This window comes from Veillonella sp. HPA0037, from assembly GCF_000411535.1.
In the GTDB taxonomy this organism is placed as follows: Bacteria; Bacillota; Negativicutes; order Veillonellales; family Veillonellaceae; genus Veillonella; species Veillonella atypica.
This window is the reverse complement of record NZ_KE150483.1, coordinates 1446446-1504116: the sequence shown is the minus strand read 5'-3', so window position 1 is coordinate 1504116 and position 57671 is coordinate 1446446. Positions and strand designations below refer to the sequence as shown.

General features: G+C 38.4%; 53 protein-coding genes, 1 tRNA gene, 1 pseudogene and 1 riboswitch (1 of these 56 cut by a window edge). Of the genes and pseudogenes, 5 read left to right on the top strand and 50 right to left on the bottom strand.

What is annotated here, in order from left to right:
• The 14 genes from HMPREF1477_RS06820 to HMPREF1477_RS06755 all read right to left on the bottom strand — a co-directional run.
• Window positions 1-120, bottom strand: partial view of a DUF2695 domain-containing protein gene (locus HMPREF1477_RS06820; protein WP_016476335.1) — the start only. Its footprint begins 174 nt before the window's first position; 120 of the gene's 294 nt are visible here — the first part of the coding sequence; its start codon is at window positions 118-120; the stop codon falls past the left edge of the window.
• 26 nt (window positions 121-146) lie between these two features.
• Complete coding sequence (locus tag HMPREF1477_RS06815; RefSeq protein WP_016476334.1) at window positions 147-908, bottom strand: hypothetical protein; 762 nt, start codon at window positions 906-908, stop codon at window positions 147-149.
• A 77-nt stretch (window positions 909-985) separates the two neighbouring features.
• On the bottom strand, window positions 986-1492 hold the full coding sequence (locus HMPREF1477_RS06810; RefSeq protein WP_016476333.1) for a YfbM family protein: 507 nt from the start codon (window positions 1490-1492) through the stop codon (window positions 986-988).
• A gap of 31 nt (window positions 1493-1523) precedes the next feature.
• Window positions 1524-2066 carry a hypothetical protein gene (locus tag HMPREF1477_RS06805; protein ID WP_016476332.1) on the bottom strand — a complete coding sequence of 181 codons (543 nt, stop codon included), beginning with the start codon at window positions 2064-2066 and terminating at the stop codon, window positions 1524-1526.
• 1 nt (window position 2067) lies between these two features.
• Window positions 2068-2664, bottom strand: a complete 597-nt coding sequence (locus HMPREF1477_RS06800; protein ID WP_016476331.1) for a hypothetical protein — start codon at window positions 2662-2664, stop codon at window positions 2068-2070.
• A 41-nt stretch (window positions 2665-2705) separates the two neighbouring features.
• On the bottom strand, window positions 2706-3515 hold the full coding sequence (locus tag HMPREF1477_RS06795) for a hypothetical protein (RefSeq protein ID WP_016476330.1): 810 nt from the start codon (window positions 3513-3515) through the stop codon (window positions 2706-2708).
• A gap of 26 nt (window positions 3516-3541) precedes the next feature.
• Window positions 3542-4222 (bottom strand): hypothetical protein, encoded by a 681-nt coding sequence (locus tag HMPREF1477_RS06790; protein WP_016476329.1) that lies wholly within the window; start codon window positions 4220-4222, stop codon window positions 3542-3544.
• 112 nt (window positions 4223-4334) lie between these two features.
• Window positions 4335-4802 (bottom strand): hypothetical protein, encoded by a 468-nt coding sequence (locus HMPREF1477_RS06785; RefSeq protein WP_016476328.1) that lies wholly within the window; start codon window positions 4800-4802, stop codon window positions 4335-4337.
• A 20-nt stretch (window positions 4803-4822) separates the two neighbouring features.
• Window positions 4823-5638, bottom strand: coding sequence for a DUF2262 domain-containing protein (locus HMPREF1477_RS06780; RefSeq protein WP_016476327.1), 816 nt, complete (start codon window positions 5636-5638; stop codon window positions 4823-4825).
• Window positions 5639-5757: 119 nt separating this feature from the next.
• Entirely contained in the window at window positions 5758-6588 is an 831-nt protein-coding gene (locus tag HMPREF1477_RS06775; protein WP_016476326.1) for a DUF6630 family protein, read from the bottom strand.
• Between the two features lie 137 nt (window positions 6589-6725).
• Entirely contained in the window at window positions 6726-7937 is a 1212-nt protein-coding gene (locus HMPREF1477_RS06770; RefSeq protein WP_016476325.1) for an ATP-binding protein, read from the bottom strand.
• A 424-nt stretch (window positions 7938-8361) separates the two neighbouring features.
• Complete coding sequence (locus HMPREF1477_RS06765; protein ID WP_016476324.1) at window positions 8362-10557, bottom strand: AAA family ATPase; 2196 nt, start codon at window positions 10555-10557, stop codon at window positions 8362-8364.
• 114 nt (window positions 10558-10671) lie between these two features.
• Window positions 10672-15366 carry a type ISP restriction/modification enzyme gene (locus tag HMPREF1477_RS06760; protein ID WP_016476323.1) on the bottom strand — a complete coding sequence of 1565 codons (4695 nt, stop codon included), beginning with the start codon at window positions 15364-15366 and terminating at the stop codon, window positions 10672-10674.
• Window positions 15367-15912: 546 nt separating this feature from the next.
• Window positions 15913-15989: transfer RNA gene (locus HMPREF1477_RS06755), tRNA-Arg, on the bottom strand.
• 104 nt (window positions 15990-16093) lie between these two features.
• On the opposite strand from HMPREF1477_RS06755, the gene HMPREF1477_RS06750 reads away from it, so the two are divergent.
• Window positions 16094-16975, top strand: a complete 882-nt coding sequence (locus HMPREF1477_RS06750) for a hypothetical protein (RefSeq protein WP_016476322.1) — start codon at window positions 16094-16096, stop codon at window positions 16973-16975.
• A gap of 96 nt (window positions 16976-17071) precedes the next feature.
• Here HMPREF1477_RS06750 and HMPREF1477_RS06745 read toward each other — a convergent pair whose 3' ends face one another.
• The 9 genes from HMPREF1477_RS06745 to purB form a co-directional block, all read right to left on the bottom strand.
• The gene (locus HMPREF1477_RS06745; protein WP_016476321.1) at window positions 17072-17317 is read right to left on the bottom strand and encodes a type II toxin-antitoxin system Phd/YefM family antitoxin; all 246 of its coding nucleotides are present in this window, start codon (window positions 17315-17317) and stop codon (window positions 17072-17074) included.
• Between the two features lie 199 nt (window positions 17318-17516).
• Complete coding sequence (locus HMPREF1477_RS06740) at window positions 17517-17801, bottom strand: hypothetical protein (RefSeq protein WP_009660675.1); 285 nt, start codon at window positions 17799-17801, stop codon at window positions 17517-17519.
• A gap of 90 nt (window positions 17802-17891) precedes the next feature.
• A complete protein-coding gene (dinB, locus tag HMPREF1477_RS06735) occupies window positions 17892-19292 on the bottom strand; it encodes a DNA polymerase IV (protein ID WP_232197177.1) in 1401 nt (466 codons plus the stop codon).
• A gap of 2 nt (window positions 19293-19294) precedes the next feature.
• Window positions 19295-19639 carry a helix-turn-helix transcriptional regulator gene (locus HMPREF1477_RS06730; protein WP_005377990.1) on the bottom strand — a complete coding sequence of 115 codons (345 nt, stop codon included), beginning with the start codon at window positions 19637-19639 and terminating at the stop codon, window positions 19295-19297.
• A 217-nt stretch (window positions 19640-19856) separates the two neighbouring features.
• Window positions 19857-21140, bottom strand: a complete 1284-nt coding sequence (locus HMPREF1477_RS06725) for an adenylosuccinate synthase (RefSeq protein ID WP_005381154.1) — start codon at window positions 21138-21140, stop codon at window positions 19857-19859.
• 85 nt (window positions 21141-21225) lie between these two features.
• Complete coding sequence (locus HMPREF1477_RS06720; RefSeq protein WP_232197174.1) at window positions 21226-21516, bottom strand: helix-turn-helix domain-containing protein; 291 nt, start codon at window positions 21514-21516, stop codon at window positions 21226-21228.
• 41 nt (window positions 21517-21557) lie between these two features.
• Complete coding sequence (locus HMPREF1477_RS06715; RefSeq protein WP_016476319.1) at window positions 21558-21719, bottom strand: hypothetical protein; 162 nt, start codon at window positions 21717-21719, stop codon at window positions 21558-21560.
• A gap of 413 nt (window positions 21720-22132) precedes the next feature.
• Complete coding sequence (locus HMPREF1477_RS06710; RefSeq protein ID WP_016476318.1) at window positions 22133-23284, bottom strand: MFS transporter; 1152 nt, start codon at window positions 23282-23284, stop codon at window positions 22133-22135.
• A gap of 269 nt (window positions 23285-23553) precedes the next feature.
• Complete coding sequence (gene purB / locus HMPREF1477_RS06705; RefSeq protein ID WP_016476317.1) at window positions 23554-24849, bottom strand: adenylosuccinate lyase; 1296 nt, start codon at window positions 24847-24849, stop codon at window positions 23554-23556.
• Window positions 24850-25082: 233 nt separating this feature from the next.
• Between purB and HMPREF1477_RS06700 the strand changes: the two genes are divergently transcribed.
• On the top strand, window positions 25083-25490 hold the full coding sequence (locus HMPREF1477_RS06700) for a hypothetical protein (protein WP_016476316.1): 408 nt from the start codon (window positions 25083-25085) through the stop codon (window positions 25488-25490).
• Window positions 25491-25641: 151 nt separating this feature from the next.
• Here HMPREF1477_RS06700 and HMPREF1477_RS06695 read toward each other — a convergent pair whose 3' ends face one another.
• From HMPREF1477_RS06695 to HMPREF1477_RS06665, 7 genes are all read right to left on the bottom strand, one after another.
• Complete coding sequence (locus tag HMPREF1477_RS06695; RefSeq protein ID WP_005381157.1) at window positions 25642-26397, bottom strand: hypothetical protein; 756 nt, start codon at window positions 26395-26397, stop codon at window positions 25642-25644.
• Window positions 26398-26458: 61 nt separating this feature from the next.
• Entirely contained in the window at window positions 26459-26863 is a 405-nt protein-coding gene (locus HMPREF1477_RS06690; RefSeq protein ID WP_005378118.1) for a biopolymer transporter ExbD, read from the bottom strand.
• Window positions 26860-27465: a MotA/TolQ/ExbB proton channel family protein gene (locus HMPREF1477_RS06685; RefSeq protein ID WP_005378212.1), complete on the bottom strand. Its 606-nt coding sequence runs from the start codon at window positions 27463-27465 to the stop codon at window positions 26860-26862. The genes HMPREF1477_RS06690 and HMPREF1477_RS06685 overlap by 4 nt, the downstream gene beginning before the upstream one ends.
• A gap of 318 nt (window positions 27466-27783) precedes the next feature.
• The gene (locus tag HMPREF1477_RS06680; RefSeq protein ID WP_005378072.1) at window positions 27784-28674 is read right to left on the bottom strand and encodes a DUF3829 domain-containing protein; all 891 of its coding nucleotides are present in this window, start codon (window positions 28672-28674) and stop codon (window positions 27784-27786) included.
• Between the two features lie 179 nt (window positions 28675-28853).
• A complete protein-coding gene (meaB, locus tag HMPREF1477_RS06675) occupies window positions 28854-30098 on the bottom strand; it encodes a methylmalonyl Co-A mutase-associated GTPase MeaB (protein WP_005381256.1) in 1245 nt (414 codons plus the stop codon).
• A complete protein-coding gene (gene scpA / locus HMPREF1477_RS06670; protein ID WP_005381170.1) occupies window positions 30091-32280 on the bottom strand; it encodes a methylmalonyl-CoA mutase in 2190 nt (729 codons plus the stop codon). Before scpA ends, meaB begins: the two co-directional genes overlap by 8 nt.
• Window positions 32281-32284: 4 nt before the next feature.
• Window positions 32285-34447: a methylmalonyl-CoA mutase family protein gene (locus HMPREF1477_RS06665; RefSeq protein ID WP_016476314.1), complete on the bottom strand. Its 2163-nt coding sequence runs from the start codon at window positions 34445-34447 to the stop codon at window positions 32285-32287.
• A gap of 282 nt (window positions 34448-34729) precedes the next feature.
• Window positions 34730-34906: riboswitch (cobalamin riboswitch) on the bottom strand.
• A 202-nt stretch (window positions 34907-35108) separates the two neighbouring features.
• Here HMPREF1477_RS06665 and rarD point away from each other — a divergent pair.
• Entirely contained in the window at window positions 35109-36005 is an 897-nt protein-coding gene (gene rarD, locus HMPREF1477_RS06660) for an EamA family transporter RarD (protein ID WP_016476313.1), read from the top strand.
• 101 nt (window positions 36006-36106) lie between these two features.
• Here the strand turns inward: rarD and HMPREF1477_RS06655 are convergent, their stop codons facing one another.
• A complete protein-coding gene (locus HMPREF1477_RS06655) occupies window positions 36107-37006 on the bottom strand; it encodes a DUF3829 domain-containing protein (protein ID WP_016476312.1) in 900 nt (299 codons plus the stop codon).
• 102 nt (window positions 37007-37108) lie between these two features.
• On the opposite strand from HMPREF1477_RS06655, the pseudogene HMPREF1477_RS09900 reads away from it, so the two are divergent.
• A pseudogene (locus HMPREF1477_RS09900) lies at window positions 37109-37282 on the top strand (type II toxin-antitoxin system HicB family antitoxin); the annotation flags it as partial.
• A 10-nt stretch (window positions 37283-37292) separates the two neighbouring features.
• Here the strand turns inward: HMPREF1477_RS09900 and HMPREF1477_RS06650 are convergent.
• The 10 genes from HMPREF1477_RS06650 to HMPREF1477_RS06605 form a co-directional block, all read right to left on the bottom strand.
• On the bottom strand, window positions 37293-37706 hold the full coding sequence (locus HMPREF1477_RS06650; protein WP_005384662.1) for a hypothetical protein: 414 nt from the start codon (window positions 37704-37706) through the stop codon (window positions 37293-37295).
• Window positions 37707-37757: 51 nt separating this feature from the next.
• Complete coding sequence (locus HMPREF1477_RS06645; RefSeq protein WP_016476311.1) at window positions 37758-38384, bottom strand: tetratricopeptide repeat protein; 627 nt, start codon at window positions 38382-38384, stop codon at window positions 37758-37760.
• Window positions 38381-39223 carry a nucleotidyl transferase AbiEii/AbiGii toxin family protein gene (locus tag HMPREF1477_RS06640; RefSeq protein WP_016476310.1) on the bottom strand — a complete coding sequence of 281 codons (843 nt, stop codon included), beginning with the start codon at window positions 39221-39223 and terminating at the stop codon, window positions 38381-38383. Before HMPREF1477_RS06640 ends, HMPREF1477_RS06645 begins: the two co-directional genes overlap by 4 nt.
• Complete coding sequence (locus tag HMPREF1477_RS06635) at window positions 39220-39822, bottom strand: transcriptional regulator (protein WP_232197171.1); 603 nt, start codon at window positions 39820-39822, stop codon at window positions 39220-39222. Before HMPREF1477_RS06635 ends, HMPREF1477_RS06640 begins: the two co-directional genes overlap by 4 nt.
• Before the next feature lie 131 nt (window positions 39823-39953).
• Window positions 39954-42776, bottom strand: a complete 2823-nt coding sequence (locus tag HMPREF1477_RS06630; RefSeq protein ID WP_016476308.1) for an FAD-binding and (Fe-S)-binding domain-containing protein — start codon at window positions 42774-42776, stop codon at window positions 39954-39956.
• 670 nt (window positions 42777-43446) lie between these two features.
• The gene (locus tag HMPREF1477_RS06625; protein ID WP_016476307.1) at window positions 43447-44244 is read right to left on the bottom strand and encodes a sulfite exporter TauE/SafE family protein; all 798 of its coding nucleotides are present in this window, start codon (window positions 44242-44244) and stop codon (window positions 43447-43449) included.
• Window positions 44245-44300: 56 nt separating this feature from the next.
• Window positions 44301-45575 (bottom strand): nickel-dependent lactate racemase, encoded by a 1275-nt coding sequence (larA, locus tag HMPREF1477_RS06620; RefSeq protein ID WP_016476306.1) that lies wholly within the window; start codon window positions 45573-45575, stop codon window positions 44301-44303.
• Window positions 45576-46285: 710 nt separating this feature from the next.
• A complete protein-coding gene (locus HMPREF1477_RS06615; protein ID WP_016476305.1) occupies window positions 46286-47830 on the bottom strand; it encodes a ClC family H(+)/Cl(-) exchange transporter in 1545 nt (514 codons plus the stop codon).
• Window positions 47831-48102: 272 nt separating this feature from the next.
• Window positions 48103-49254 carry a lactaldehyde reductase gene (gene fucO, locus HMPREF1477_RS06610; protein WP_016476304.1) on the bottom strand — a complete coding sequence of 384 codons (1152 nt, stop codon included), beginning with the start codon at window positions 49252-49254 and terminating at the stop codon, window positions 48103-48105.
• A gap of 141 nt (window positions 49255-49395) precedes the next feature.
• Window positions 49396-50544 carry a glycoside hydrolase family 3 protein gene (locus tag HMPREF1477_RS06605; protein WP_016476303.1) on the bottom strand — a complete coding sequence of 383 codons (1149 nt, stop codon included), beginning with the start codon at window positions 50542-50544 and terminating at the stop codon, window positions 49396-49398.
• 159 nt (window positions 50545-50703) lie between these two features.
• On the opposite strand from HMPREF1477_RS06605, the gene HMPREF1477_RS06600 reads away from it, so the two are divergent.
• On the top strand, window positions 50704-50937 hold the full coding sequence (locus HMPREF1477_RS06600; protein WP_005378014.1) for a (2Fe-2S)-binding protein: 234 nt from the start codon (window positions 50704-50706) through the stop codon (window positions 50935-50937).
• Between the two features lie 321 nt (window positions 50938-51258).
• On the opposite strand, the gene HMPREF1477_RS09870 is transcribed toward HMPREF1477_RS06600, so the two are convergent.
• From HMPREF1477_RS09870 to HMPREF1477_RS09610, 9 genes are all read right to left on the bottom strand, one after another.
• Window positions 51259-52185 (bottom strand): IS3 family transposase, encoded by a 927-nt coding sequence (locus tag HMPREF1477_RS09870; protein ID WP_304412408.1) that lies wholly within the window; start codon window positions 52183-52185, stop codon window positions 51259-51261.
• Window positions 52101-52700 carry a helix-turn-helix domain-containing protein gene (locus HMPREF1477_RS09865; RefSeq protein WP_016475879.1) on the bottom strand — a complete coding sequence of 200 codons (600 nt, stop codon included), beginning with the start codon at window positions 52698-52700 and terminating at the stop codon, window positions 52101-52103. Before HMPREF1477_RS09865 ends, HMPREF1477_RS09870 begins: the two co-directional genes overlap by 85 nt.
• A gap of 104 nt (window positions 52701-52804) precedes the next feature.
• Window positions 52805-53437, bottom strand: coding sequence for a site-2 protease family protein (locus HMPREF1477_RS06585; RefSeq protein ID WP_005378174.1), 633 nt, complete (start codon window positions 53435-53437; stop codon window positions 52805-52807).
• A gap of 98 nt (window positions 53438-53535) precedes the next feature.
• The gene (locus HMPREF1477_RS06580; RefSeq protein ID WP_016476302.1) at window positions 53536-54306 is read right to left on the bottom strand and encodes a carboxymuconolactone decarboxylase family protein; all 771 of its coding nucleotides are present in this window, start codon (window positions 54304-54306) and stop codon (window positions 53536-53538) included.
• Window positions 54307-54489: 183 nt separating this feature from the next.
• Window positions 54490-54921, bottom strand: a complete 432-nt coding sequence (locus HMPREF1477_RS06575; protein ID WP_016476301.1) for a hypothetical protein — start codon at window positions 54919-54921, stop codon at window positions 54490-54492.
• An 85-nt stretch (window positions 54922-55006) separates the two neighbouring features.
• A complete protein-coding gene (locus tag HMPREF1477_RS06570) occupies window positions 55007-55528 on the bottom strand; it encodes a MarR family winged helix-turn-helix transcriptional regulator (RefSeq protein WP_016476300.1) in 522 nt (173 codons plus the stop codon).
• A gap of 472 nt (window positions 55529-56000) precedes the next feature.
• The gene (locus tag HMPREF1477_RS06565) at window positions 56001-56210 is read right to left on the bottom strand and encodes a hypothetical protein (protein WP_016476299.1); all 210 of its coding nucleotides are present in this window, start codon (window positions 56208-56210) and stop codon (window positions 56001-56003) included.
• A 177-nt stretch (window positions 56211-56387) separates the two neighbouring features.
• Window positions 56388-56978: a nitroreductase gene (locus HMPREF1477_RS06560; protein WP_005384678.1), complete on the bottom strand. Its 591-nt coding sequence runs from the start codon at window positions 56976-56978 to the stop codon at window positions 56388-56390.
• Between the two features lie 68 nt (window positions 56979-57046).
• Complete coding sequence (locus HMPREF1477_RS09610; protein WP_016476298.1) at window positions 57047-57274, bottom strand: hypothetical protein; 228 nt, start codon at window positions 57272-57274, stop codon at window positions 57047-57049.
• Window positions 57275-57671: the final 397 nt, after the last annotated feature.

Here is a 57671-nt window from a genome sequence, read left to right as displayed (position 1 = left end):
GTCTACATAGTCAAAGAGATTCCAAAACAACTCTTCGTCCATAGGTAAGCTATCTTGAAAATTCTGTTTTTCTTTAGCTTTATAGTCTTTCAATAATTCCTTTTTACGTGCTTTGTCCATTGTAATTATTGCCTTTTCATAATTTATTACTCATATAATTCCGGTCGTTCTAATACAGTGCCATACTTCAACTTTGGTAATTTAATTAATTGAGGATACAACTGCTTAACCTCTTTACAAGATTTTAATGTAAGATGTTCTAGATTATTGAGTTCTAAAACGGGAGAGTAATCTTTATCTATCACCTTTGCCGTTAAAAAGCTAAAAAAGCGCAACTGTTTCATATAGTGTAAAAATTCTAAGGATTGAACCTTAAGAATTTTAGGAGCCGCGAAATCACCTTCTAAGGCAAGACTTTCAAGATGTTTTAGATTAGCTAATGGCGCATAATCATCAATTTGTTGAAAGTTTTCAATCGACAGAGCTACTAAATTTACTAATCTTGAAATAGGCTCTAAGCTCGATACACTTCTTCCGGACCCAATGTGTAGATATTCTAGTTCTTGTAAGTTCTCTAATTTTGAAATATCTGGATAAACGCCCCATTTTATATGTAATTTTTTGAGTCTCCGTTGGGTACACACCGCATCAAATAACTCTTGTGGCATTCTTGTACAAAACATGAGCTCTGTAAAAGTATCTGGATGTTCAACTAAAAAATCACACCATTCCTGTAAAATGCGTTTCTTATCTTTAGCAGAATAAGGCGCATCTAGCTGTGTGCAGTTAATCATCAGCTTGTCTTCACCATCATATTCAGAAACCTCAACCACAGATTTTAGTTGTTTCTCATCCTTATGATAGTAGTCAAAGCCATATTTAATTTGCTTTTCTGTTAACACTGCCATTTACAATTCCTCATCTTCGTCAGTCCTATAATTAGTATATCTATAACCAGGGCCATGTCCAACAGATTATAAGGGGCCTAGCAAATCGATACAAGCACATGCCCGTTAGCCTCTAGCACTTGCTTATAAAAGCGTTTCATTTGTTCAAAATCGTGAAGAATTTCGTCTTTGATTTCTTCCTCTTCTTCTTCATAGTCCCAGATATTTGGATACAATTCTGCTTCTTTGCAGGCTTTCATATCAAAAGATTCGAGTGCACTTTCAATATCAAATTGATCTAGAGCTGCCACGATATTGGCTAAATGATTGTGTTCTGTATATGCTACATAGTCTGATATATCCTCAACAGCCATTACACCTAGTACCGCTTGGCTAAGAGGATTTTTATCGTCTTTATGGTCAGTGCCCACACCAGTTAGCACAAAATGGAGTACATCCCACATCTTGTCGATATCAAGCAATAACTCATCGTCGTCATTCCACTCTTCAACACTTTCAAGAATTTCCTCTTCTTCTGAGCCCATGGCTTTAAGCTCTTTTAAATTTACATCGCTTAAACAGCTATAATTTGCAATAAGTCCCATAATTAAATCCTTTCACAAATCCTTCTACACACTAGAAAAATAGATGTTCTGATTCCGTAATGCTCCCATCATCTTCATGGAAATAGCAAGCATATACAGATTCACGATGCGCCGCATCATAGAATTTCTGTAAAACAGGTGAAAGTTTCATGTCTATGGGCATATGCAAAGCTTTCACAATGGGTTCCCAAAGTTCCATCGGCGAATAAGAGATAATGTCCAACTGCTTATTTTGACCATATTCTTCAAGTGTTGCCACATCAGCATACTTACTTGAGTCACAGTAATCATGCCAACAAATACTAAAAACAATCAAATGAAACAAATCATCCATACTTTCAGCCAAACGGCCCGCAGCACCCTCACTACTCCAATAACCTATGGATCCATCCTCCAATAGATGATATTCACCGCCAGCACCATCTACAGCAAATGCCATACCCGGCAAAGAGAATGTGCAGCGACCTTCAGCAGTATCACGTTCCTCCAACGCATCTAGCAAACGAAAATCGAATAGCGTATCAAAATCTTCAGCTAACTTGGCATCATTTCGCAATATATCTAAATAGTCCATCTTACACGCTCCTATTAGCAGAAATTAATCCTAGCAATTTAGCCTCTCCTTCATCAGATGTATCTAATAGCGGAATAGCTAACAAAAGTATTTGCAGGGAGTAATAATAAAAGCTAAAGAATAAATCATCAGGGAATACGTCATCTTCCTCAAATCTAAGAACGTCTTCGTCTTCATCATATTCTTCAGACCAAAGGTATTCTTCGTTGAGCATATCCTCAAAGTTCGGCAATGGATCTGCATGCTCTAGCATAAGACCATCTCGAATGCACTCAGCAATCACAGTAAACAACTCAACCAATTGTTCTGCTAAATACTGCGCTACCGCATTATGAGCGCTCACTTCTTGAGCTTTCTTAAAAATACGAAGCAAGAAAATCATCGCGAATGGTGTCGCATGCCACAACGTTGATTGGTGCTCAATATTGAGTTCTAACGCCTCACCAGCCACATCAACAGTTTCAATGCTTTCCATGTTCCACAACACATCAAGCGCCTCAGGGAAATCTGTGGCACGTCCGTAGGTGGTCGTTAACCGATGCCACGGTATATCGTTGACTTGTACAGTTTCTATATATGTTTGAATTGCTGTATCCATTTTAGTTATACCTTTATAATTACATTTTCATATATCTATCTTTATAATTTCTCAATAACCTCTTTCACCAGTTCATAAGTATCTACGAGACGCAGTTTTCCAACCCTAGGATTATCTGTAATCTCCTCATAGATATCCTCCAACGTACCTGCTGGTGCTAGTTTCCATAGTTTACACGGATAGAGTTCAACGGTTCCGATGACTTCCAAATCATCTAGCAACATACCTAAGTCTTTATGATTGAACCAACAGTCTGTATCGATACCGAAATTTGTATTATCTTTCCGGCATGCGATTTTACTATTTAAAATCTGCTCCATTGTTGGTTTTTCTTCTTGTAAAAGCCGCGTACAGGCTAAATGATATTCGATTTTCCGCGGTGATTGATCTACTTCAGACACAAAGACGGCGCCATACTCGGTTTCAAACTTAACAGCTAATACGTCGCCCACCTTAAAATGAGGTTCTCTCTTCGTTTTAGATTTACGAACCTTAAACGGCTTTGGATTTTCGCTCTGTAGCTGTACTGCTAACTTATCTAATACCTTTTGACGCTGTTTAAGAGCCTTACTATCAATTTCTAGCCAAAACTCGTGAGGACCCTGAGCGATTATGTCTAAGGCTTTCTCTTTGACGACATCCGGTAGATGGCCTATCTTCCACAACGAATAGGCCACAGCAGTCCAATAAATCTCTGTATAAAACTCGTCAGTACAAAAGTTTTGTTCCTCATTTAAAATCTCAGAAATTATGGTATCAATACTGACACCATCCTTGTACCGTTCAACAATGGCATTATAAATATCATGGCCATCATCACTATCTATGATTTTCACACCGTCAATAGCCATATGAATCTCCTTTAGGACAACAGCTCTTATTCCATCTCGCCATGGGTTGCTACAAAGTCATCCTTAATCTGTTGTAGTTCTTTTTTAGCGACCATGTATTGTTTCAAGTCAATTTGTCCGTTCTCTTTTTGTTCAGCCAAGGTCTTTTCTTTATTTATGATTCTAATCCAGTCTAATTGTGTACTAAATTGAGTATTAACGCCTTCACTATTTTCTCGTAATGCAAGCAACGCAAAGACTTCATCCATGCCTAGATTAAACATGTCGCTTTCAAAATCGATAGGTTCAAAATAATAGCGAACCGTATCCGCCCCAAATTCATCGTCTAATTTGGCCCATTCTGCCCCTGAAAGCACGGTAAATCCGAGTGTATCGTTGCCAAGGCTTTCAACAAACCAACGCACCTCATAATCAGGCTTAATAAAGTCGTTGAAATATTTGATGGTCACATCTCGATCTTGCTCATCACCGTAAGGAATTTGCAGCTCTTTATCGCCCTTTTTTAGCACAATATCGTCACCATAGGGCTTGCCATTACTAACCGTTTGAATATTGATAGGCTCATCCATCATATCATTAAAATAATTCACCACATCTTCGTCATACTCGCGCCAGTCAATCCAGATGATAGCTTCGGAATCAAATAAATCATTTAGATCCATATCATTGGCAAAAAAGCTTCTTAATTCTTTATACAGATTTTCCATCGTCTCTCTCCTGTTTATTATTTATATTGATAGTTAAGCCTTGCCATACTAACATCCAATAGACTCTCAGCTTAACTCAGCTATACAAACAGCTCCATTGCTAACAAGTACTCTAGAGCGTTTCATATATAACATCTTGTCGAGCCGTAAAATTTTCATCAAAAGATACTAATACATATAGTTGTCCCGCGGTCGGTTCGCCCATATCATAACCTAGTGCAAATGCGCCATAGCAGCCGGATGTATCTAGCATAATATCTGTTAGTTTTAGCACCACAGGATCATCTGGAGGCATCTCCTTTTGGATGATTTTCTGTGCCACTCGGTCTAATTCATCTAATTTAGCATATAACTGTGGCCAAAATGTTAGTGAAAGCATCTCGTCTTCTGTATAACCAGAGCAGCTAATATTGAAGCTTTTGAAGGCTTGTTCTACATTTTCTACTTGAGTCTCTATTGTCTGATCTTCGTGATTTGCTACTCCATCGGCCGCTAATTGACGGGCTACAAAGTAAACCCCATGCGGTTCTACAGTCCAGCTTTCAACATTCCACAATGTCATTAATTCCGATTTTCTCATTAGGACTCTCCATTAATTGATTATCCTGCAATATCCGCATGTACAGGATTCCCCTCCGCATCAATATTGGCTATGATGCAGTGTCCCCAGAAAATATCGTCATCGTCATAATAAACCTCTATGGTGCCATCATTGCGGAACGCCAATTCGCCCATAGTAATACGCTTGGCAAATATTTCTGCCGTAATCGGGTCTTGGTCATCATTGTCGAGCCAATCATTAGCAAGATCTAATAAGGTCTCACTAATATAGGTACTAATTCGTTGTTCAAATTCTTTGAAATTATCGATTGTATTGAAAGCCGACAACGCTACGGTACAGCTTTCATCAGAACCCTCGTCTACATCAAGGGTGAATGCATAATCATCAATTCTCGCTGTGTAATATTGATACTCTCGATTTAACAGGAAGTCACCCCTGTCAGTATGAAAGTATTTAGGGGTTTTCAAATAAGCTGACAACGCCTCTAACTCGCTATGTTTAGCATGTTCCTCTAACACCTCGAGCACATAATAGCGATTATTCCAAGAGGGGCGCATATAGCCTAAATCCTCTATGAGCTTAGCTTTCTTAACTAATAATTTATAGACACCGTGCGGCTCAAAAGAATAACCCCATCTATCATCAAGGCCCTCTATAATCCATGTCAAAATGCCTTCGCTACGGTCAAGCACGCCAGTTCGAGTATCTAGGATAGCATCGGTGGACACTAATGGTCTATGGTACTTATCTAAATAAGGACTAGCCCCATTCGCATCGCTACGCGGCAATGCATAAATTTCAAATACTTCCGGCTCAAACTCTGCTTCATATTCTGGTAGACGTACAACACTCATATGATTCTCTCCTATTCATCACATTTATACAGTGCAAATTGTTTACAGTTAAGAATTACAACCTTTTTATAAATACGGCCACATTATAATCGTGCCACTACATTATAATTTTCGTTACATCACAAACGTTCAGCTACATCGATTCTATGTAATAATTCTTTCGCTAGTTCTTGGGCTCTTTTAAATTCCTCATTTGAAAGTACCATGAGCACTAAACTATCTGTACCGATGTCCATACCTACTAACTTATGGTTTTTCCACGTGGAATTAAAATGTGCGCACCAGTCCCCAATACATTGACTGTCATCAAATGCGACTGTATCAATAGTTAGATTTTCGCTAGTATCTAAAGACTTGTTACGTATTAACTTCTGCACATGATAAAGAAAATCCTCTAATTCAATTTTTAAAGATATCTCTACAGCGCGACCTTTAGACTGTAGTTTCTCATAGAGGTTCCACCAATCATCTTCTATATCATCCATAGATGTTAGCTTTACCTTGGACATGAAAGATTTAGCTTGTTTCGTATCGCCAAGTAATAACGCTGCTAACTCTGCAAAAGTTGACTTAATTTGTTTAACATCTATTTTTACTGTTTCTACAAACAGGCTACGGTCAGGCAACCGACGTTTCTTCACAAAAGCCCGCATCATCTGTACCGCATCAGGATAACTTACATCTGCCATACGATAGGTTTTATCATTAATATCTAAGAATATATCTACTGCATCCGGTGTTTTTCCTACACGTGCTTTCATCGCAGTGCAGCCATCGATGGCACAAGGTGGGTATAATTCTATATACATAAAAAATCCATCATGCATAGCCTGTAAGGTATTATCTATTCCTACTATGTTAAAACCGTTCCGATTATAATCAGGGCTCTTCAAACGCCACTCTTCGTAATTGTCGAATAATTTTTCTTGAATCCAATTGGAGAAACTCATAAGAATGCACCTTTACTTAACAAATGTATACAAATATCCTATTTTATCTTATTATATCATTCTTTATAAATTAAACAGCATAATTTATAAGTATCTTAAATAACAACATATAGGCACAAAAATAGGGATGTGAATGATCACATCCCTAATAACCAATCTAATACATTACATTGCTGAATTCCATTATAATTATGAGGTTTATAGAGCTCATCCATAGTAAGTAAAAATTTAGGATACTGATCCTTAACCGCTTCTAATGGTGCTAACTCTCTATCTCTAGTAGTTGGATCCAATACACTTTCTGATACTTGGTAATACTCTAATATTCCACCAGGCTTTTGAGCAACGAAATCTATTTCCCCCTTTGCTAATTGACCAACATATACTGTATATCCTCGACGCCGCAACTCAAGGTATACAACATTCTCTAATATATGCCCCCTATCACGGTTAATATCAGATAGTAATAGTTGCTTAAAAGCCATATCCACTACATAATACTTAGAACGTAATCTTAATAACTCTTTGCCACGCACATCAAATCGCTCCGTATTATATAACAGTAAACTATCTTCTAATCCCCGAAGATAACGTTCTACAGTTTTGTTATCTACCTTTCGACCTGCGCTTGTTAATGAATTCGCAATCTTTGTGGGATTAATCAAACTGCCAATATTGGCAAAAATATATCTCACAATACTTTCAAGTAATTTAATATCTGCAATTTTTAATCGATCAACAATATCTTTTAAAACAACGGTATTAAATAAACCTTGTAGATAATCCTGCCGTCCTTGCCAATTTTTCGACATATGTAAAAGCCCTGGGAATGAGCCTTCACTTACATATTTTTCATATAATACCATTCGTGAAAGCCCACTTTCACTATACGCATCGACGTATTCCTTATAAGATAAGGGAAGCATCTCAATTTGTACATAGCGACCTGTGAGAAGTGTAGCCATATCAGATGACATAAAATAAGCATTAGAACCTGTAATATATATATCAATATTATCTTGTACAAAGAAGTTATCTACTACACGCTCAAACGATGGTACATGCTGAATTTCATCGAGAAACAGATACATTTTTTTACTTGGAATAATCCGTTCATTAATGTATTCATATAAAGCCCGATAATCTCTTAGTTTATCATACTCCATCAACTCAAAATTAATATCAATAATTTGTTCGGCAGTTACATTATCGGCTAATAACTCATCTTGAAATAGCTTAAACAACGTAGATTTACCACAACGCCGTATACCAGAAACAACTTTAATAATAGGTCTATCTTTATGTCTTCGAAGAAAATCTAAATAATATGGTCGCGATACTAATGACATGCACACACCTCCTCGCCAAATGGGTTTTAAAACCTAATCCTATATCTATTATATCATTTTAAGGTTTCAAAGCCTAATTTTATGTTTTGATACCATGCTTTGGGTTTTAAAACCTAAATTTAATTATATCGTCGTAGCACAATTTTTATAATAATAAAATGGGTATAAGGTCTGTCAAAACCTTATACCCATTTGCTTATACTGGTGCGCCTAACCGGAATCGAACCAGTGACACGCAGTTTAGGAATTTTATCTCGCTAAAATTTCTAATTTACAATTTTTACAAAACATATAAAAAAGCCAGTCTTTATCAGTATTTTATGGTAACTAACTTTCTTTTTAAATAACTTTAAATCATCAAATTTATTGGGTAACCCCATTAGGCAAAAAAATGGCTTATAAATTGACTTACTAATAAGAACTATTAGTGAGCTAAACTACTAGTATCACAGTGTTCCTTCCAGTACTTCCATTTTTTATTAAAATGACATCCATAGTTGTTATTCACAAACAATGTTTTCATTTTATTAATGATATATTCTTTATCTTTACCAACTAAATCTACTTCGCACTCAACACTCCCATGAGAATTAACATTAAATAACCGCTTAGCTTCTCCATCATCTTTATAAAATCCTTCAATACCATTAAATATAACAAAACTTTCTATAATTCTACGAATTGGATTTAACATCATTCTTGGTTTGTCTAAATAGTAAAGCAAAGCTAATTCATGCCATAAACTATCATATGTATTAGTAAAATCGTCTCCTTTTTTAGTTACTTTTTGAATAGATACTCTTCCATCAAATTTTAGTAATCTAAAGAAGTTATTTAAATTATACGCATTTCCACTACTACGATCATTAATAAGATCATAGACTAGCCCGCTATAAAAAAATATATTGTGTGTTAATAAAATAAAAATATCGTCATTAGTATCTTTTTTAACTAATTTAATAATCCGAGAAAGCTCTGCCATAATAAAATATTGAACCGTATCATCATTTGAATTCATGGGATCATCAAAAACAATTATTTTTTTCTTTGCTCTATATTCAACACTATTTAGCAATTCTATAAAATATAAAAATGCAATTAGATTTTTCTCCCCTGTTGATAATTTGCTTATATCTCTAATCTCTCCTGCTTTATTTTTGATTTCATAATACTCTAAGTTATTAGTCGTATTGGTCTGTAACACTAAAGTAAAATCAACTAATCCATCTAACTTTTTATTAATATTTACCACTAATCTTTCTGTACTCAATGTTTGGCTAATTAGATCAGTTATCGCGCTCTCTATATCAGTAATTTGCTTTTTTATCTCTATCGCTTGGTTATATAAAGGCGTAAGTCTTGACTCCAATACTGATTTCTTTATTTGATTTTTATCAATTTCATCTTGAATAGCCTTATATTCCTGTTCCTCTAAACCTATCGCAATATAATGTTTTCTAAGATTTTCCTTTGCAATTTTTTGATTTTCATCCAGATTTTCTAATAAATTATTATTCTTTACTATATAATCATTAAGATTGTCTACATAACTTTTAAAGCTAATAGACTCTTCTAGTTCAATACACTCAGTAGCCTCATACGGTCTTTTTTTATCTAAAGCATTCAAAAAAATCTGATATCCATTAATTGCTTTTCTAACTTCAAGCATTAATTGTTTTTTAACATGTTCAAAATTCTCTTTAAAACTCTTCTGTATATCATCAAAATTCAAATTTATATTTTCTAGTTCAACAATATCTTGGTTTATTTTAGCTTTTAACTTTTCTACTTCTACATCAATTAACTTAACTTCATCTGCATCAAAATAAGTTTTTATATCAGAATATCGTTTTCCATCTATTATATTTCCGCAAAATTTACACCGTGCACCAATACTATGAAGTTGCAATCCACTTTTCAGAAAAGACTCTTCAAGTTCCGACTCTACTGATATCATGGGCTTTTCTTTAACATATTTTACCAATAAACCATTAACACGTTGTAATATTTCCTCTGGTGATTTAAATAATTCAATATCAATGGCTTTTAATTTTGAAGAAACTTTTGCATTTATGATATTACTATATTTCTCTAATTCGGATTCACTTAATCTCTTTGCATTTGGTATATCACTGATAAGATTATTTCTATTATAACTTCTTGCGTTTTCGACAAGTAAGCCATTATCAATCATTGTAATCTTTCTTGCTAAGTCTGTTAAAAATCGATTTTTCTTTTTCTCCCCAATGCTTATATTCAAATCATGCAACTTCAGCTCATATGCCGTGCTTCCTTCAAACGTGACATCAAAGTTTTTTTCTATTTCTGTCAATTCTGATTTTAATTCATTCTTTTTATTCTGCTTATTCTTAATTTGTAATTCAATCTTTTTATTATGTTCACCTATAACAACTGCATTTAATAGGTCATTTTCACCTAAAACAGATTCAAAGCCCTGAAAGGTTAAAACAGCTAAATCATTTTGATCACCATTTTTTGCAATTAAGTTAGTTAAAGTTGATTTTCCTGTCCCATTTTTACCATAAAAAAAATTAAGACTCTTATCAATTACTAATATATTATCATCATATAATTCAGGTAGATATATTTCTAAACACACAATTACCTCCCCACAGCCTATAAGACCAGCAACTACTCAGATAACAGTTAAAATGACTATTAATCAATAAACTTAACACCAATAGCACCTAAAATAATCTTCCTTAATATGAATTTACTCCACAATTTCGAGTGGCGGAAGGCTTTTAACTAGTTTTACAGTTTGAATAGATACATTAATGATTCTCAACAACAAATTAAAAATATATTTCTCATCATCACTATATTCATTTGGATTATCAACAATTCCAGAAGCTTTATCAGTCTTTATTTGATATTGATCCATAATCCATTCAATAGCTGTTCGACCATTAACAACATACTCATAGGCTTGTTTAGGTATATTGCTAATAATAATATCATTATTATAAATAATTGTAGTCTTATCCTCTACTGACTTACCATTTTTATCACGTTTTTTTGAAAACTTCATTTTATGAACCTTATATGACGCTTTATCAGATATACTTAGATGAACATCCTCATATATGGGAACAGATTCATAATTAATATGTAAATCTATAAGGGATTTCCCCACTTCAACATACTTTTCTTTATATTTAACAATTGGAATTCGTGCAAAATCTTTCTTTAAATCGTTAGTATATTTTTGTTGATATTCTTTAGAATTTAACAAGCCATAGACATAAGCAAATGTATCATCTAGACTTAAACCTAGTTTATCCGCAAATAAAGGATTCATATTATCCTGAGATTGAAATAGCTGATCTGCACTAATATCATTATCATATCGCATAAAACCTTGACCTTTTTCTTGCAAATCTAAACTTGGAATATTCTTAGATACGATAGCGGAAAATGGTCTTGAGGATCCTCGCCCAGTTGTCATCAACACAATATTGTCTTTACCAAACTTTTTATAATATTGTCCAGGACGTTCAACAAGCTCATTTTGATAATAAATCCATTTTTTTGTAAAAGGTCGATATAATATGGTGGACAAATATTTGTCATCAAAATTTAATTTCTTCTTATTGTCAAAGCTTTTCTCTAATTTTTCACTCCATTTAATAAAATTACGGTCCCGATTTAAATTATTCTTATATTCAATATCTTTAGATAACCTTATAAGTTCACTATTATAATTAGTAATAAGTCGTTTTGAATTAAGCAATGTTGCGTCTTTACTAAACCCCACAACCCATGCATCCCTATTGGTACTAACTCCTACAGCATTATTATTAAAAACATCTTTTACAATATTGTCATATTTTTTATAATTAATATCTCTTTGATTTAGCCAATCATTATTTCTATCAGGTACAATAGCATTCCACTGGATTTTTGAGATATCTTCAAACTCGGAGATTATGTTTAACTTTTCTTTCTGAGATAAATAATCACCGATGTCATGATAATAAATATTGTGATTTTCTGAGCCATCTTTCACTAAGATAGATATTGCCGTAGTTGTCCTTGTTCCACCACCAAATATATTTCCGCCTTCTTTTTTACGAGTTTCCCCTAAGCCTAATGCATTGCCACGAAGATTAAAAATATAAAGATAGTTAAATTCTTTATAAAGACACGCTCTCATCCTATCAGTTGAGTTCGAATCAAGATACGAGCCATTAGTTACAAATCCTATAACGCCCTTTCCTTGTAAACGGTCTGATGCCCATCGAAACCCCTTAATATAACTATCATATGCACTTTTATTTAACGATGATTTAGACTTAGTCACATAAGTATTTTCTAATCTTTTATCTAAATTTGGATAAGAAATATTTTGATTATTATCATTAGCATTTGATTGACCAATAGAGTAAGGAGGGTTTCCAATAATTGCTGTAATTGGCTTTTCTTTTTGTCGTTTAAGTCGTTGATCATTAGTTCCAAAGAAAGTGTCATCTAATGTATCTTCGATTTCTGTAGATTCAAATGTATCTGTTAAAACTATACCTTCAAATGGTATATGCCTTTGGTCGTCACTATTTATTTCATCAAAAACAGCCTCAATATTAATAGCTGCAATATAATAGCTCAATAATACAATCTCATTAGCATGTAATTCTTGTGTGTATTTTCTAACTAAATCATCATAAGTGATTTCACCTTTATCAAGCAAAAACTTCAAATGGTTCAATGTCCGAGTGATAAATGTACCTGTCCCTGTAAAAGGATCTAAAATATGAACTCCCTCGCTTGCTAATGATTTATTAAAATATTTATTAAGTGCAAAATCAACAGATTTTACGATAAAATCTACAACCGCAACAGGGGTAAAAACAATTCCTAACCGCTCCGTTGTATTTTTAAATCCAGTAGAGAAAAATTTATCATATAATGTTATAATGATTTTTTGTTTTGCTTCTGCATTATCAATACCTTCTGCTCTTAAACGAACAGATTCATAAAATGGTTGTAATCCTCTCTGTTCTTTTTCAAATCCATATTTAGAGAGTTCCTCTACGATTTTTTCCATTGCTGCACTAACTGGATTATTTTTAATAAAACTGTATTCTCCAAAAAGTGCATCAAAAATTGGCAATGTAATCAAATGTTGAGACAACATTTCTATAGCTTGTTCTTTATCTATAGATTCATTAATATTATGTTTCAAACTAGATAAAAATTTATCAAACGCATTTTTACCTTTCTGATGATTTTTGAGAATAATATTAATTCCTTGAATATGTCTACGAGCAATATCAGCTACATCTTTAGACCAATCCTCAAGATATCTTCTATCACCTACTTTTTGAACAATTTTTCCATAAATAGCCCCCTCGACAGCTTCCCAATCAAAATCTAATTTAGTTTGATATGGTTTTTGCGTTTCAGAAACCTTCATAGTCGTTGTATTAAAGTGAGGATTATCCGGCGCCTTGCCTACACCAATAACATTGATATTCTTAGGCTTAGACTTATTCAACTCTAATTTATTGACTGTAGCCTCAAAACGCTCATCTACAGATCTAAGTGCGTTTAAAACTTGCCATACCACATCATACGATTTATTATTATCTAGAATTGTTTCAGGTTTTTCACCTGCCGGTATCACGATAGGTAAAATAATATATCCATAATCTTTGCCTTCAAATTTCCGTATAATGCGACCTACCGCTTGTACAATATCAATTTGAGATTTTCTTGGGGAAAGAAAAATAATTGCATCTAAATTAGGCACATCTATTCCTTCAGTTAAAAATCTAACATTTGATAAAATACGTGCTGAATTTTCAGGTATATCATTACTAGCTAACCAATCTAATGCTTCATTCTTTTCAAGTGCATTCATGCCTCCATCAACATGGCGGACTGCCACTGAATAACTATCTCCACTATTTAAATAGTCATTAACTACATTTTCAAATTGTTCAGAAATTCGTTGACTGTCTTTTATTGTCCTAGAAAATGCAATAGCTCGTTGCATAGGTTCACCTGAAACCTTATCAGAAAAAGTTTCACGCTTTACCATTCCGTTCCAAACACCAATAATACGTCCTACATCATCAATATTCAAACCATTTTCAGAATCTGATAATGCTTTCTGCATGTCTCGTTGAACTACACTTTCATCAACTGCTAAAACCATTAATTTGTAATCTGTTAAAATATCTTGAGATATTGCATCTCCAAAACCCAAGCGATAAAAGACTTTTCCATAAAGACTTTCATCATCCATACTTGAAATAACAATAGAATTTGCAACAGCTTTCTTCTTTGCATCACTACCATAAAGTTTAGGTGTAGCCGTTTGATACATACGCTTTTTAGCTTTAACATTTACATCATTATGAACCTTAGTAAAAACTGATGCATCTTCACCTAGCGCCTTCGCTCCTGTAGTTCTATGAGCCTCATCTGCAATAATTAAATCAAATTCTGGAAAACCATTTTTTTGTGCTTCCCCTAATACATCTATAGATTGATATGTACCAAAAACAACTAATAAATCTTTCTTCGGTTGCTTCATTAACGCCTGATAATTTTCAACTACTTTTTTTGATGAAGTAGTTGCTGGAAATCCAATATCACTAGCTTTCACTGTTATATTTGATTCATCTTGTTTTATACTTCCCCTACTAGCATTTCTATCACTTGTTACAGCCATTGATGATATGGTCATATCAGTATCACTATTCCAACCTCTCAATGTTTGTGTCAAAAGTTGGATACTTGGAACTAAGTAAAGAATTTTATATTGATCTTCACTAGAAAGTTTAGCTAAACTTTCAGCTATTTTTAAGCTAGTAAATGTCTTTCCCGTTCCAGGTGCCATGATTAATTGGCCTCTAGAATTTTCTTCAAAGTGAGTAATTGCAGCCTTAATAACATGTTCTTGATAATATCTGAGTTTCTTTTTATTTTTAACAGAAACTATCATTGGATTATCAAAAGAAAATTTATTCCAATCAACTCTTGAATTTTTAAGATCAGATATCCCTATCCGAATTACATCACTTCTATCTTCCAATGCCTTTTCAGCATTTTTCCCCCATTTATCAGTAGATGCTACTATAATACCTGACTCATAAAAATCTTTACCTAATTCACTCAGAAAGGAATCTATATTGCTTTTTTGAATAGAGTGACTATAAAACTTCGCTTGGATAGCCACTAACTTGCCTGTATACTTCTCAGCAACCAAATCTACTCCAATGTCCGTCTTTGGAATCCCATATTCATCTGGAACATCTGATAACATCCAAACATTTTTAAACTCATTTTTATAAGCAGGCTCATTTAAGAAATATGCTCTTACCAGGTATTCAAAATATGTTCCTCTATCTCGTTGTGTTTTAGCTATATTATTGATTTGATTTATTAAGTTATCAAAAGACATTTCTGACCTCTTTCGATTAAACACACTTTACGTACAAATAAACATTAGCCTAGCAAAAGAATCTAGAGAAACACCTTAAATACTTAATATACTTTTTTCTTTTAAGTATTCTCTAACAAATTCATTAAGGTTAAGTCTTTCATATAACTGATATAAAAATCCATATAGAAAAAATAGAAAATCAAAATCAATCTCTATATTTCCATTAGGTTTATTCTTATTATCTATATTCGTAGAGTTTATTATAATATAATTTAAAATAGAATTTTAATAAACTTGTATTAAAATGAAACTGTGATAAATCTCCCTTCAAAAGTTTCCTATTTTTATTACGATTTATTAATCAAAATAATTCTTAGCTCCTTTTTAAAAAAGTATATTGCAACTTCTTACTTTATAGAGTTATTACTTGCTAACTTATTTCTAAATTCAACATCCCGCATTATATAACTCCCCAATTTATTAAAAATAAAAAACAAGCTTATTAACTGGCTTATTTCCCTAATAAAAAAGAATCTAACCAACTAATAAGCCAGCATTTATCTATGGTGCGCCTAGAGGGAATCGAACCCCCAACCTGCAGTTTAGGAAACTGACGCTCTGTCCGGTTGAGCTATAGACGCATGTATACTTTATTATAGCGTTTTTAAATCTATCTACGCAAGAACTATGCTATAATACAACTGTTGATAGTATTAGAGAGTTCTTATAAAAAGAGGTATGTGTAATGAAACTATGTAAACGTTCTATTATTACCAGTTCACTATTAGCTGTCTTAGCTATATCATCCGCATACGGGGCTACACCTGCGCAGCCAAGTGAAAGCACAGATACTGCTGTGGTTGATATGGATTACGCCAATATTCCAGAATTAAGAAAATCAATTGAAAGCGCAACACCAGCCATAGTACGATCTACGCTTGATGCTTCTGAGGGAAAACCTACTAACGGTAAACCAATTTATTCGACAGTCACTATGTCTGGTAACCGTGTTGTATCCGTAAAAACTTATAAATCTAAAGAAGAACAAGAAAAGGCCATGTTAAAGGAGCGTGAACGTTTAGACAAGGTCACTGCAGAACGTCGCGCTAAACGGAAAAATAAAACTCGTACAGATATGTTAAAGGGTTTAACGCCAATACCGTTCTATCCACCTGTTAGCGAAACACGTGAATTACAAAGCAAAATGTTCTCTCGACCATTTGGCAGACAGCTCGATTTACGTTTAGTAGAGGCCTATACGCAAGATTATGATAAGGCCAAACCTGGCGATATTTACGTCTATGCAGATTATGTAGACTACACATCTAAGCAACTATTAGGCGAAAAGGATGGTACTACTGCTATTTCAGCTATGATTTTACGAACAATCATGAGAAAAGACGAAAACAAAGCTTTCAGCATCGATGTAAATGCGTACTTCATAAATCCAACAACCCATACCATTTCCATAAGCCGTTCTGACGATGTAAAAGGTATCTCCATCAAGAAAGACGAAAGAGCTGAGGCTGTATTTAAACTACCTTCACATCAATTACAAGCCGGTGATCCACAATATGAAATCGCTAAGCTTATGTATCAAGACCTAACAAATAAAAAATTTGATTAACAATATTTAAATACACTCTCTATGACAAATGCCGTATCACATTTCACTCAAGAAATATGATACGGCATTTGTAGTTAAACTGTATACACGCAAGGTTCAGATTGCTTCTCCAAACATATCTTGTACGTCTTTATCCAATTGATCAAAATTTGGAGGATCTATTATCCTCCCTTTTCCTATTCCCAATCTCTTTACGGGTGTACTATTACCTTCTGACAAAGTTAATTTTACAACAGTATTATCATCACGGACTATATAAACAACACGTTCTTCTCCAGTTTTAAGTTTCTGTATAAGGCTATTTAACTCATGTTGAGCTTCATTTAAACTAACTTGGCACATCTCTCCACCCCCAATCTTTGGTAAATTTAGTACATTTGTAAGATTATTATACTATACTCTCAATCATCCGTTAATTATATTATTGCCTCTACATTATGTAATACTTTTTCTTTTACTTTATAGACTCACAGTAAAACTATTGCAACAATAAGAAAACCCCTTCATAGCACCAACAGGCTACGAAGGGGGTTCATTTTAATTACGCGGGGCGGCTCCAATCGACTTGTACGTCGATGGCTTCCCACATGCGTGTAAGAGCTAATTTAAAGTTATCCAAAGATTCTAATGGTTTTACAGTCAACCGTTCATACGTATCAAGACCTGTAGCATGCTCGATAGCATGGTCTTCATTTAAGTATGCACGGACCTTGTCGATCCATTCTTGTTCAGGTAGATCCACCGTTACGGTTTTTGTATCTGTATCATAAGATAAAACCCCGTTGCTATTTACGCCATAATGAATGGCCACACGAAATATACTCATATTTATACCTCTCTTGCAGATAGTTTCATGCGTATACACATTTCTATACATGTACATTGTATCATGAATGTTTCTATTCTTGAAAGAATTTTATTCTTCATTATCTAAATCCATTTCGGCCTTTAATTCCGACCGTTTTCGCCGTTCTCCACCATCGCCGTGAACACGACGCCAAAGAGCCCCACTCATGATGGCCCCTTCGCCAAATTTAGATGCCAACGAATCTAGCACGGTTGAAAGCTTCTCATCTTTCTCGTCCGTTTCAATGGAGAATAAATCGTCTTGTACAATTCCTTCTGTTGAAAGTCCACTAACCGTCACACCTAAGAGCCGAATTGGTTTGAGCGGCATATCGAGAACGGATGTGTCAAATTGAGGCAACGGTGCGGCGCCCATCATCTCGCGATTCTCCGCAATCGGTCTATCCTTAGTGTTGTCGGTGAAAGTCTTAGCATCATGGCGATTTGGTTGGCTAGTATTGCGAGCCTCCCGTTGTCTAGCATTGCTCCGTTCACGCATGAGTTTATTCCACAATAGTACAGATGTATCATAGATAATACGTTCTTGGTCCGTAGCAGAATCTAGTCGTTTCTGACGGGATACCGTTTTAAAATCATTGTATCGCACCTTAATCGACACGGTATGACCCATCAAACCATATTTACGCAATCGTTTGGCTACGCGATTGGCAAAGTAATGAAGTTCTAAATCGATAACAGCCGGGTCCTCTACATCACTTTCATAGGTTTCCTCATTACCAACGGATTGGATTTGACGATCCGGTTCTACGGGCCGTTCGTCGATGCCTCGGGCCAATTCCCAAATGCGGCGAGCCTGATTGCCCACATAAGGCACTAGAGGTTTCTCATCCGACAAGGCCTGCACATCCTTTATCAAGGCAAAACCACCATCTTTAAGGCGGCGTTCCGTGCTAGGGCCTACACCCCATATGCGTTTTATGGGCAAATTAGCGAGGCTTTCACATTCCTTACCATAGGGAATAACAACGAGCCCGTCAGGCTTATCCAAGTCAGAGGCCAGTTTAGCAAGGAATTTATTCGGAGCCAGTCCCGCCGAAATGATGAGCCCCGTTTCCTCAAACACGCGGTCCTTAATGGCGCGCCCCAAAGCCTTGGGGCCTGTGAATTTATGGGTAATACCCGTAACATCCAAGAAGGCTTCATCCAGAGATAAGGGCTCAATGATAGGTGTAAATTCCTCCATCACCTTGTGAATGATCTGAGAAATCTCCTTGTAGCGAGCCATATTCGGATACACGTAGATGCCATGCGGACAAAGTTTTTTGGCCCGCGAAATGGGCATAGCCGAATGGACACCAAATTTTCGGGCCTCATAGGATGCAGTAGCCACTACGCCACGCGAAGAAAGACCACCCACGATAACGGGGTGGCCTTTATATTCAGGATGATCCAGTTGTTCTACGGATGCAAAGAAAGCATCCATATCAACATGCATAATCCAGCGTCTCATGATTACGCGTCTTTTTCGTGTTCATCAAGACGGCAGTATTTGATTTGTGCGCAAATGCATTCGTCTTTAGTTTTGTACAATTGTGGAATAATCTCCAAAATGTCACCAAATGTATCTTCATTGATGGAATAGCGAGTCCAAAGACCATTACGTTGAGAATTTACAACGCCAGCATCAATTAAGATTTTCATGTGGTAGCTTAATGTGGATTGAGACAAATTAAAGCTTGCCAAAATATCTGCTGCACACAATTCATTACAGGACAACATATCTATAATATGTAATCTTGTTTCATCACTGAGCGCTTTAAAAATCGTCGCTAAACGTTCATAAGAAACTTCAACCATAAGAAAACTCCTCAATATACATCAAAAATTATCAATCTACTTTTATACTATTATATACTATTTTTATAACTAAATCTATTTTTTTCTTTTTATTCTCATTAAAATATTTTAATTGAATAATTAAATTTATTTATGAGATAGAAAATACGCATAAAAGCGGAGATTCTCTAATAAGAATCTCCGCTTATTATTTTTTATAATAATTTGCTACAGCAGATTAGAATACGTTAACAAGATCGATTGTTTGGTTACGATTAGGACCAACAGATACGATCCCCAAAGGCACGCCTGTTACTTCTGCAATACGTTCTACGTATTTACGCGCATTTTCAGGCAATTCATCATAAGAACGGATGCCGGAAATATCTGTTTCCCAACCTGGCAATGTTTCATATACAGGTTCGCATGCTTCAAGATTTGTCAAGCTAGCAGGGAAGCCTTCAACGTTTTTGCCGTTTAATTTATAACCTACACAGATTTTCAATTCTTTGAAAGAATCAAGAATATCCAAACGTGTAATAGCTAAATAATCAAGGCTGCTAAGACCTGCTGCGTATTTTACAACCATAAGATCTAACCAACCAGTACGGCGAGGACGACCTGTTACAGTACCGAACTCATGACCAAGCGTACGAAGCTCTTCACCAATTTCATTAAGTTGTTCTGTAGGGAATGGGCCTGCACCAACACGTGTAGCGTAAGCTTTCACAACGCCGAAAATATTTTTCAAATAGTTAGGACCTACACCCGCGCCTGTGGAAGCACCACCAGCGATTGGATGGGAGGATGTTACGAATGGGTAAGTACCATGATCAAGATCTAGCATAGTTGCTTGCGCACCTTCGAACAATACCTTTTTGTCCTCTTGAATCGCTTTCAACACAGCATTATTTGTATCAGTTACATAAGGTTTCAAAGCCTCTGCATATTTAATGTAATCTGCTAAGATTTCATCGTAATTAACAGGTTCAGCATCGTATACCTTTGTAAGCATTTTGTTTTTAAACTCAACATTGTACGCCAATTTTTGTTTGAAAGTTTCCATGTCGTACAAGTCGCAAATACGGATGCCGATACGGTTTACCTTATCAGCATAGCAAGGACCGATACCGTTTTTAGTAGTACCGATTTTAGCATCACCTTTGGATGCTTCTTCGGCCATATCAAGAGCAATATGGTAAGGCATGATGACATGAGCACGGTCAGAAATGTGAAGGGATTTTGCGGATTTACCTTGTTTTTCAAGACCTTCGATTTCTTGTAACAACACCTTAGGATCAATAACAACGCCTGTACCAACGATATTTTGTTTATCATCGTACAAAATACCACTTGGCAATAAACGAAGTGCGAATGCCTTGTCATCTACTACAACAGTGTGACCTGCATTATTACCGCCTTGGCTGCGCACTACAACATCTGCACGTTCCGCAATCCAGTCAACGATTTTACCTTTACCCTCGTCACCCCATTGAGTGCCGATTACCATACTTGTTGCCATATCTATGTCCTCCAATTGTGAAAGTCAAATTAATCCATAGTTATTATACAACATAATAGCAAAGCACGAAAAGACTAAATGCAGATTACACGAACTCAATCTTTAACTTCTTGCCAAAGGCATGAGCAATCTTTCTTAATGTTTTCAACGAGGGGTTCCCATTCCCATTTTCAATTTTACTTATATCTGATTGCGTAATGCCTGTAACTTCAGATAATTGAGTTTGCGTCATATGAGCTTCAATACGTGCTTTAACTATATTTTCAATAATCTGATATTCATCTTCTAACTCATCCCATTCTTTTTTAAATTTAGGATTTTTTAATTGCTCAGCTAAATATTGATCTAATGTTTCCATATTATGTGTACCTTTCAATATAATCTTGTTTATACTTCAACGCCAATTCAATCGCATTTCTAGGGGTTTTCATAGACTTTTTTACAGTTACCACAGCTTTCAAGCAACTTTAAATCCCTAATCGTTTTAGCTCGCTGTTTTTCTGAAAGTTCGTTTAAAAACAGCTTTGCTGGTTGCTCTCCATTAGATGTTTCATAAAAAATTACAGAAAATGATTCCATTTAATTCCTCCTATTTACTAGAAGAAATCTTTATCTTAATTATATGTTAAAACATATATTAGGTAAAGACATAATCAGCTAAACAACATTATATTTTCAACATAATCCACTGCAAACCATAAGTCAATAGATAAGGGGTGACCATTGGTCACCCCCTATCTATTGACATTTCATCCTATTAAATTAATAAATTAAAATAAGCCTAGCATGTCCTCTAAAAATTAGAACACGCCTGTACTAATTCTAAAAACAGGGATATAGGGTCCCCTACAAATTAGAACAGGCCTGTTCTAATTCTAAAAACAGAGATATAGGGGCCCACCTACAAATTAGAACAGGCCTGTTCTAATTTTAAAGACGTATATTATGCGTCCCCAAGAATTAGCACAAGCCTGTACTGTATAACAATTATTTTATTTAGGTTCTTTCAACCAGAAGCTCATTAATAATCCTAACGCACCAACAGGGATCAGTGTCATCAACGCTGTTTGTACATCGTAAATATCTGCTAAATGTCCAATATAAGGTGCTACGAGTCCACCTAATGTAATGCCAAGCCCCAATGTAATGCCTGATGCAAAACCTGCATTTTTAGCAAGGTATTTTTGGCCTAGAACGGTAATAGGTCCATATTGGGAGAATACGCCAAAGGCCATCGGTATCATGGCGCCAAAGAATCCCCATGCATTCGGTACGAAGATAAACACTAATACGGATGGTAAAAATATAATATTACCTAAGCGCACTGTTTTTAGAAAGCCTAGCTTATCTGATAGTGCACCACCCATATAGGTAAGGACAGCCCCCATGGCAAAGTACATAGTAAGTGCCAAGCTCGATGCACCGGCTTCGCCATTGATAACGGTAATGTATAAAATCGGTATAAAAATCGATAATACGGAGAACAAAATTGATCGAGAGGCAATGACGAAAAATAGCTTTGTAAAACTCACCCAATCGTTTATACCTGTATTTGTGCCCTTAATTTGGCTTTCACATTCACGCGCATCTTCAGCCTCAGTAGTATGACCTGTGAAAGCATATAGATATAGCAACACGCCGAGCGCGGCAATAGCCGTAAACACCCAGAGGAATTGGCCGCCAAAGACATAAACGCCACCAGCAATGAGCGGCCCTAAGGCAAAACCAGCGCTGCCGCCCACTGCAAAGCGCCCCATGGCATTGCCAATCTCGTGAGATTGTGTACGATTTACAAGAAGAGCCGCCTCAGGATGGAATAACGCTGCCCCTACGCCGGCTAAAAGAGACAAAGCAAGAATCATTTCATAGCTCGTAGCCAGTGCAATGGCACTAATCGATACGAGCGTCACCGCAAAACCTACAGGAATAAACCATGGCACACGCCACCGATCCGCTACATACCCCAAAATGGGCTGAGCAATAGACGCTACCACGGTATTACAGAAAATAATGGAAGCCGATTGATAATAATTGAGATTAAAATTAGCAATAAAAAACGGTATTAATGCAGCGAGAGAACCTTGACCGAAATCGTTAATGCAATGAAAGATAGGCGGTGCGTATTTTCTTATGGTGCTTTTCATGTATCCTCCGTAAGTAGGGGATAGGCTAAGTAAAAAAGCCTCCACCGGCCGGGTCTGCTTCGCCCTTTGGGCTTCGCAGGGCCAAAGTCGTTTTTTTACTTAGCCTATCCCCTTTCTAACTACTAATAATTATGAAGCACCGTAAGAAAATACGGCACTTACGATAAACAAAAAAGGACGGATACCTTCCTCAAAACGACTTCGGGTCCCGCTTTAGCGCGATAGCGTGTCGGCTTTGAGGAAGGTATCCGTCCTACCAAAGCTAAATGTTATAGGCCGAAACGAGCCATTATTGTATCTACGTGTTTCAATAGTTTATAAGGATCGAAGCATGCATCGATTTCTTCGTCGGTCATGTATTTTTTGATGTTTTCATCGGATTTTAGACCTGTAGCGAAGTCTTTGCCTTCGAGCCAGCGTTCCATAGCGTGTTTTTGTACCCAACGGTATGCTTCATCACGTACGGCACCTTTGTCTACGAGGTGTGTTAAAATTGTTTGGCTAAATACAAGGCCACCTGTAAGATTAAGGTTTTTAAGCATTGTTTCAGGGTATACCAACAATTTATCGATGGTACGGATTGTTAGGTGAAGCATGTAGTTCAACGCGATGGTTGCATCTGGTAAGATAACGCGTTCTACAGAGCTATGGGAGATGTCGCGTTCATGCCACAAAGCTTGGTCTTCGTACGCAGATTGTGCATAACCACGCAATAAACGAGCCATACCACAAATTCTTTCACAAGTGATAGGATTACGTTTATGAGGCATCGCGGAGGAACCTTTTTGTTTAGGGCTAAAGTATTCTTCAGCTTCGCGCACTTCGGTGCGTTGCAAGTGACGGATTTCCAAAGCGATTTTATCCAATGTACCGCCTACAACAGCAATGGTGGACAATAGTTCAGCGTGACGGTCACGTTGTACGACCTGAGTGGCGATTTTAACAGGTTCAAGACCTAGTTTTTCGCATACGTATTGCTCTACGAATGGATCAATATTGGAGTATGTGCCAACAGCGCCGGATAATTTGCCAACAGCTACGCTTTTACGAGCATGTTCCATGCGTTCAATATCGCGTTCTACCTCTGCCATCCAAAGGCAAAGTTTCAAGCCAAATGTAGTAGGTTCACCATGAATACCGTGAGTACGGCCAATCATAGGGGTATGTTTGAATTCAGCGGCACGACGACGCAATACATCACGTAATTGTTTCAAATCTTCAATCAAAATATCGCAAGATTGTTTCATCATATAGCCAAGTGCAGTGTCCTTAACGTCTGTGGATGTCAAGCCAAGATGAATATATTTAGCCGCTTCAGGGCCTACATATTCGCCCACAGCAGTCACAAAGGAAATGATGTCATGATTTGTTTCACGTTCGATTTCGTGAATTCTTTCAACATCAAAATTGCCCTTTTCCCGAATGATTTTTGCCGCTTCCTTCGGAATCACGCCAAGCTCAGCTTGCGCTTCAGATGCCAATGTTTCAACCAATAACATTGTGTCGAACTCGTTGCGTTCGCTCCAAATATGGCCCATTTCTTCTCGTGTATAACGTGGTATCATGATGTCTCCTTTGCATGGTGAAAGCTAGATTTTTTATATAATAATTGTACCATATGTAAAAGCTTGGTTCAATAAATCTTCCGCAATTTTCCGAATAATATATATATTAGTTTTTCTTAATGTTCGGTATTTATTTTGTATAGATTGTTTTGTAATTTATTATTATAATAGTAATGTATAAATAAGTGATATATCGTATCAACATACTAATAATACACATATAGGAGTAGATCATGGCAAAGAAACAACATAAAGAACGGATACAACAACCGAAAGAATCTCAAACAGCAAGCACGTTGATAAAATTATTTTTCCTCATCAGTTTTATCGTCCTCGGCGTCTTCGTGTTTAACGACATGCCTATCAACTGGATTTTAGGCGTATACGCAGTGGATATTTTAGTATCTCTTATATATGTAGTCATCAATAAAGGTCGCATCGCTACATCCAATGTGGTTCATACAAATGTACGTCGCATCCTAGCTTTCTTAATTATGCTCATTACTATGTTCTTCTATGCCTTTGCCTTGTGGCGTGTGGATCAATATACTACGCAAATGCAAGTAACATTATTCATCGGTGGCATCATCATTTACTATGCGGTATTCAACAGCACGAAAACGGCGTTAAAACGTAAGTAGTTGAACAACGGACGCAAACAATAGCACGTAGTTGAGCAACAGACTCATAACATAGCATGTAGTCGAACAAGAGATTACTCAACTAGCAAATCATAGGCATAACAAAAAGAGGCATATCTTACATACAACCATGTATGTGAGGTATGCCTCTTTATTGTCCTAGTACGACAGGGATGGCTAAGGACACGACTTGTCCACGTTTGTTAACAATACTACCGCTCGTCTTGATGATACGTATCGCTTCGTCTCGTACATCAGGAGGAACAGAGTCCTCTACGATACGCGGGGTATTAACGCCGACGATTACATTGCCGCTAGCGTCAAAGTTAACGCGCACAACGGCTTCGCCGCGTACAGATGATGCTTGGCCTTGTTCTTTCACTTGGCGCAAATATTCTGTAGGATTAATATCCGATTGTTCGAGCCACGCCCGTTGACCCGGCGTCAGCAAATTGAGTGCATCCGCAAAAAACGATAGGTCTTTATCTGTATTATCGAGACCATTACCTTCTGCATTAGGATCCGTCGATACGTCATTGCCTACTAATTTCTTTTGTTGTTCCTGTTTTTGATGTGTCACAACACCTGTCTCACCGCCAGTAGCCTCAGATTCTATGGCCTTTGGAACAGCCCATTCACGTTTTGTAGCCGATGCTGGTTGTTCTGTATCTATAGTTTTCTGTGGTTCTACGGTATTTACAGGCGGTTTCGTTTCTTGTTTCTGAGCTACCGACGCAGGTGCATCTGTAGGAGGTTTTGCCTCCTCTGGTGGCGGCGTTACCGTCGGATGATCCTCGGCTTGTTCGCTTTCACCAGCATCGGCTAAATCAAAGCTAATCTCAGCTGCCTCTTGGCCTGCACCAGTGCCACTCATGCCCTTTAGTGAAAGCCCCATGCCCGTTATCATGAGAATACTGATGCACAGGGATATCAAAAACGGTCGAAAATAATGCGATTCAAACATAGAATCACTTCCGATCCGTAGCGACACTAATATACTTAGCGCCGTTTACTTTCAGCATATCGAGAAGGGCGATGACCTCGTTATAATACACGTCCTTAGACGCGCGAATAACAAAGGCCTGTCGTGGCGTAGTCCGCACGATATCCTGTACCTCTTGGGACAGATTATCCGCAGAAATTTCGCGGTTATCGATATAGAGTTTATGCGATGTGGTGAGAGTAATGATAATCGGTTCAATGGATTTAGCCGTCGAAGTCGATGTGGATGGTAAATTTAACGGGATTTGTTGCTCCGTATTCATGTATAAAGTGCCGACCATGAAGAATACCAATAGAAAAAATACGATATCAATCATAGGGATGATCATGATGGTCGGTTCTTTTTTCACTCCTAATGTACGACGTCTCATAGGTCATGTTCCTCGTTGTACGCATCAAGAATGCTGCCACATTCATGTTCTAAGGCTACGATAAAATCATTCACCTTTGCTGCACAATAGCTGTGAAAGGCAAGAGCAATGATGGCCACCGTAAGGCCTGTAGCAGTAGCTACCAAGGCTTCGGATACACCACCTGTTATGATGGTTGGAGCCCCAATGTCACCACCTACAACGGCAAAAGCGCGGATCATGCCAAGAACGGTACCGAGCAAGCCAAGCAACGGCGCCATGGTAACGATCATGCTAAGCCACCCAAGGCCACGTTTTAAGCGTTCATCGGTATAGCCTACCAAGTCTTGTAAACGGTTTTCTAAACCATTGTAATTTTTTGCACTGCGCAAAGCCTTTGCAAAGAGAGTACCTAGATTTTGTGTATCTCGTTCTAATACGGTTGGCAACATAATCCAGCCTGGATGATTATTTAGGACAGCCGTGAATTGGCGCATGTCCTTACGGAATTTACGGTATAGAAAAAATCGCTCAATACCAATCATTAGGGTAACAACTAGAAAGATAACGAGTGGGTACATAACGAAACCACCAGCTACAAATAAATGTGCAATGCTACTCATACTAACCTCCAAAACCCACACTCTTTTAGGCTCTTATCTAATAATTATACCACGTTTTTACACATCAAAACATATGAGGCTTACGATAGATGAGTAAAAATATACTAGTTGATGCATACAATCTGACAAAGATCTTAACTAGTATAAGAAAATACAGAAAAAGGGCTACATCAATAGACATACTAATTGATGTAGCCCTTATTAGTGCAATTTTATGTACCTTTGTATGAATTTTTTATATGTACTATTTATATTGTGCACGCTATGAAGCGCAGGCTTTCATAAATGGCACAGAATCGATTCGTACATAGCTAGATATTATTTATCAAGTTTATTAATATCCAAGCGATTCATGCTGCCAATGAAGCGATTGTAAGATTCAATCATATCATTGTAATGATCAGCTGATTGGTCACCTAAGAATGTACGAACTCTACCAATCGTTGTATTTAATTGAGACTTAGCAGTGTTATATTCTGGACTCGTAACGGTGCCAGCTACATCCATAATGCCTTGTAACTCTTGGTTAGCTGCATTTACATCGATTTGTTTGCCTTCTTCAAAGCCATCTAATAAAGCCGTTAAGCGTAAATGAACTTCTTGAACAGCCGCAGCATTTTTCTTACCAGAATCTTTAAGTTCTTTCAACTGTTCTTGTTGATTTTCTGTGTTATGTTTGTGAACTACTGCGTCTAGCTGATTATATGCTGCATAGAATTGATCATATAGTTGAACGTATTTAGGTCCTAATTGTTGTTCCTTAGCATAATTATCTGCTTGATACGAATTAGTTTGGTAGTACGTATCCAATTCACTGGCTACTGGTACAATATCCTTTAATACAGCCAATACGTTGTCTAAAGGTTCCTTCATATCATCATATGGTACGCCAGCGTCTTTAGCAGCTTGCAACTTTTGTTGTAAGGTATCAAAGTGTGGTGCCATGAAGCTTGTTAAATGTTGCCCCTCTTTTAGTTTTTGAACGGACGGATTGATAGCATATCCAAAGCGTACGGACCAACTATTAAAATCGCCAATCGCTTCGATATAGTTATTGAACACTTTAATGTCCTGTTGCGATGCCTTTTGAGCGCCTTGTTGCACCCCATTGGCAATCTTAGAAAAACTACAGCCACTCATGAATAATGGGGATGTAAGAGCAGTTACACACAATACTGCTGTTGTCAGTTTTTTTGCTAATGGATTCAAAATAAATCTCTCCTTTTAAAATAACCCATAAAGTATACATCTATAACTAAATTATATACTAAATATGATTTTTACAAAAGTCATACTTATGCATTTCATGAAAAAAGGCATAGTACCTATCATTTCCTATCGATTACAAACCGATAGCAGTATAGATACTATGCCTGTATGTATAGAGATTATGTTAAGGACTTGTCAAAGACGCCTATTAATTCTTCGACGGCTTGTGATTCACTCATTTCGCCATCTAAAACTGCGGCTTCTACTTCGCCCATACGACCTTGAATGACTACATTGTTAAAGAATAGGTTGTGCAAGTGTTCGTCAATCATATCGCGTACCCAACGAAGGGATTGTTCTTGACGGCGTTTTAAGAATACGCCATTTTCTTTACCTTGTTCAGCAAATTCTTGGATTACATCCCACAATTCATCGAGACCATCCTTCGTAACGGCTGAACATGTGTAAGCTTGGGTTTTCCATTTTTCCGTAGCTGGACGGATGTAATGTAGCATCCGATCGTAATCGCTACGAGCGATGAGAGCACGCTTAAGGTTATCCCCATCAGCCTTGTTGACTACAATAGCATCGGCAAGTTCCATAACGCCTTTTTTAATGCCTTGCAATTCATCGCCTGCACCAGTAAGCACGATGAGCATAAAGAAGTCTACCATAGAACGTACGGTAACCTCACTTTGCCCAACCCCAACGGTTTCGACAAGAATAATATCATATCCAGCAGCCTCGCAAAGTAGCATTGTTTCTCTACTTTTACGAGCTACACCGCCTAGTGTACCACCAGCCGGCGATGGACGAATATAGGCTTCAGGATGCTTCGTCAACGTTTCCATCCGCGTTTTATCGCCCAAAATACTGCCTTTTGTGACTTGGCTTGTAGGGTCTACAGCAAGTACGGCAACCTTGTAACCAGCTTCAATGAGCATATTACCAAAGGCTTCAATAAATGTACTTTTACCGGCCCCAGGCACACCAGTAATACCGATGCGCAACGCCTTACCTGTGCGTGGCAATATAGCTTGTAATACTTGTTGAGCTAATTTAAAGTGTTCCTTATTATTACTTTCTACTAATGTGATAGCCCGTGAAAGTATAACGCGGTCCCCCTGCTCGATACCGCGTACATAATCAGCGACAGTTAACTTCTTTCGCCGCTGTACGGGACGTACAGACGGAGCCAGATGAGCGGAGCTAGACAAGAGGCCGTCGTGCATTTCCTTGACGCCTTTCATCACGTGACACGCAAAAGTATCATCTTTCTTCGCATCTTCTGGCACCCAGTCCGGACGATACGTACTACCCTCGGCATTTGCGTTTTTTACACCTAATTCGGGAGCTTTACTGTCACCAGCAACGCTTTGTGCATTACGCAATTCATCCGGAGTAGGCCGTTTATTATCAGTCATTGCCTTCGTCTTGAACGTGGCTAGTCAATGTTTCTAGTAATTTTTTCGCCGCTACTGGCAAAACTGTACCAGGGCCAAAGATAGCCACTGCGCCATGTTCGCGTAGGAATTCATAGTCCTGAGCAGGGATTACGCCACCGATGGCAACCAAAATATCTCCACGACCACGTTTCTTGAGTTCTTCTACAAGTTGAGGTAACAATGTTTTGTGACCAGCTGCAAGAGAACTGAAGCCAACGATGTGAACGTCATTATCCACCGCATCTTGTGCTGTTTCTTCTGGAGTTTGGAACAAAGGTCCGATATCCACGTCAAAGCCCATATCCGCGAAGGATGTAGCGATAACTTTGGCACCGCGGTCATGACCGTCTTGACCCATCTTAGCAATCATGATACGAGGACGACGACCTTCGAGTTCTTCGAAATCATCTGCCATTTGGCGAACTTCTTTGATGACATCATCATCTTCATATTCGCTGGAGTATACGCCAGAAATAGAGCGAATAACTGCTTTATGACGGCCACAAACCTTTTCAACAGCAAAGGAAATTTCACCCAAAGATGCACGAGCACGAGCTGCTTCAAGTGCAAGGGCAAGCAAGTTGCCTTCCCCAGATTCTGTAGCATTTGTAATCGCTTCGAGGCAGGATTGAACCTTATCTTCGTCACGGTTAGCACGCAATTGTTCGAGACGACGGATTTGCGCTTCTCGTACAGCCGTATTATCTACGTCTAAGATATCCAATGGATCTTCTTTATCTAGACGATATTTATTGATACCAATAATTGCTTCACGGCCAGAGTCGATACGAGCTTGGCGACGAGCTGCCGCTTCTTCGATACGCATCTTAGGAAGACCAGTATCAATCGCTTTCGCCATACCACCAAGGGATTCGATTTCTTGGATATGACCCCAAGCACGACGGATCAATTCATCAGTCAAGGCTTCTACATAATAGGAACCGCCCCATGGGTCGATAACTTTACATACCTTAGTTTCGTCTTGAATATAAAGTTGAGTATTACGAGCAATACGAGCAGAGAAGTCCGTAGGCAATGCAATGGCTTCGTCAAGCGCATTTGTATGTAGGGATTGCGTATGGCCCAATGCAGCGCCCATTGCTTCCATACATGTACGAGCTACGTTATTGAATGGATCTTGTTCTGTTAAAGACCAACCAGATGTTTGACTATGTGTACGAAGTGCCATTGATTTTGGATTTTCAGAACCGAAGCTCTTAATAATCTTAGCCCACAACATACGCGCTGCACGCATTTTCGCTACTTCCATGAAGTAGTTTTTACCGATTGCCCAGAAGAAGGACAAACGAGGTGCGAATTTATCTACGTGAAGGCCTGCATTGACACCGGTACGGATGTATTCAAGGCCGTCAGCCAATGTGTAACCTAATTCGATATCTGCAGTAGCGCCCGCTTCTTGCATATGGTAGCCAGAAATAGAGATACTGTTGAATTTAGGCATGTACTGGGATGTATAGGCAAAGATATCACCGATGATGCGCATGGACGTAGCTGGAGGGTAAATATAGGTATTACGTACCATGAACTCTTTCAAGATATCATTTTGGATTGTACCGGCCATAACCTTTTTATCAACACCTTGTTCTTCACCAGCTAGGATGTAGAACGCCATAACAGGCAATACGGCGCCGTTCATTGTCATGGATACGGACATTTGGTCAAGAGGGATACCGGAAAATAGAATTTCCATATCGAGGATGGAGTCTACCGCAACGCCCGCTTTACCAACGTCGCCCACTACGCGAGGATGGTCGGAGTCATAACCACGGTGAGTAGCAAGGTCAAAGGCAATAGACAAACCTTTTTGGCCTGCTGCCAAGTTACGACGATAGAACGCATTGGATTCTTCGGCTGTAGAGAAACCAGCGTACTGACGCACTGTCCAAGGACGAGTTACGTACATTGTGGAATAAGGTCCACGCAAGAATGGAGGTACACCAGCCATATAGTCAAGGTGTGTCATCCCTTCATAATCCATCTCTGTATAGAGAGGTTTTAATTGGATTTGCTCCATTGTCGTGTTATATAAGTCTTCAAAGCTTTTTCCTGTTTCTTTTTTAAGTTCAGCAAGCCATGCATCGCGCGATGTGGCAGACTGAGATCCCAAGCCAAGAGAGGAGAAGTCTGGATTTTTAAACATGAGCTCACATCCCTTTCTTATCTTGTAACGTATTTAAAATAGCGTAGCAGTTTGCGCGAACAGAGATGAAATCATCTACACCGGCTTCACGATATACAGGCTCTAGGTCCTTAGAAGGTGCCCCTGCCAAAATAACCGTTACATTCGGCATAGTTTCTTTCAATTCTTTCGCAAGTGGTGGAACCAATTCAGGATACGTATCATCTGTAGAACAGATAACTACCACATCGGCGCCACTTTCACGAGCCGCTTTAGCCGCATCAGCCGTTGTTTCATGACCATCATTTTTGATTACTTCGAATGCCGCTACTTCAAAGAAGCCTGTGGAGAAGTCCGCACGAGGTTTATGTTGAGGAATAGGGCCCATATTAGCCAAGAATACCTTCACATTATCTTTTGTGCGTTGTTTATAATTTTCCGTACGCATACGAAGGGCTTCAAATTGTTCCGTCCAGCGATGTGCAGTAATTGGTTCGATAGTTTCAGAGGAAATATCGCCCGCCTCTAAAGCACTGCGAATTTGGCGAATTGTCATTTTGTGTAATGCACCCAATTCGATAAGGCCAATCAATGCACCTGGTTCTGTTGTGCTTGCTTCTAACGTAGCTTGTGCTTTTACAAGAGCATCTTGATCTGCACCAGCCAAGTATTCTTCAAGATGAGCTACCCGTTTTTGACGCAATGTTTCTTGATTTTCAGGTTTTGGATCAAGCAATTCTTCCGTCATATTAGCGTACATATTATTACCAACCGCTACATCCTTACGGAATGCAAGGTTTTTAAAGCGTTCATTAAGAATTGTTTTAACTTGCGCTTGAGGATAACCTTCCTTCAAGGCAGCTATAATGCCACCTTTAGACTCGATAGTTTGGAATTCATCCCAAATTTTTTCGCATAGTTCAGCTGCCAATGTTTCTACATACCAAGAACCACCTACAGGGTCAACTGGTTGACGCAATTCGAATTCAGTTTGTAACATAACTTGAATGTTACGGGCAATACGACGAGAGAATTCATCGGATTTGCGAATTGGTTGATCAAATGGAGAAACTTCAAGACTATTGAGGCCACCTACAACACCAGAGAATGCTTGTGTTGTATTACGCAACAAGTTTACATATGGGTCGTATACGGTTTTTGTGAAAGCAGATGTTCTACCGTGTACATGAACGGCACGGTCGCTTTCACCAGCGCCGAAGGCCTCCATAATGCGAGCCCAAAGCACGCGCAACGCACGCAATTTAGCAATTTCCATGAAGAAGTTTGCACCCAAGGAGAATGTAAACATCATGCTCTTAGCAATGGTATGAATATCGATGTTGCGTTGTGCCAATTGCCGCACGTAGCAAACAGCTGTTGCCAATGCATAGGCAACCTCTTGCACATCATTAGCACCGCCATTAGCGTATACATCACCGGATACGAGCACTGTTTTAAGCTCAGGTGCTTGATCCTTGGCCCATACAACAGTATGTGCCATTTCATCAAAAGCAGTATCTAAAGACATATGCAATGCACCGTCTTTAGCCCACACGCCGATAGGATCTGCACCAACGAGACCTTTCAAATCGGATGTTTGCTTTTTAGAAGCTTTCACAGTAGCCGACAACATACCGAGCAAAATCGCTGCAGATGCGCCAGTTTCAATGTATAAAGGATTTTCCTTAAGATTAAATCGTTCAATTAATTGACTGCAATCGGCCATCGTATACAAGGATGTGCCGCCTACACCAACAGATGCGCCTACTTGCACATCTTGATCATGGCGTGTTGCTTCATCAAGACGAATGTTGTGAATGGTTCCGCCTTTCACAATTTCGTATAAACTTGCATGATTGGCATCCTTCGGTAAGGATTCATCAACATATTGAGATACACCCCAAGAATCTTTGATATAGCCGCTTGCTTTCGTGCCACGTAGGAACTCGCCAGCGCCAGGATAAACGCCCTTTGGAATCTTTTCCTGATGCAATGCAGGTGTATAGATAGGTTGTAACGTAATACCTTCATAGGTTTTGGTGAACATTTTTTTATGGAAATCGCCACCTTTTAACGCCTTTTCAACTTCAGCCTGCCATCGTTCATACGTAGGTTTCTCAAACTCATCAAAGGATACAGGCGCCAGTAAATCGCGTTCAGTGTCCTTTGAAGTCTTTTTGTCAGACATATATGTGCCTCCTTTTCAACTTGAAACCATACAGGGGGAACAGCGCACCGTACCAGTGAGTTGCTTCGTATATGAGTTACATAGGTGCCAAATATATGTCCATCATGATGATGAATCTCCAGTCAAACTATTAAGCCTATGCCATATATGAACGACCCTCTAGCGTGGCAATTAAAAAAACGTGCCACCCGAGAGTGACACGTTAGGTTACATATTGAATGGTACACTAAAACTATTGTAAAAAGTATACCTCAATCCCCTTCCTATCGCTCGTAGGTACATAACGGTGATTATCAAATAGGCAGTTCTCCTGGCTCGGGCTCAACACCTTGCTTTCGCCTTCCCAGATTGCTCCAGTGACATGTATGAAAGCAGGCTCGTCCTTACAGTGGCGGGACCGCATCGGCTTGTACCGATTTCTCTATTAAGTCTTGCGACACCTATTCTCTATATTCGTTGTTCTAAGTCCAATATAGTGTAAAAATATGCACAAAGTCAATGAACATAACAGTTAATCATAAGTAGCAAATTTAAAGTTATAACTAACGCATATATAGAATGATAAAAATGCATAGGTACAATTTAGAGAAATTACCTCTATAATTCGCTACCGCTATACTACCACCATGTTATAATAATTCTACTAGTGGGAGGTCGTATTATGAACGAAATAAACAAAAAAGGTCTCAGCACTACATTGTTGTGCTGTTTAATTTGGGGTTTGCTGCCCCTCTATTGGGCGCTTTTAAACCAAGTATCATCCTTTTCCGTATTATCGCATCGCATCATCTGGTCCGGATTTTGGATGTTCTTCCTCGTCATCGCCACAGGGCGCCAACAACTGCGTATGGACATACAAATTTTACGCACCCATCTTACGCAATTAGGCCTACTATTACTGGCTGCTATACTTATTAGCATCAACTGGTTCACCTACATTTGGGCCGTAACAAATCAGCACGTACTCGACACGAGTTTGGGGTATTACATCAATCCCTTACTCAACGTATTGCTCGGTATTTTAATTTACAAAGAATCCTTGCTGTGGCCACAAAAACTAAGTATCGCCATTGCAATCTTGGGCGTGGCTATCATGACTGTTCAACTAGGTACATTACCCATTGTCTCTATCGTCCTAGCCGTATCCTTTAGCCTCTACGGCGCCGTTAAGAAACGACTCACCATCCATCCATTTTCGAGCATCGCCTTCGAGGCATGGCTCATCACACCGATAGCATTATGGTATTTAACGGCTATAGACACCACCTCGTGGACCTTTATCGAAAACCTAACGCCGACCGGTCTCCTCCTCATCGGCGCTGGCCTTACCACATCGATTCCGCTCATCCTCTTTTCATACGGTGCCCGCCTATTGCCACTAAATATACTCGGCTTTTTACAATACCTATCTCCTACCATGGGCTTCTTCTTGGCCATCTTCTACTTTGGTGAAAGCTTTGGTACAGCCCAACTCATAGCCTTCGGCTGCATCTGGGTGGCACTCGTATTGTTTACCCTATCCAATCAAATGACGACACGTATTAAGATAAAAAAATAGAATACATTACAAAAAAGCTGTAGCAAATGAAATTCTCATTTACTACAGCTTTTTATGTGTTCGTTTTACACGTGTCTAACGTAATATAAACTTAGATTTTATTAATCTAATTCATTCATATTGGTCGTATTCATATTAGAAATATAATGGTTATAAGTCTCAACCATACGATTATAGTCCTTATCTTGTTTTGAACCCATATAAGTGCGGATAGCGCCGATTGTAGAGTTTACAGAGGTCTTAACCGTATCATAGTTAGAGTTAGTAATGCCATTAGACAAATCGCCGATAGCTTGTAACTCTTGATTCATGGCATTCACATCCGGTTGTTTTTCACTATCTAACTTTTCAAGAACAGCGGTAAGTCTCAAATGAACCTCTTGTGCTGCGGCTGCATTTTTCTTACCTGCATCGCGCAATTCTTGTAACCGCTGTTGTAATCGATCAAGGTTGATTTTATGCATTAAATTATCAAAATCTGCATAGATAGGCACAAATTGCTCATACAACTGTACATACTTTGGACCTAATTGCTGTTCCTTAGCATAGTTATCTGTGGTGTATCCTTTAGATTTATAGTATGCATCCAGTTCTTCCGCTACCGGTGTGATTTCATTCAATTTTGAAAGCAACTTATCTAGGGGCTCCTTCATTTCATCATAAGGAATACCGGCTTGCTTAGCTTCTTCTAATTCTTTTTGTAACTGTTTAAAGTTCGGTGTATTAAATACAGTTAAATGCTTACCTGCTTTTAAATCATTAATCGTCGGTGTATTCGCATAATCAAACATAACAGCCATGCGATTATATCGGCTTATGGCTTTCACATATTGATTAAATAATTGTACTTGATTCTGTTCCGACCGCTGTGCAATCTCCTTGCGGCTCTGCTCAGTCCCTTGCCATAGTTCTGACATACTACAACCGCTCAAAAACAAAGGTGATGTCAGCGTTAGTGCACACAACACAGCCATTGCCATCCTTTTGCCAAGTGGTTTCATGATGAATTCTCTCCTTTCATCAATATACAGCTTAGTTTATATATTCTAATTATATACCTATTATAAATAATAAGAAATAACTCCTAACAATGGTTTTATACGTGTACAGATACAACCTATCCTACATTAGTGCAAACAGATATTGATTTAGCTAAAAATAGTAAATCCGTAAAGAAAACCTTAACCATTCCTGCGTGGCTTAACGATAGAGCCCTAGCGAAAGGTATCAATTTCTCCCAGCTTTTACAAGAAGCGTTAGTAGAGAAAACAATGTAAATTCACATCATTAATTACTCAGCAAAATTAGGAGTACTGTCCACGCAATAACTGCTAAGGTGAGTAATATGATACAAAGCATCCACAGAATTATTACGAAATAGAGCAATAATTTTAGTACATATAATACATCAAACCATATACTATGACGATCCTCTAATCGCGCCATATATTCGGAGAGATGGCGCACCAAAAATGGAGCTTTCGCATTAGGATTCAGCTTCTTCCAGTACAGCATAATATACGGCGTTACAAAACAACCTACAAACACTAAGTATGTAAGGAATAGAGGTGTTTCTATATTATGTTGTGACATAAACCCTGACCAGTCCATGACCATTAGACCACCAAGGTATAGAAAAACAAACCAATATATAAATCCTACCACTTTTAAAATAAGGCGAATCATCTGTTTACTATCCATTGTGACAATCCCATTACTATCAATAATCTAGTCTTTTCGAGTTTTATAAGACTATAATCCTACTAATGTTTTAAATCGCGCATTATTGTGAAACCGTTCAAAATGATCTTGTTCAGCACCAACAGCCTTTACAGAAGGATCAATTTTGATTGCTTTTTCAAGCCAATCAAGGGCCTTAGTATCATCCCCTTGGTCTGCATAAATGGTAGCAATACCATACACAGACCAAGTATTACTAGGGTCCTTTTCTAATACCTTTTCGAACCATCGTTTAGACTCTTGTAATTGACCTTGTAACTTATAGACCATGGCCATATTGTAGTAATTAGCCACATTATTAGGATCTAAATCATAAGCTTTCTTCGTATCGACCAAGCCTTTAGTGGTATCGCCATTGAGCGCTGTTGCAAAGCCGCGAATAGAATAGGCTTCAGCATTATTAGCATTTGCATTAATAGCTATTGTTGATTCTTCTATCGCCTTATTATAATCACCAGATGATAGAGCTTGTTTGGCGACATTCAAACGACTATTAGCTTCTGTAGTTTCATTCTTCTGTATTTCTTGTGATTCCACTGTAGTTTTAGTTGCTTTTTCTTGATTATTTACAAGTAATGAGCAACCTACATTAAACACTATTAACATAGCTATAAATGGTAATATAAATAAATGCTTCATATATCTATCCTACTTAATAATTCATATAAACAATCATTAGTTTGAGCATAAGAGATTTCCTTAGCATATAAAAATCGCTTTTGATAATTAGACCATAGATTTTCTTGATAATTCGATTGTGCTAAGTTATTTAAAGTTTGTTTCCAATCTACAATACGTTCTATCGTACCTCGTTTTTCAGCAGTTCTATAGATTGCTTGAGATAATATAATATAATCAATCATATCACCATTAAGTTGAGTAAGTACAAATACATCATATCTATCACGAGGTCGAGTTGAAAGCTCACCACGACTAAGAATGGTTTCAATTTTTTCAGCTAAAATTGTCTCTAAATTATATGACCAAATATCTATTTGCTTTCCATCAAATACAGATAGAACCTGATATTTAATTTGTCTAGGTGTAATAGCATCATCCGTTGTAATATCTATAAATACATACTCTTGTAAATGTTCATATGAAGCAGATATTTTCAAACGAACACCACCATATTTATCCGCTCCACGAATCGGCTCACCAGATTCAACATGAAATAAAAAAGCACTTTCTGATAATACTACAATTTCATTAAATACGGATATAAGAGTATCAATATTTAATGTGATACCCTTCAGCGTAACATCTAAATCCATAGTTGTACGCTTATCAAGGCCTATAATTTGACCAATTAAATACCCGCCCTTCAAAATAAAGGAGTCCTTATAATTACTTACTGCAATAGCTTTCAGTATCTCTTCAAGTAAGTATTGCTGTTGTACTTGTTGTGCTGGGACTCCTTTTTTCTTAGCAATATCTTTCATTTTACTTTTAAAACTGTTAGCATTAGCAAACTTCATGTTAACACCTCTATATAGGATTGTAATTTACTAGTCACTTTAAACAATTTTCCATAATAATATAACTCATCTAGATTATATTTTTTATCTTTAAAATACATTTGAAATGCTGTCGATATAAGCTGTATATCTATTTTATATATAGGGCGTAAACATTCTACTAGTGTACGCTCTCTTGAATAAAGAGAAATAAACTGTTTAGGCTGACGCTCTAACTGTTCAATTCCTTTATCATAATGAGCACGCAAAACAATAGGTAAAATATTATTCAGTTTTAACTTCTTTGTATTTGTACCATAAGGAAAGCTGAGGGTTGGCTGAAATGGAACAGTTAAGGATAACCCATGTAACCATAATGCAGAATCTAAGCTAAATATTCCTTTAGGAAATCTATGTTGAATGCAAAACCACTCATCTACATATACGTTTGGCAGAGAATATAAACCACGTTCATCAGAATAGATTTCTTCATTTGCTAACATCAAGTTTAACGTATAATAAGAAAGACCTAATTGTTTGACTTGATTAAAGTTTAATAAACCTTCATTATCTTCAAAAGCATCATAAATAAGACTCTTTTTGATATCCAATATCCCCACCTCCTATGTTCAGACTAAACAAAAATACCAACCCAAAGTTTTAAAACTACTATATACAAAACAAAGTGCTAACATCTTACTACGATGTTAGCACTTTGTTTTAATTTAGTCTATTAGATTTTCTAGTACAATTATTTTTTAGCCTTAGAGCAACGATCCAACAAGTACGCAACGCTTACGAATGGAATGCCGCCGCTTTCACCAAGACCAATTTCACATGTAGAACTAGAGCTTACGCCAAGTGTAGCACCGTATTCGGCAACTTCACTAGCAAGGTCTTTTGTAGCACATTTATTAAGTTCTGGTGTGAAGAAACCTTTTTGACCAGCAAAGCCATCGCATGCGAAGGATTTAATATTAAATACATGGTCAGAGCATAGACGTGCCAAGTCTTCGATGTATTGAGATTTGCCCAATACTTTGATTTTACATTGTTTATGAACAAGAACGCGTTCATCGCATTTTGTAATATCAAGGCGAGGTACTACGAATTTGCATAAGAATTCAGAAATATCATTAATTTCTAAATCTGGCATATGTTTGAATGCATGGTTGAAGCATGCACTATGGTCGATAACGATTGGGTATTTACCATTTTGAGATGCTTTCATCAACGCATCGTGTAAATCTTTTACAGCACGTTCATGTACGTCATCGTAGTTTTCAAAGCTCAAGCCACAGCAGAGGTTTTCGATATGTTCAGGATAGATAATATCGATTTGAGCCTTGTTGCAGAGGCTTTCAACAACTTGTTGCAAGCTACGTTGATCATCATAACCTTGGTTTTGACGGAACGCACGGTTCGCACAAGTACTGAAGTATACAACCTTTTCAAAGTTAGTAGGTTTAATGCGGTTTTTCAATTTATAGCGATTAGCCTTAGGTGTTGTTTTAGGTACATAAGGTGTTACACCAGTTACGCCATGTAAACCTTCAGTGATTTTGGAAATTGCTTTTTGTGTGATAATAGCACCAGCAATGCCTTCAAGGCTTACGCCGGCACGGCACATTTCAAGAGTACTGGAGAAGTTATCGTAAATTTTCTTAGCCAAACCAGGTGCTGGTGGATCAATGCGACGCATGGACAATGCGATTTGTGCAGTATCGATGCTAAGTGGGCAAAGACCTTTACACATGGAGCATGCAGCACAAGTTTCAACGCCGAAATATTCATAACCTTTTTTAAGTTCGTTGGCAACAGCGAAATTACCTTCATTTTCAAGGCGTTTAGTTTCGCGCAACAATGCGATACGTTGGCGTGGTGTCAATGTCAAATTACGGCTAGGGCAGTTCTTTTCACAGAAACCACATTCCATACAGATTGTGAAAGCATCATCGATAACACATTGTGCTTTAAGATTTTTCTTGTACACATCTGGATCGTCAGTAATCATAACATCAGGGTTCAAGATGCGAGTAGGGTCAAAGATAGCTTTGATACGACGGTTGATTTCGTACGCTTTGCGGCCCCATTCCATTTCGATGAAAGGTGCCACCATACGGCCTGTACCATGTTCGGCTTTCAAAGAACCACCGAAACCAGATACACGTTCGGACATTTCTTTCACTAAATCACCGAAGTTCTTAGTATCTTTAGGATCGCTGAAATCAGGAGTAATGTTAAAGTGAACGTTACCGGACAACGCATGACCGAAGATTACGCCACCATCAACGAAATCGTATTTGTGGAATAATTCAGTAAGCATTTCGATGCCCTTAGTGAAGTCTTCGATTTGGAAGCAAACGTCTTCTGTGATAACAGTAGTACCTTTTCTACGTTGACCACCAACGATTGGCAAGATACCTTTACGAATTGCCCACCAGGAATCGTATTCTTTAGGATCCTGAGAATAAAGACTTGGAATAGCTGTTGGAATGTCTTTCAATTGTTCTTTAATGAAAGCCAAATTTTCATCAACAATTTCTTTAGAATAGCTTTCAGTTTGGAACAAGATAGCACTTGTACCTTCTGGAACTTCACGAACGAAATCAGGTACATTATCTAGAGTTTGAACTGCTTTTAAGGATTGATAGTCCATCATTTCAGCAGCAACAACCTTTTCACGGCCCATATTAGCCAAGGCTACAACGGCAAGAGATGCATCGTTCAATGTGCTGAAGAACATGAGACCGCAACCTTTGTGAGGTACATCTTCAACAGTGTTGTACACGATTTCAGATACAAAGCCCAATGTACCTTCGGAACCGATGAACAAGTGATTGATAATATCGATGATATCTTCAAAATCTACAAGGGAGTTCAAACCATAACCTGTAGTATTTTTGATTTTATATTTATGATGAATCAAATGAGTCAACTCCTCATCAGCCAAGATTTCTTTGCGCAATTGCAAAATATCTTCAACCATTTGTGGTTTTTCTTTGAGGAATTGATCGATGCTCTTTTTATCGGATGTATCCAAAATGGAACCATCTAATAAGACAACGCGAATAGAGCGAATTGTTTTATAAGAGTTTTGTGCAGTACCACAGCACATACCGGAGGAGTTATTGTTCAAAATACCGCCTACCAATGCTGTTGCAAGAGTTGCAGGGTCTGGACCGATTTTACGATTATATGGTTTTAACAAATCATTCGCATCGGAACCGATAACACCACATTCACAACGCAATGCTTTACCATCGTCGATAACTTCCATTTTTTTGAATCCATCATTACAAACGATAAGCACGTCTTCACTGGAACATTGACCAGACAAAGAAGAGCCAGCCGCACGGAATGTAAATGGTGTGCCACATTGTTGACACAAACGAATAAGATGACGTACTTCGGATTCGTTTTCTGCTTTTACCACTACTTTTGGTAAATAACTGTAACAAGATGCATCTACACCATACGCATAACGGCGCAGACGGTCTGTATAAACACGATCCTTACAAATCGCTTGCGCCTCTTTGGCAAAACGATCATAATCTTTAACTAATATACTCACTTGAAAAGCCTCCAATCCTATCCTTAGGAAAATTTCTTTTATAACTAGTATACGCCGTTCTCATTTCGGTCGCTACCATTATGCATAAATTGTATATGAAATATAAATTCTATAGATACATAATATAAAATGCATCTTAGTTGAAAGTTGATTTCATTTACCCGAAAAACAAGTGCCTTTCCTAGGAACACACATCAATAAAAATATATGATAACCACTTATGAAAGCCCATAAGGGTATCCCCTATCAATATGCGTATTCATGGGGATTAAGAGGTTTATAGCATGAATACAGATCTACACCAATATATGAATATTTATGCGGATTTTCCTAGTATCCTGTATATTACACATTAGGAATTATCAATATAAATTAGTTATGCGTTTTAGGAATAGATGCTAAAAAGCACAGACAAAAGGACTGTAGCAAAAATGAGGTAATCTCATTTCTGTTACAGCCCTTTTATATATTTTTCTTATGTTTAGACTATATAGGTACTCTTGTAAATTAGAACAGGCGTGTTCTATTTGTAAAAGTATCATATTTAGGTGCTCTTATAAATTAGTACAGGCGTGTTCTATTTGTAAAAGCATCATATTTAAGTGCTCTTATAAATTAGAACAGGCCTGTACTAATTTTAAAAAGCAATGTATATGAATATCTATCCTACTTAAAACAATATCCCAGAGCCAATAATCAATTTAATAGCCAATGCAAATACGCCGATGCTCATAAGTGCCAAGATAGCCTTAGCTCTGAGGCGTTTTGCTATTTGAGCGCCTGCTTGGGCCCCAAATATGGCACCGATACTGGCAGGGATAGCAATGTTAAATACGATATGGTTTTCTACAAAATGGGTAATAACACCAACTGACGTGGATACGGCCAAAATAGCATGACTTGTAGCGGTTGCTAAATGTGTTGGAAAACCCATGATGTAAATCAGAGCAGGCACGTGTACTAGCCCACCGCCGATACCGAAAATACTAGAGATAAAGCCAACAATAATACTAATGCCAATACCGACTGGTTTATTGTACGTCACCTGATCTTTTGTTAAAGATTCTTCCTTCCGTTCTTCTTTTTTACCAAAGTTCTTAAAGCCAATTAGAAATGAGGCACATAGCATAAAGCAACCAAAGGCAAATTTAAATCCCGGTCCAGAAAATTCATCAGACATTTGAGCCCCTATAATAGCCCCTGGAAATGTGGCTACACTAAAGATTAGCGCGGCACTAATATATATCTTTTTCTGTTTAAGATATGCCAGTGATCCTGAAATAGCATTACACATAACAGAAAACAGCGATGTGCCAACAATCATGGATGGAGACCACTCTGGGAACCAGTACATAAACAAAGGTACAAATACGATACCACCGCCGGCACCAATAATAGTACCTAACATAGCGGTAAAAAATCCGACTACGATAAAAAACAGATAGAATAAAACTATATTATCAACCATACTGACACCCCTACGCTACCACACAAACAACACCTAGTTATTCAAACATGATAAATTTATTCAACAATCACGGTAGAGCCATTAGGAATGATGGTAATCGATGCATCCTCGCCCATAATGCCACGGGCGATGCACAATGCTTCATCTAATGTGGACGCAGGCGTCATGTGCATATCGCGAATGACTTGATGGTCGCAATCTTGAGTCACAACGATAACCTTATAGTGATTCAAAATACGCGCTAAAATTTGAATTTTCCATTGGTATGGTTTAGTTTCATTGCGAGGTACGCCGTGAATATCATTCAAGATTTGTTGAGGACTTTCCATGTTTTTGAAAGCCTCATATAAAGCTTGTCCTCCATGTCCTTCTTTACAGGAAGCAGCGATGATGATAACACCGCCATCCTTACAAGATGCTTCGCCAGCCGTCATCCCCTTTACGGATTGATATAAATTTTGGTCAGATGGATAGCCACCATTACTTGTAATAACGATATCTGCAGGAATAGCTTTCACAGAAGACAAGGAACGAATAAACTCATAACCTTCCTTATGGGCATCTACACAATCACCAGCTACAGCCTTAATAATTTCCTTTTTACTATCGATAATAACATTTAGGATGAACTGCAAATTCGCTTTTCGTGCAGCGTACAACATATCCTTGTGAATCGGATTTTCATCGATTTTACCGGTCCGGGAATGCTCGCTTTCAATAAATTCGGCACAATGATTAGCCAACACCGTCACCTTGGATGCTACGCCAGGCAACACGGATTTGCGGCCGCCCGAGAAGCCCGCGAAGAAATGAGGATTAATTAGCCCTTCGGAGATGAGTAATTCCGTTTCCACCGCCAAACGATTGATGACGCACTTGCCGCCAGATGGCAACGTGCCGATTTCTACCATATTAGCCGCATCCTCAGAATCGTGATTGATGAGTTTTTCGTTATTCACGATATCCTCGCCGAACCGATGCACCATCTCGTCGTGCGTCATAGCCCGATGAAAGCCAGTGGCAATCAAAATCGTAATATCAATCGTCGGATTCACCGCGCGAATGCGACGGAGCAAAATTGGTAACGTCACCTTACTAGGCATAGGACGCGTATGGTCACTCGTAATGATAACCATATTGCGTTTGCCCTCAACCAATGCTTCAAGAGACGGACTATTAATCGGATGATCAAGCGCCTCCTCAACAAGCTCAGCGGGACTCTTCTCCGCCTTATACGCCGCCGCATTAGACACAAGAACCCCTTGCACAAACCGTTCATCAATAGACACATCTACACTTTTATAATCATAAGGAAAAGAATACGTCTTCATACCAGTACCTCCTGTTGTATTTATAATAAGTATACCAAAAATACTCAGGAGCAGCGAAATCTTCTTATCAATCTAATTAAACTTAAATACTTAGGAATGCGAGAACCCTCTAAAGAAATCTCCACCGGCCAGGTCTGACTACGCCCTTCGGGCTCCGCAGGGCCAAAGTCGATTTCTACAGAGGGTTCTCGCATCTTCTAATTCAGTTCAACCGAGATTGAAAAAGAAGATTTATCTACACTATAACAAACAACAAAAAAAATTGAACCATGTGATTTTAATATTGAGCACTAAAGAATCAGTGAACTAGAAAATAACCACTCTATTTCTTACCATTGTTGCCTGTGGCAAAGCAGATAAATCGTATTTCCAATCTATATGGGGCTAAATGATAAAGGGCTAAGGCCCTACTAAAAAACGACTTTGGCTCTGTTACATATGGCCTATGGCCATACAGCGAAATTTTATTTTCAATCTATAGTTTAGGATATGAAAAAAGTGAGCTACCTCAAAAAAACGACTTCGGATCCCTTCCTCTACTGTCTGTAATAATGCAGCAAAATCATATTTCTAATCTTAATAGTTCTAAATGACAAAGGACTGAGGTCCTACTAAAAAAACGACTTTGGCCCTGCGAAGGCCGTAGGCCGAAGTCAGACCCGGCCGGTGGAGGCTTTTTTAGTAGGACCTCAGTCCAAAACGATTTAATACTAATTAGATTGGAAATACGATTTTGCTGCTTTTAATCGTCCTCGTTCGCACGATACTTGTAGTTCATCGCCCGGTTGTAGTTTTACATCGTTTAGAGGCACGATGTATGTTCCATTCCGGCGAATGCTAACGATTAAACTCCCCTCTGGCAAGTTGAGGTCTTGCAATTGTGTATCAACATAGGATGCCACTACAGGCACCTTGGTTTGGAAAAAGGTTTGAACATTTTCTAGGTTGCTTTGACCTGTCATAGCTTGTAATAAGGAATCGTAAATAGGTGGTTCTTTTAAGAGTTCTGCCACCAAGTAGGCCACGATAGTAACGATACCAATAGCATAGATATTGGAAAAGCTATCCGTCATTTCAAGAACGAGTAAAATCGCCAAAATTGGGGTACGCATAGCGGCCGCTAGCATGCCGCCCATGGCACAAAGAACAAATTGAGGTACAAAATCTGGAGCTATTAATCCCATAGATGAAAGTACGCTTTCACAAAAAGCACCGGCTGATGCACCGATAACGAGCATCGGTAGAAAGATGCCGCCCTGTGCGCCGCTGCCATAGCAGAAGGTAGTGAGCAAAATTTTGCCTAGCACAATGCCGCCTAGGAGCAATACGCCATGAGACTGAAAGGCCAGTTGACCCACCAAATCATTGCCACCGCCCAACAAGAGCTGGGAATCAAAGCCGATAACGGCCACAGTCACAAAAGTAATCACAAGTTTTAAGAAACGAGAGCATTTCATCCACTCGAAGAAACGCTTAAAGGCAAATATCATGCGGCAAAACAATACACCGCAGAGCCCCATTAAAATACCTACACCGAGCAGAACCGGAAAATAATCAAGCGGCATCCCTGAAGTTACGGAAAATCCGAGAGCCGGCGTAAGGCCAAAGATAGTTACCGTAATGTAGTTCGATATGAGCGTAGCCACGAAGGTAGGAATGACGAGGTACGGATAAAAGCTTTTATGCACCTCTTCAAAGACGAACATAGCCCCCGACACAGGCGCACTAAAGGCAGCAGTTAAGCCTGCACCGGCACCAGCCGATGTAAGAATGCGTTGTTCACGTAGGCCTGAATTCATCCAATACGACACAATTTTACCGGCAGAGCCGCCGATTTGCACCGCTGGCCCTTCACGGCCCACGGAAAATCCAGCAAAGCCGGTTAGTACGCCGCCAATCATCTTTGAAATAAGCGTGCGATATGGCTTCATGTCGAATAAACCGAGCATTTCCCCTTCAATTTGAGGGATACCGGAACCGCCAGATAATGGCGCCCACGTTAACAATCGATCGACAATAAAGGCAAATACGACCATAGCAATGAGCCAACCAATGGCCCATCCCAATGAAATATCACCCATTAGATGCCATCGGATATGCTCAGACTCGAGGATTAAATATCGATAGGCAGCGCCAAAAAATCCTGCAATGATACCTACTAAAGCCCCTTTAGCAATGAGTTCAGATAGTAGTATCCGGTTCATCGACATATCTGCCAAGGTAGAGCTGCGTTTATTTAGTTTCCATAGTTTCATGCATTCTCCTCCTCGTGGAAAATATATCGAACATCAGTCTAATCTATGTAGGATTCTCTAAATGGACGGCAATAACGATTTCTCTGTCATCCGTTCTAAACGAAGTTTCTCCGCTACATACGTATCAGTATATTTATAACTAGTATACTTTCCGTTTCCTACTTTTTCAAGAATACCCTTGTAGAACAATTTCATAAAATAAAGAACAGCATCTATATGAGTAATGATTTACCCTATAGATGCTGTACCATATTGTTATTGATTACACTTAATTAGAATATAGATTCATAAATACCAATGATTTCATCAATGGTTACATCTCGTGGATTACCTGGCGTACATGCGTCGTTGAAAGCAGATTCTGCGAGGAATGGGATATCTTCCCGTTTTACGCCAGCTTCGCTGAGGGATTTAGGAATGCCTACATCGTCAGCTAATTTTTGAATTACATCGATAGCTGCCTGGCGATAGGTTTCTTGATCCATCGCATCCACATCAGCAACGCCCATAACGCGAGCGATTTCACGATATTTTTCGCCTGTTTCAGGCGCATTGAATTTAAGAACTGCAGTGAGGAGCATTGCACAAGCTTTGCCATGAGGGATGTCATATACAGCACTCAATGGATGTGCCATAGAGTGAACGATACCAAGACCTACGTTAGAGAAGCCCATGCCCGCAATATATTGACCAAGAGACATAGCTTCACGGCCTGCATAATCGCCAGCTACAGCATTGCGCAAGGAACGACCGATGATTTCTATAGCTTTCAGATGAAGCATATCTGTAAGTTCCCACGCACCTTTAGTAATGTAACCTTCTACGGCATGAACGAGGGCATCCATACCAGTAGATGCACAAAGGCCTGTCGGCATCGATGCAGACATATCAGGGTCTACGATAGCTATAATTGGAATGTCATGAGGGTCTACGCAAACAAATTTGCGGTTCTTTTCCACGTCAGTGATAACATAGTTGATGGTAACCTCTGCTGCCGTACCGGATGTAGTAGACACAGCGATAATCGGCAAGCAAGGATGTTTTGTAGGCGCCAAGCCTTCAAGACTACGCACATCGCTAAATTCAGGATTTGTCATAATCGTAGCAATAGCCTTACTCGTGTCGATAGCACTGCCACCGCCTACAGCAACGATCACATCAGCACCAGCCGCCTTACAAGCAGCCACACCAGATGTTACATTTTCAATGGTTGGATTCGGCTTAATATTGTCATATACATCGTAAGCAATGCCTGCCGCATCAAGCAAATCCGTAACCTTCGTAGCAACCTTAAACTCAAATAAATCAGGCGTAGATGTAACGAGAACCTTTTTAAAATGGCGATTCTTAATTTCGTTTACAATCTCCTGTATCGCACCTTGCCCAAAATACGACGTGCCGTTCAACATAATTCTCCGAGACATATACTTCACTCCTAACGAATAAAAAATAAACCGATAGAGAATAACTATACTTAGTAATTCTCTATCGGTATCAAAAAGTCCTGTATGAGGGGATAAATACGTTGTTATGAATACACTATATACTATGGATTAACCTAGTATTTATAAACCATGGCTCATCTTCATAAGCAATATACGTTTCACCGATTCATCAAGACGTTCCTTAGAAATAGTGCCATCTTTAACGGCTTTCATAAGCCCATTATAGGCCTCTTGCATATGTTCATACTCATGGCATACGAGTAAAATGTCACTGCCAGCTTGGATGGATTGAACAGCCATATCGCCGAAGGTATAGTGTTTGGCAAGGGCGCCCATGTCCATATCATCGGTAACGACGACGCCGTTATAGCCCATATCTTTACGAAGCCAATCAGTGATGATTTTCTTGGATAAGCTAGACGGATGATCAGGGTCGATTTGTGGATACATCGCATGGGATACCATAATCATATACGTATTCGGTTTCGACTGTTTAATAAGGTCTACAAATACCTTTGTATCCTCAGCGAGTAACGTATCTTTAGACACAGGCACCACGCTAGTGTCTGCATGTAAATCTACATCGGTTTTACCAATGCCAGGGAAATGCTTGTACGAATACCATAGGCCAGATTCGTCATAAGCTTTGCCTACCGCACCTGCAAACTTCACGACTTGATCGGGATTCGTACTATATGAGCGACCATAGGTTAATCCCAAGTCCGCATCAGGCGCAAAATTAATATTAAATCCAAGGTCCTTAAGTTCAGTCCCTACTTGTTTGGCTAGATTTGCTGCATGGTCAACAGAACCTTGACCCAGCTCTTCTGCAGGGGGCACCTTAATCAACTTGTCCTCCATACGCGCCACGGCGCCGCCCTCTTGGTCGATACCGATGAACAATGGCGTAAGACCCGCACTTTTACCGGCCTTATTAATATCAGTAATGAGCGTTTTCACCTGCTCCTTACTCTCCATGTTGCGGTCGAACAGGATAATGCCACCCACTCGATATTCATTGAGCATAAATTTCGCATCATCATTCAAGGTTGTGCCATGAATACCAATCATCAACAGCTGGCCTACCTTGTCTGCATCGGACATATTAGCCACAAGCTTATCTACCTTTTCTTCTGGTGAAAGCTCACTCTGCACCACTGCTTCATAGGTTACAGGCTCTGCCTTCTTGGCAAAGGGATTATGAAATGCGCAACCTGATGTGAGTGCCAAAGCACCAATCATAGTCGCTGCTACAATACGTCGTAACATATTAACCTCCAAGTATAATTTATAATGCTTATAGTATATCATCTTCGACCATGTTATATGTACTTAACAAAACAACCTTTTCTATGCTATACTAAACTATATCGTAAAGTTTCGATGTAATTTAGTATATAATGACTCGTGTGAGTCAAAGAGGAATATATGGAATTTGAAAATAACCAAGTACCAGAGGCAATTCTGGACAAATTAACAAAGGTGTGTACATGTCGCAGCATTACACGCAAAACGATTAAAGAGGCCATTTTTAATGGGGCTCATACATTTCCAGCTGTCAAAGAAGCGACTCGAGCAGGCACTGGTGCCTGTGGTGGCAAAGGCTGTGGTCCGCGCATCGTAAAATTACTAGCGGAACTAAAAGAACAAGGTCGCATTTAACATTATCCCTTGTTTTAAAATAGAACAGGCCTGTTCTATTTTACAGAACCTCATATAGGGCTCTTTAGAATTAGTACAGGCCTGTTCTATTTTTTAGGACCTCATACAGGGCTCTTTAGAGTTAGTACAGGCCTGTTCTATTTTTTAGGACCTCATACAGGGCTCTTTAGAATTAGTACAGGCCTGTTCTATTTTGCAGGACCACATATAGGGTCCTTTCACCTAAAACACAAAAGCTATTAGTTGATCATATATAATGTAGTGACCCCAAAAAGTTAGACTTATTATTCCGAGTAACTTAAACTAGTTGCTCGGAATTTTTTATGCTGCAGTAGTAGCTAAACGATAGTCAACTGGACTTAGCCAGTTCAATTTCTCCTTAATTCGTTTAGTATTGTAATACATAATATAGTTTTCAATCGCCTCTTTTAATTCATCATAGCTATGAAAGGTATTGCCATAATACAGCTCTTGTTTTAAGATGGCAAAGAAATTTTCCATTGGTGAATTGTCGAGACAATTACCTTTTCTAGACATACTTTGGAATATATTATGCACTTTTAAATTATATTGATACGTTTTCATTTGGTAACCCCAGCCACGGTCAGAATGAAATGTTCGCCGATACTTAGCATCGGCAGTCTTTTCAATCGCTTGTTGTTGTGCTGAAAGTATGGACTCAGCCGATGGTGTAGGACTTATACTAAAACTGATAATTTCAAGATTATATAAATCCATAAATGGATCTAAGTATAGTTTTCTGACTTTTAAAGCACCATTTGCATCTATTTCATAATATTTAAATTCAGTTGTATCTGTAGTAATTTTTTGATGTGGTTGAGTGCAATGGAATCTACGCTTGATGCGATTAGGTGCAATCCGCCCTTTAACACCTTTATATGAGTTATATTTTCGGCTCTTACGGGAGAATGTTATTACTTGCAGATTAAACTTTTGCATAATTCGTTGTAATCGTTTCTTATTAATAACAATACCTCGTGATTGTAACAAGGGTAACAACCGTCTATATCCATAGTGGGGATGGTCTTTACGAATATCTTCAATAGCTATTCGTATTTGTAAATCTGGATCCACTCGGTCCAAGCGCTGTTGCCAGTACATATATGTTGCTTTGGGAAAATGTAAGGCAGCAAGAATCTCAGTTAGATTGAATTCTCTTCGGAGACTGCTAATGATTCTTGCTGCTCTTTCATTTTTCGAGCGTCCTCGAGGCGCAATCTCCTCAATTCTTTTAAATAGGCATTCTCTATTTGTGCATAGCGTAATTGTTTTTCTAATTCTAAAATACGAGCTTGCTCTGGTGTTAATTCTTTTTTCTGCTTTTGGCTACGTGATTTAGTATGTGTGGTAATCTTTACTTTTTCATCTGTCCGTCTCATAGTAGGTACTCGTCCTTTCGGTCGCTCGACAAAAGCATTGGCCCCATATTTCATAAACTCCAATTTCCAACGAGTTACTAATGAAGGATTATTTAGACCATATTGAAATGCAATTTGCCGATATGATAGTTCACTAGTTAAGTATGACTCTACCACAGCTAGCTTAAATTCTGAAGTATATCTTGTATTATTTCGTTTTCGACATAAACCATCTTTACCAAATTCTTTAAATGCATTAACCCAACGCAGAACTTGCGTTGCATCCTTTACACCGTATTTCTTAGCTAAAGAGCTATATCCACCCTCGCTATTTAGATATGCGGTAACGACTTTTAATTTAAATGTAAAGCTATATTTTGCCATAGAAAAACCGACCTCCTTAACGTTAAGATTTTTGGTCTAACATTAAGGGGTCGGTTCATAATCAACTAATAGCTTTTTTAAGTTTAAAGGGCTGTTTTGTTGGGTTATAGCACCAAGTTAACGATACTTTCAAAACCACCAAGAATCGATTTTTGCAAGGGCACAAAGATGTGCGAAGCAATCGGTGAATTTAATATAACGATCAAGATGAGCAAGGAAACCATGCTAAATCGTGCTACATGAATTTGCCATTTAAGAGGCAAGAAGTTCATCAAAATATGGCTACCATCGAGTGGTGGCACAGGCATCAAATTTAAGATGGCAAAGTTAATGTTGTACACGACGATGAGAAACAATACGAGGTACAAGGAGTCATTGCCCAATAGGTTCGCTGCTTCCAAGCATCGCATAACAACGTAGCCGATAAAGGCCATCACAAGATTCGCCATAGGCCCTGCGATGGATACAATCATATCATCGGTCCGCGGGTCCTTAAAATTGGTGGGATTTACAACAACTGGTTTGGCCCAGCCAAATCCACCTATAATCAAGGCCAAAGATCCAATGAGATCAAGGTGTACAAAAGGGTTCATCGTAAGGCGCCCCATCATACGCGGTGTAGGGTCACCCAGTAAATCTGCTGCCTTAGCATGAGCATACTCGTGCCCTGCAGCAGCAATGATTAGCGCCGGAATGGACGCGATAATCATAATTAAACTTAATCCAGAAAGAATCATACTACTCCTTGTTATCTAATAGCACTTGGCTACTACATCATGTATTGATTTATTTCCAATTCATTAATTGGCTTCTCATTTATTGATTTGTGTTCCATTTATTGATTTGCTTCCCTTTCGGAAAAGCCCGCATTAATGCAAGACAATGCATTCAACACACGAGGAAAGCCAATATACGGCACACATTGGGAGGCAATGCTAATCAGAAATCTCTTATCATTTCCTACGTTCAAATTACCAATGACATGCGCCTTAAGCTGCGCTTCACAACCGCCTTGCGCCATGAGAAAACAAAAGGTAATGAGCTCGCGTTGTTTAGTGCTAAACCCCTTACGAGTATAGTAATCACCGAACATGTTCGCTAACCATTTATTGATATGACGCATATCTTCAGGTCCCGATTGGTAAAAGTTACGCATTCCTTCACCCCAGATTTCCACTTGCTTTTCGATGCCCTTTTCAAGGCGATTTTCACTGGTAATCGTGCTGCGATGAGGATTTTGAATTTCTTCATCTCGGTAATCGAGTATCTTATTAGTAATCTTAAAGAACGGACGCACCTTCCCGATGCCAAGATACGGTACCGCTTGATAAATAAGTTCCACGATTTCATCGGGAATGACACCAAAATTTAACGCAGCTGGCATCATCAACGAGTATTCATCTGTGGCACCTGCCCCAACCAAGGTAGCTAAAATGGCCAAGAAACGACTATGCGCTGCTACATTACAGCCATCCTCTATAATGACCTCGTGAAAGGCAAAATTTTCAAATAGATCTTCAAACTCAGGGTCTATATATCCTGCTGGCGATGCAATATCGGGGAACATGCGTTCCGTATAGGCCTGCGCAAATTCAGATTTTGCCATCCTTACCTCCTAAAATAATTATTAAGCTTTCACCTAACATACAATTAATAGACTTTCACCTAACATACAATCTATCAACATCATAATTATATGATATCTATACATTCATATATATACAATAATGGTGAAAGCCCCTTATAAAGAACTTTCACCATTATACGTATCATTATAAGTATTTAATTATTATGCATGAACGTTTACAGTTGCAGGAACAGCATTTACATCAGGGAATGCAAACTCTGTGCCATATACTTCTTTCCAAGCAGCTTTGAACATGTTGAATTCATTTGTGCCAGGATTGATTTGGTACAATTGACCATCTGGAGCAAAGCGATATACAGTGTGCAAGCTAGGATGCACAATATATTTGAACAATGCAGCTTCGCCGTATTGGTTATTATGCATATTTACTACATTAATACCGAATACATAGTTGCGGCTACCATCGATCAAATTAAATTGAGATGCTTTGTCAAAGTAGTAAGTTTCTGTACCGTTAGCACTGTTTGGCACTTCTGGGTAATTTTCCAAACCGTTCCAGTTAGCAGCGCTAGCTACGGAACCAACCAATAATGTTGCTGCAAGAGCAAATGTAGTAACTAATTTCTTATTCATAATGTTCGCCTCCACCCTAAACGGGTAACACTAGGTCTACTCCCAATGACCCAATAATACAATATCTAATTAAATTATATCATATTTATCGTTTAATATCTTCAGGATTGATAACACCATGCGCTGCATCAATGGTATCTAATAATTTATTAAGCAACTTTCTCAATTCAGCAGCTTCATGAACAGTAAAAACTTCTTGCGTGCTAGCTACTAGTTTCTTAGGTACTTCGATAGCTTCCTTGCGAAGTGCATGGCCTTCTTCTGAAAGAGTAACCATTACCACCCGTTCATCATTACGACTGCGTTTACGTTTTAAGAACCCTTTTAGTTCTAATTTCTTAAGCAACGGCGTCAATGTACCAGAATCGAGGCGCAACACTTGCCCTAATTCCTTGACGGATAATTCACCATATTGCCACAATGCCATCATGACAATGTATTGAGTATATGTCAAATTCAAAGGTTCCAAATGCGGACGATAAGCATTTACGATTTCCTTAGCTACTACATACAAAGGAAATCCCAATTGATTTTCCAACATTAAATAATCATCTTCTGGAACCTCTGAAACGCGATTATAACCTGCTAATGTACCTATTTTTGCCATTAACTAGCCCTCCATTACACACACTTTGTATTTCTAAATTAATTGTACACAATTTTCCATTAAGCGGTCAATACATCTTTGTAAATTCTTCAGCAACTTACGGTTTCATAGATGAGGGGTCAAAATGACACGCTACTGCGCAAGCGGAGCCCGAAGTCATTTTGACCCCTCATCTATTCCACACAATAAATGCTTTAAGAATTTGCAAAACTGCATAAAGCAAGGGTCTGTCTCCGCCCTGCGGGCTCCGCAGGGCCAAAGTCGGCTTCAAAACACCCACACATCCGCCATGAACGCTAATCTATATTTAGCTAATCGCAATATAGCATTTTATATTAGAATCCATTAGGAATTTATAAAGATTATAAGGAAAAAGGGCATATGGGACAGCACATCAAAATTCATTTCTGATTCTTGATATGCTATCCCATATGCCCTTTTGTATTGAGTTCGTTTGGTACTAAATATATCCTTAGTTATGATATGTATAAGTTGTTTCTTTGTCTACCGCAGCCATATCAACGAGCATGGTCCAGGTTAAAGCTTCTTGCGATACGCTATTCCATTGGATGGGCATAACAGGCATAGATACTACATCTGTATGATCTAATGTGTTTATTACCATTCGTATTGATTTCGTATGATTTACAAACCAATCTTTTATTGTGCTTCGCGTTGCCATAGTTGCCTCCAACTAAACTGTATCATTAGTAATAGTATTACTAATTTATATCTATACCCCCATAGGTATTTACTATTATCTATACTATATACCCATATAGGTATATTTGCAAGTGTATTTTCATTTTTATTCTAAAAATGAAAAGGGTCGCATATGCGACCCTTCGGTGTGTAGTTATTAGTCAATATAGGTTACAGGATTCCCTTTGATGTCAAGTTCTCTGCGGTTTAGTCCATTTGGCAAGTCTGGATAGCCGATGGCAAGGCTTGCATATACTTTTTCATCATCGCCCATGCCAAGTTCGCGAAGGCGTTTGATTATGCGTTCGTTGTCTTGTAGGTGACGTAATTGGTTCACCCAGCAGGATCCCAAGTCTAGTTCGTTGCAGGCAAGCATCATGTTTTCCATAGCACAAGCTGTATCAGAGAAATTATTGGCTAGCACAGGTTTATGAGCCAATACGATGAGCACCGGTGCATTGTAGTGGAATACAAATTTGCCCTCTTTGGACATTTTAATGATGTTCACCATGTATGGCGGCGTTTGTTCCGTTACTTCCGTCTTACCATACTCTTCTTGAACAAGGGTTACTAGTTCTTTCAACACATCCGGATTGGTAATAACCATAAAATGTGTAGGTTGTAAATTGCCCCCTGTTGGCGCGCGACGACCTGCATCGATAACGGTGTCGAGCAATTCTTGTGCAACCGGTTCAGGTTTGAATTTACGTGTACTATGACGTGTTTTTATGCATTCTAATGTATTCATGATAAACCTCCTTTTGAGAGTATTCTACTATGAATTATTGATTGCTTACAAGTTTTCCTATATATAGATTATTGATTACTTACAAGTTTGCCTACATATGGATTTCTGTCTTCGTCAGAATTGGTTTTATATTTCCAAGACAATAATAATGCCGAGTTAAGTACTACGAGTAAGCTTCCCCCATTGTGTACGAGGGCGCCCCATACTGGTGAAAGCGTACCAATCATGGCTAAGATAATGGCAATACCATTCAGAATGAGGGCAAAGCTTAGGTTAATTTTAATAGTGCGCATCATGTGTTTGGATAAAGCTAGATAATTACTGATTTTATTAACTGTATTCTATTTTTGCATGTGTTTATTACACAAATACATGAGCGGTTATTCATATATCCGATCCATCGTATTCTTAATTCTCACACTTAGAGATAAGAGCCAATAGACATATATATGTGTCCTACAAAATAGAACAGGCCTGTACTAATTCCAATGAGCCCTATATATGGTTCTGCAAATTAGAACAGGCCTGTAGTAATTCCAATGAGTCCTATATATGGTTCTGCAAATTAGAACAGGCCTGTAGTAATTCTAACGAGCACTATATGTGGTTCTGCAAAATAGAACAGGCCTGTTCTATTTCTAATGAGCCTTATATATGGTTCTGCAAATTAAAACAGGCCTGTTCTATTTCTAA

Coding starts and splice junctions, on each gene's coding strand:
- HMPREF1477_RS06815 (WP_016476334.1), bottom strand. CDS start 908: ATGGCAGTGTTAACAGAAAAGCAAATTAAATATGGCTTTGACTACTAT.
- HMPREF1477_RS06810 (WP_016476333.1), bottom strand. CDS start 1,492: ATGGGACTTATTGCAAATTATAGCTGTTTAAGCGATGTAAATTTAAAA.
- HMPREF1477_RS06805 (WP_016476332.1), bottom strand. CDS start 2,066: ATGGACTATTTAGATATATTGCGAAATGATGCCAAGTTAGCTGAAGAT.
- HMPREF1477_RS06800 (WP_016476331.1), bottom strand. CDS start 2,664: ATGGATACAGCAATTCAAACATATATAGAAACTGTACAAGTCAACGAT.
- HMPREF1477_RS06795 (WP_016476330.1), bottom strand. CDS start 3,515: ATGGCTATTGACGGTGTGAAAATCATAGATAGTGATGATGGCCATGAT.
- HMPREF1477_RS06790 (WP_016476329.1), bottom strand. CDS start 4,222: ATGGAAAATCTGTATAAAGAATTAAGAAGCTTTTTTGCCAATGATATG.
- HMPREF1477_RS06785 (WP_016476328.1), bottom strand. CDS start 4,802: ATGAGAAAATCGGAATTAATGACATTGTGGAATGTTGAAAGCTGGACT.
- HMPREF1477_RS06780 (WP_016476327.1), bottom strand. CDS start 5,638: ATGAGTGTTGTACGTCTACCAGAATATGAAGCAGAGTTTGAGCCGGAA.
- HMPREF1477_RS06775 (WP_016476326.1), bottom strand. CDS start 6,588: ATGAGTTTCTCCAATTGGATTCAAGAAAAATTATTCGACAATTACGAA.
- HMPREF1477_RS06770 (WP_016476325.1), bottom strand. CDS start 7,937: ATGTCATTAGTATCGCGACCATATTATTTAGATTTTCTTCGAAGACAT.
- HMPREF1477_RS06760 (WP_016476323.1), bottom strand. CDS start 15,366: ATGTCTTTTGATAACTTAATAAATCAAATCAATAATATAGCTAAAACA.
- HMPREF1477_RS06750 (WP_016476322.1), top strand. CDS start 16,094: ATGAAACTATGTAAACGTTCTATTATTACCAGTTCACTATTAGCTGTC.
- HMPREF1477_RS06745 (WP_016476321.1), bottom strand. CDS start 17,317: ATGTGCCAAGTTAGTTTAAATGAAGCTCAACATGAGTTAAATAGCCTT.
- HMPREF1477_RS06740 (WP_009660675.1), bottom strand. CDS start 17,801: ATGAGTATATTTCGTGTGGCCATTCATTATGGCGTAAATAGCAACGGG.
- dinB (WP_232197177.1), bottom strand. CDS start 19,292: ATGAGACGCTGGATTATGCATGTTGATATGGATGCTTTCTTTGCATCC.
- HMPREF1477_RS06730 (WP_005377990.1), bottom strand. CDS start 19,639: ATGGTTGAAGTTTCTTATGAACGTTTAGCGACGATTTTTAAAGCGCTC.
- HMPREF1477_RS06725 (WP_005381154.1), bottom strand. CDS start 21,140: ATGGCAACAAGTATGGTAATCGGCACTCAATGGGGTGACGAGGGTAAA.
- HMPREF1477_RS06715 (WP_016476319.1), bottom strand. CDS start 21,719: ATGGAATCATTTTCTGTAATTTTTTATGAAACATCTAATGGAGAGCAA.
- HMPREF1477_RS06710 (WP_016476318.1), bottom strand. CDS start 23,284: ATGAAAAGCACCATAAGAAAATACGCACCGCCTATCTTTCATTGCATT.
- purB (WP_016476317.1), bottom strand. CDS start 24,849: ATGATACCACGTTATACACGAGAAGAAATGGGCCATATTTGGAGCGAA.
- HMPREF1477_RS06700 (WP_016476316.1), top strand. CDS start 25,083: ATGGCAAAGAAACAACATAAAGAACGGATACAACAACCGAAAGAATCT.
- HMPREF1477_RS06695 (WP_005381157.1), bottom strand. CDS start 26,397: ATGATAACGGGCATGGGGCTTTCACTAAAGGGCATGAGTGGCACTGGT.
- HMPREF1477_RS06690 (WP_005378118.1), bottom strand. CDS start 26,863: ATGAGACGTCGTACATTAGGAGTGAAAAAAGAACCGACCATCATGATC.
- HMPREF1477_RS06685 (WP_005378212.1), bottom strand. CDS start 27,465: ATGAGTAGCATTGCACATTTATTTGTAGCTGGTGGTTTCGTTATGTAC.
- meaB (WP_005381256.1), bottom strand. CDS start 30,098: ATGACTGATAATAAACGGCCTACTCCGGATGAATTGCGTAATGCACAA.
- scpA (WP_005381170.1), bottom strand. CDS start 32,280: ATGTTTAAAAATCCAGACTTCTCCTCTCTTGGCTTGGGATCTCAGTCT.
- HMPREF1477_RS06665 (WP_016476314.1), bottom strand. CDS start 34,447: ATGTCTGACAAAAAGACTTCAAAGGACACTGAACGCGATTTACTGGCG.
- rarD (WP_016476313.1), top strand. CDS start 35,109: ATGAACGAAATAAACAAAAAAGGTCTCAGCACTACATTGTTGTGCTGT.
- HMPREF1477_RS06655 (WP_016476312.1), bottom strand. CDS start 37,006: ATGAAACCACTTGGCAAAAGGATGGCAATGGCTGTGTTGTGTGCACTA.
- HMPREF1477_RS06650 (WP_005384662.1), bottom strand. CDS start 37,706: ATGGATAGTAAACAGATGATTCGCCTTATTTTAAAAGTGGTAGGATTT.
- HMPREF1477_RS06645 (WP_016476311.1), bottom strand. CDS start 38,384: ATGAAGCATTTATTTATATTACCATTTATAGCTATGTTAATAGTGTTT.
- HMPREF1477_RS06640 (WP_016476310.1), bottom strand. CDS start 39,223: ATGAAGTTTGCTAATGCTAACAGTTTTAAAAGTAAAATGAAAGATATT.
- HMPREF1477_RS06625 (WP_016476307.1), bottom strand. CDS start 44,244: ATGGTTGATAATATAGTTTTATTCTATCTGTTTTTTATCGTAGTCGGA.
- larA (WP_016476306.1), bottom strand. CDS start 45,575: ATGAAGACGTATTCTTTTCCTTATGATTATAAAAGTGTAGATGTGTCT.
- HMPREF1477_RS06615 (WP_016476305.1), bottom strand. CDS start 47,830: ATGAAACTATGGAAACTAAATAAACGCAGCTCTACCTTGGCAGATATG.
- fucO (WP_016476304.1), bottom strand. CDS start 49,254: ATGTCTCGGAGAATTATGTTGAACGGCACGTCGTATTTTGGGCAAGGT.
- HMPREF1477_RS06605 (WP_016476303.1), bottom strand. CDS start 50,544: ATGTTACGACGTATTGTAGCAGCGACTATGATTGGTGCTTTGGCACTC.
- HMPREF1477_RS06600 (WP_005378014.1), top strand. CDS start 50,704: ATGGAATTTGAAAATAACCAAGTACCAGAGGCAATTCTGGACAAATTA.
- HMPREF1477_RS09865 (WP_016475879.1), bottom strand. CDS start 52,700: ATGGCAAAATATAGCTTTACATTTAAATTAAAAGTCGTTACCGCATAT.
- HMPREF1477_RS06585 (WP_005378174.1), bottom strand. CDS start 53,437: ATGATTCTTTCTGGATTAAGTTTAATTATGATTATCGCGTCCATTCCG.
- HMPREF1477_RS06580 (WP_016476302.1), bottom strand. CDS start 54,306: ATGGCAAAATCTGAATTTGCGCAGGCCTATACGGAACGCATGTTCCCC.
- HMPREF1477_RS06575 (WP_016476301.1), bottom strand. CDS start 54,921: ATGAATAAGAAATTAGTTACTACATTTGCTCTTGCAGCAACATTATTG.
- HMPREF1477_RS06570 (WP_016476300.1), bottom strand. CDS start 55,528: ATGGCAAAAATAGGTACATTAGCAGGTTATAATCGCGTTTCAGAGGTT.
- HMPREF1477_RS06565 (WP_016476299.1), bottom strand. CDS start 56,210: ATGGCAACGCGAAGCACAATAAAAGATTGGTTTGTAAATCATACGAAA.
- HMPREF1477_RS06560 (WP_005384678.1), bottom strand. CDS start 56,978: ATGAATACATTAGAATGCATAAAAACACGTCATAGTACACGTAAATTC.
- HMPREF1477_RS09610 (WP_016476298.1), bottom strand. CDS start 57,274: ATGATGCGCACTATTAAAATTAACCTAAGCTTTGCCCTCATTCTGAAT.